This window comes from Lyngbya sp. CCAP 1446/10 (assembly GCF_026130175.1).
Lineage (GTDB): Bacteria > Cyanobacteriota > Cyanobacteriia > Cyanobacteriales > Microcoleaceae > Microcoleus.
In genome coordinates, this window is sequence record NZ_JAIGNI010000001.1 from 1 (window position 1) to 57671 (window position 57671).

The 57671-nt window shown below is 46.2% G+C and carries 51 protein-coding genes and 1 pseudogene; 27 read left to right on the forward strand and 25 right to left on the reverse strand.

The genetic code is table 11. The features are described 5' to 3' along the window. Positions 1-186: 186 nt before the first annotated feature. The 3 genes from K4039_RS00005 to K4039_RS00015 form a co-directional block, all read right to left on the reverse strand. Complete coding sequence (locus K4039_RS00005) at positions 187-1068, reverse strand: Uma2 family endonuclease (protein WP_321161472.1); 882 nt, start codon at positions 1066-1068, stop codon at positions 187-189. A 382-nt stretch (positions 1069-1450) separates the two neighbouring features. Beyond that, positions 1451-1771, reverse strand: coding sequence for a nucleotidyltransferase domain-containing protein (locus K4039_RS00010; protein WP_265233064.1), 321 nt, complete (start codon positions 1769-1771; stop codon positions 1451-1453). A gap of 115 nt (positions 1772-1886) precedes the next feature. Beyond that, on the reverse strand, positions 1887-3254 hold the full coding sequence (locus K4039_RS00015; RefSeq protein ID WP_265233065.1) for an aldehyde dehydrogenase: 1368 nt from the start codon (positions 3252-3254) through the stop codon (positions 1887-1889). 42 nt (positions 3255-3296) lie between these two features. Between K4039_RS00015 and K4039_RS00020 the strand changes: the two genes are divergently transcribed. Beyond that, a complete protein-coding gene (locus K4039_RS00020; protein WP_265233066.1) occupies positions 3297-4217 on the forward strand; it encodes a glycine betaine ABC transporter substrate-binding protein in 921 nt (306 codons plus the stop codon). A 96-nt stretch (positions 4218-4313) separates the two neighbouring features. On the opposite strand, the gene K4039_RS00025 is transcribed toward K4039_RS00020, so the two are convergent. From K4039_RS00025 to K4039_RS00035, 3 genes are read right to left on the reverse strand one after another with little or no spacing between them, the layout of a single operon-like run. Next, positions 4314-4541: a DUF4926 domain-containing protein gene (locus K4039_RS00025; protein ID WP_265233067.1), complete on the reverse strand. Its 228-nt coding sequence runs from the start codon at positions 4539-4541 to the stop codon at positions 4314-4316. Between the two features lie 16 nt (positions 4542-4557). After that, complete coding sequence (locus K4039_RS00030; protein ID WP_265233068.1) at positions 4558-4875, reverse strand: DUF6883 domain-containing protein; 318 nt, start codon at positions 4873-4875, stop codon at positions 4558-4560. Positions 4876-4900: 25 nt separating this feature from the next. Continuing rightward, a complete protein-coding gene (locus tag K4039_RS00035) occupies positions 4901-7174 on the reverse strand; it encodes a bifunctional (p)ppGpp synthetase/guanosine-3',5'-bis(diphosphate) 3'-pyrophosphohydrolase (RefSeq protein WP_265233069.1) in 2274 nt (757 codons plus the stop codon). A 453-nt stretch (positions 7175-7627) separates the two neighbouring features. Here K4039_RS00035 and patD point away from each other — a divergent pair, with 453 nt between their 5' ends. The 3 genes from patD to K4039_RS00050 all read left to right on the forward strand — a co-directional run bounded on the left by patD (position 7628) and on the right by K4039_RS00050 (position 10785). Continuing rightward, the gene (gene patD / locus K4039_RS00040) at positions 7628-8068 is read left to right on the forward strand and encodes a heterocyst frequency control protein PatD (RefSeq protein ID WP_265233070.1); all 441 of its coding nucleotides are present in this window, start codon (positions 7628-7630) and stop codon (positions 8066-8068) included. A 4-nt stretch (positions 8069-8072) separates the two neighbouring features. Then, complete coding sequence (locus K4039_RS00045) at positions 8073-8657, forward strand: zf-TFIIB domain-containing protein (RefSeq protein WP_265233071.1); 585 nt, start codon at positions 8073-8075, stop codon at positions 8655-8657. A 427-nt stretch (positions 8658-9084) separates the two neighbouring features. Further along, complete coding sequence (locus K4039_RS00050) at positions 9085-10785, forward strand: ABC transporter ATP-binding protein (protein ID WP_265233072.1); 1701 nt, start codon at positions 9085-9087, stop codon at positions 10783-10785. An 11-nt stretch (positions 10786-10796) separates the two neighbouring features. Here K4039_RS00050 and K4039_RS00055 read toward each other — a convergent pair. Then, a pseudogene (locus tag K4039_RS00055) lies at positions 10797-12008 on the reverse strand (RNA-guided endonuclease InsQ/TnpB family protein). 258 nt (positions 12009-12266) lie between these two features. Between K4039_RS00055 and K4039_RS00060 the strand changes: the two are divergent. The 4 genes from K4039_RS00060 to K4039_RS00075 all read left to right on the forward strand — a co-directional run bounded on the left by K4039_RS00060 (position 12267) and on the right by K4039_RS00075 (position 15835). Continuing rightward, positions 12267-13340 carry an RNA polymerase sigma factor, RpoD/SigA family gene (locus K4039_RS00060; RefSeq protein ID WP_265233073.1) on the forward strand — a complete coding sequence of 358 codons (1074 nt, stop codon included), beginning with the start codon at positions 12267-12269 and terminating at the stop codon, positions 13338-13340. A gap of 412 nt (positions 13341-13752) precedes the next feature. Then, positions 13753-14253 (forward strand): GNAT family N-acetyltransferase, encoded by a 501-nt coding sequence (locus K4039_RS00065; RefSeq protein ID WP_265233074.1) that lies wholly within the window; start codon positions 13753-13755, stop codon positions 14251-14253. Positions 14254-14367: 114 nt separating this feature from the next. Then, complete coding sequence (locus K4039_RS00070) at positions 14368-14574, forward strand: glycogen debranching protein (RefSeq protein ID WP_265233075.1); 207 nt, start codon at positions 14368-14370, stop codon at positions 14572-14574. 265 nt (positions 14575-14839) lie between these two features. After that, positions 14840-15835 (forward strand): AEC family transporter, encoded by a 996-nt coding sequence (locus K4039_RS00075; protein WP_265233076.1) that lies wholly within the window; start codon positions 14840-14842, stop codon positions 15833-15835. 455 nt (positions 15836-16290) lie between these two features. Here K4039_RS00075 and K4039_RS00080 read toward each other — a convergent pair whose 3' ends face one another. Next, positions 16291-17022 (reverse strand): response regulator transcription factor, encoded by a 732-nt coding sequence (locus K4039_RS00080; protein WP_265233273.1) that lies wholly within the window; start codon positions 17020-17022, stop codon positions 16291-16293. A gap of 226 nt (positions 17023-17248) precedes the next feature. On the opposite strand from K4039_RS00080, the gene K4039_RS00085 reads away from it, so the two are divergent. Then, on the forward strand, positions 17249-17473 hold the full coding sequence (locus K4039_RS00085; protein ID WP_265233077.1) for a hypothetical protein: 225 nt from the start codon (positions 17249-17251) through the stop codon (positions 17471-17473). Between the two features lie 146 nt (positions 17474-17619). Then, entirely contained in the window at positions 17620-17874 is a 255-nt protein-coding gene (locus K4039_RS00090) for a DUF6761 family protein (protein WP_265233078.1), read from the forward strand. 321 nt (positions 17875-18195) lie between these two features. On the opposite strand, the gene grxD is transcribed toward K4039_RS00090, so the two are convergent. The 3 genes from grxD to K4039_RS00105 all read right to left on the reverse strand — a co-directional run bounded on the left by grxD (position 18196) and on the right by K4039_RS00105 (position 19686). Continuing rightward, on the reverse strand, positions 18196-18516 hold the full coding sequence (grxD, locus tag K4039_RS00095) for a Grx4 family monothiol glutaredoxin (protein ID WP_265233079.1): 321 nt from the start codon (positions 18514-18516) through the stop codon (positions 18196-18198). A 243-nt stretch (positions 18517-18759) separates the two neighbouring features. Then, a complete protein-coding gene (locus K4039_RS00100; protein WP_265233080.1) occupies positions 18760-19020 on the reverse strand; it encodes a BolA family protein in 261 nt (86 codons plus the stop codon). Positions 19021-19062: 42 nt separating this feature from the next. Then, entirely contained in the window at positions 19063-19686 is a 624-nt protein-coding gene (locus K4039_RS00105) for a hypothetical protein (RefSeq protein WP_265233081.1), read from the reverse strand. Positions 19687-19899: 213 nt separating this feature from the next. Between K4039_RS00105 and K4039_RS00110 the strand changes: the two genes are divergently transcribed. From K4039_RS00110 to K4039_RS00120, 3 genes are all read left to right on the forward strand, one after another. Next, positions 19900-20217 (forward strand): type II toxin-antitoxin system HigB family toxin, encoded by a 318-nt coding sequence (locus tag K4039_RS00110; RefSeq protein WP_265233082.1) that lies wholly within the window; start codon positions 19900-19902, stop codon positions 20215-20217. Between the two features lie 157 nt (positions 20218-20374). Continuing rightward, entirely contained in the window at positions 20375-20773 is a 399-nt protein-coding gene (locus K4039_RS00115; RefSeq protein ID WP_265233083.1) for a type II toxin-antitoxin system HigA family antitoxin, read from the forward strand. Between the two features lie 134 nt (positions 20774-20907). After that, the gene (locus tag K4039_RS00120) at positions 20908-23235 is read left to right on the forward strand and encodes a S8 family serine peptidase (protein WP_265233084.1); all 2328 of its coding nucleotides are present in this window, start codon (positions 20908-20910) and stop codon (positions 23233-23235) included. Positions 23236-23784: 549 nt separating this feature from the next. Here K4039_RS00120 and K4039_RS00125 read toward each other — a convergent pair. Further along, a complete protein-coding gene (locus K4039_RS00125) occupies positions 23785-24516 on the reverse strand; it encodes a WecB/TagA/CpsF family glycosyltransferase (RefSeq protein WP_265233085.1) in 732 nt (243 codons plus the stop codon). Between the two features lie 205 nt (positions 24517-24721). Then, the gene (locus tag K4039_RS00130; protein WP_265233086.1) at positions 24722-24859 is read right to left on the reverse strand and encodes a hypothetical protein; all 138 of its coding nucleotides are present in this window, start codon (positions 24857-24859) and stop codon (positions 24722-24724) included. A 110-nt stretch (positions 24860-24969) separates the two neighbouring features. On the opposite strand from K4039_RS00130, the gene K4039_RS00135 reads away from it, so the two are divergent. After that, positions 24970-28179 carry a glycoside hydrolase family 15 protein gene (locus tag K4039_RS00135; RefSeq protein WP_265233087.1) on the forward strand — a complete coding sequence of 1070 codons (3210 nt, stop codon included), beginning with the start codon at positions 24970-24972 and terminating at the stop codon, positions 28177-28179. Between the two features lie 150 nt (positions 28180-28329). On the opposite strand, the gene hisB is transcribed toward K4039_RS00135, so the two are convergent. Together hisB and fabI are read right to left on the reverse strand one after the other, a co-directional pair. Continuing rightward, complete coding sequence (hisB, locus tag K4039_RS00140) at positions 28330-28977, reverse strand: imidazoleglycerol-phosphate dehydratase HisB (RefSeq protein WP_375339773.1); 648 nt, start codon at positions 28975-28977, stop codon at positions 28330-28332. A 206-nt stretch (positions 28978-29183) separates the two neighbouring features. After that, positions 29184-29960, reverse strand: coding sequence for an enoyl-ACP reductase FabI (gene fabI / locus K4039_RS00145; protein WP_265233089.1), 777 nt, complete (start codon positions 29958-29960; stop codon positions 29184-29186). A gap of 340 nt (positions 29961-30300) precedes the next feature. Between fabI and ntcA the strand changes: the two genes are divergently transcribed. From ntcA to K4039_RS00160, 3 genes are all read left to right on the forward strand, one after another. Beyond that, a complete protein-coding gene (ntcA, locus tag K4039_RS00150) occupies positions 30301-30966 on the forward strand; it encodes a global nitrogen regulator NtcA (protein WP_265233090.1) in 666 nt (221 codons plus the stop codon). Between the two features lie 77 nt (positions 30967-31043). Beyond that, positions 31044-32732 carry a DUF3084 domain-containing protein gene (locus tag K4039_RS00155; protein WP_265233091.1) on the forward strand — a complete coding sequence of 563 codons (1689 nt, stop codon included), beginning with the start codon at positions 31044-31046 and terminating at the stop codon, positions 32730-32732. A 25-nt stretch (positions 32733-32757) separates the two neighbouring features. Further along, positions 32758-33153, forward strand: coding sequence for a pre-16S rRNA-processing nuclease YqgF (locus K4039_RS00160; protein ID WP_106333111.1), 396 nt, complete (start codon positions 32758-32760; stop codon positions 33151-33153). A gap of 484 nt (positions 33154-33637) precedes the next feature. Here the strand turns inward: K4039_RS00160 and K4039_RS00165 are convergent, their stop codons facing one another. Further along, complete coding sequence (locus K4039_RS00165; protein WP_265233092.1) at positions 33638-34087, reverse strand: hypothetical protein; 450 nt, start codon at positions 34085-34087, stop codon at positions 33638-33640. Between the two features lie 312 nt (positions 34088-34399). After that, on the reverse strand, positions 34400-35980 hold the full coding sequence (locus tag K4039_RS00170) for a photosystem II high light acclimation radical SAM protein (RefSeq protein ID WP_265233093.1): 1581 nt from the start codon (positions 35978-35980) through the stop codon (positions 34400-34402). 660 nt (positions 35981-36640) lie between these two features. Between K4039_RS00170 and K4039_RS00175 the strand changes: the two genes are divergently transcribed. Beyond that, on the forward strand, positions 36641-37030 hold the full coding sequence (locus tag K4039_RS00175) for a DUF1830 domain-containing protein (protein ID WP_265233094.1): 390 nt from the start codon (positions 36641-36643) through the stop codon (positions 37028-37030). Between the two features lie 400 nt (positions 37031-37430). Beyond that, positions 37431-38018: a hypothetical protein gene (locus K4039_RS00180; RefSeq protein ID WP_265233095.1), complete on the forward strand. Its 588-nt coding sequence runs from the start codon at positions 37431-37433 to the stop codon at positions 38016-38018. A 93-nt stretch (positions 38019-38111) separates the two neighbouring features. On the opposite strand, the gene K4039_RS00185 is transcribed toward K4039_RS00180, so the two are convergent. The 4 genes from K4039_RS00185 to K4039_RS00200 form a co-directional block, all read right to left on the reverse strand. Next, complete coding sequence (locus K4039_RS00185) at positions 38112-39197, reverse strand: fatty acid desaturase (RefSeq protein WP_265233096.1); 1086 nt, start codon at positions 39195-39197, stop codon at positions 38112-38114. A gap of 553 nt (positions 39198-39750) precedes the next feature. Then, positions 39751-41217: an amidophosphoribosyltransferase gene (gene purF, locus K4039_RS00190; protein ID WP_265233097.1), complete on the reverse strand. Its 1467-nt coding sequence runs from the start codon at positions 41215-41217 to the stop codon at positions 39751-39753. 558 nt (positions 41218-41775) lie between these two features. Next, positions 41776-44328: a phosphoribosylformylglycinamidine synthase subunit PurL gene (purL, locus tag K4039_RS00195; protein ID WP_265233098.1), complete on the reverse strand. Its 2553-nt coding sequence runs from the start codon at positions 44326-44328 to the stop codon at positions 41776-41778. Between the two features lie 208 nt (positions 44329-44536). Continuing rightward, a complete protein-coding gene (locus K4039_RS00200; protein WP_265233099.1) occupies positions 44537-44665 on the reverse strand; it encodes a hypothetical protein in 129 nt (42 codons plus the stop codon). A gap of 164 nt (positions 44666-44829) precedes the next feature. Here K4039_RS00200 and K4039_RS00205 point away from each other — a divergent pair, with 164 nt between their 5' ends. From K4039_RS00205 to K4039_RS00220, 4 genes are all read left to right on the forward strand, one after another. Beyond that, positions 44830-45429: a pentapeptide repeat-containing protein gene (locus K4039_RS00205; protein WP_265233100.1), complete on the forward strand. Its 600-nt coding sequence runs from the start codon at positions 44830-44832 to the stop codon at positions 45427-45429. A 194-nt stretch (positions 45430-45623) separates the two neighbouring features. Then, entirely contained in the window at positions 45624-46757 is a 1134-nt protein-coding gene (locus K4039_RS00210; protein ID WP_265233101.1) for a flagellar assembly protein H, read from the forward strand. 71 nt (positions 46758-46828) lie between these two features. Then, positions 46829-47362 carry a hypothetical protein gene (locus K4039_RS00215; RefSeq protein WP_265233102.1) on the forward strand — a complete coding sequence of 178 codons (534 nt, stop codon included), beginning with the start codon at positions 46829-46831 and terminating at the stop codon, positions 47360-47362. A gap of 143 nt (positions 47363-47505) precedes the next feature. Then, positions 47506-49242, forward strand: coding sequence for a DUF3352 domain-containing protein (locus tag K4039_RS00220; RefSeq protein WP_265233103.1), 1737 nt, complete (start codon positions 47506-47508; stop codon positions 49240-49242). A 488-nt stretch (positions 49243-49730) separates the two neighbouring features. On the opposite strand, the gene mrdA is transcribed toward K4039_RS00220, so the two are convergent. The 3 genes from mrdA to K4039_RS00235 form a co-directional block, all read right to left on the reverse strand. Continuing rightward, positions 49731-51560 carry a penicillin-binding protein 2 gene (gene mrdA / locus K4039_RS00225; protein ID WP_265233104.1) on the reverse strand — a complete coding sequence of 610 codons (1830 nt, stop codon included), beginning with the start codon at positions 51558-51560 and terminating at the stop codon, positions 49731-49733. A 274-nt stretch (positions 51561-51834) separates the two neighbouring features. Then, a complete protein-coding gene (locus K4039_RS00230) occupies positions 51835-53154 on the reverse strand; it encodes a transposase (RefSeq protein WP_265233105.1) in 1320 nt (439 codons plus the stop codon). Positions 53155-53852: 698 nt separating this feature from the next. Next, the gene (locus K4039_RS00235) at positions 53853-54047 is read right to left on the reverse strand and encodes a hypothetical protein (protein ID WP_265233106.1); all 195 of its coding nucleotides are present in this window, start codon (positions 54045-54047) and stop codon (positions 53853-53855) included. A gap of 113 nt (positions 54048-54160) precedes the next feature. On the opposite strand from K4039_RS00235, the gene K4039_RS00240 reads away from it, so the two are divergent. Both K4039_RS00240 and cysE read left to right on the forward strand, forming a co-directional pair. Continuing rightward, the gene (locus K4039_RS00240) at positions 54161-54643 is read left to right on the forward strand and encodes a hypothetical protein (protein ID WP_265233107.1); all 483 of its coding nucleotides are present in this window, start codon (positions 54161-54163) and stop codon (positions 54641-54643) included. A gap of 278 nt (positions 54644-54921) precedes the next feature. Continuing rightward, on the forward strand, positions 54922-55716 hold the full coding sequence (cysE, locus tag K4039_RS00245) for a serine O-acetyltransferase (RefSeq protein WP_265233108.1): 795 nt from the start codon (positions 54922-54924) through the stop codon (positions 55714-55716). Positions 55717-55863: 147 nt separating this feature from the next. On the opposite strand, the gene K4039_RS00250 is transcribed toward cysE, so the two are convergent. Further along, entirely contained in the window at positions 55864-56445 is a 582-nt protein-coding gene (locus K4039_RS00250; RefSeq protein WP_265233109.1) for an Npun_F5749 family FMN-dependent PPOX-type flavoprotein, read from the reverse strand. On the opposite strand from K4039_RS00250, the gene K4039_RS00255 reads away from it, so the two are divergent. Together K4039_RS00255 and K4039_RS00260 are read left to right on the forward strand one after the other, a co-directional pair. Continuing rightward, positions 56396-56641 (forward strand): hypothetical protein, encoded by a 246-nt coding sequence (locus K4039_RS00255; protein WP_265233283.1) that lies wholly within the window; start codon positions 56396-56398, stop codon positions 56639-56641. The genes K4039_RS00250 and K4039_RS00255 overlap by 50 nt on opposite strands. Further along, positions 56536-57654, forward strand: coding sequence for a tocopherol cyclase family protein (locus K4039_RS00260; protein WP_265233110.1), 1119 nt, complete (start codon positions 56536-56538; stop codon positions 57652-57654). Before K4039_RS00255 ends, K4039_RS00260 begins: the two co-directional genes overlap by 106 nt. Positions 57655-57671: the final 17 nt, after the last annotated feature.

Consider the following 57671-nt stretch of genomic DNA (forward strand, 5'->3'; position numbering starts at 1 on the left):
GGTCGAAAAGTAGCTAATGGATTTAAAGAAACAATGAAAATTATTTTTGATGAATATCTACCAAAATGGAATTATCGTGCAGTGCCGACTATTTAACCAACGCTAAAGTTATTAAATTTTCATTCCTTAGGTAAAAAAACCCGGTTTCTTGGTTCGTAGTGCGTAAGTCTTAAAAAAAAATCACCATTAACCGTTCAAGAATCGATCGGGATCGATGCCAGATTCCCGCAGTCTTTCGATGAAAGATTGTAAGCGAGTTTCCGCAATCTCTGCACGCTGTCTTTCCTGATCGGCGCGCTCTCCCTCTTGTTGTGCAAGCTCTTGCGCTTGCTCGGCCCGCTCTTCGGGAGTAGGAATCCAATTTCCTTCACTATCGTACCAGCGCAACCACAGTCGATCGACTCCCAGATAATCTCCTTGCCACAAACCCAAGCCTAAATCAATCTCAGGCATCCACAGACGCGAGTCTGACAGTTCTAATTCTTCATAGCGAGCTCCATCCAATTTAAAAGCTCTCAATCGATTAGTGTAGCGGCTGAAAACAACATAATAAGGAATCCGCAAAACTTGCTCGTAAACCTCCCATTTTCTGAGCGGTTTTTCCTGACTCTGTTCCTGACTTATTTGACCATTATCCACTACGCCTGCGGATGCTGGCGGTACATTTTCCCGATCGTCTCTCAAATCTTCCTTTTCTGTTCCCGGCGAGAGCAATTCTACAATCACAAAAGGATTAACACCCTCTTGCCAAACAACATAACTCAGCCGCATATCGACTTCATCGTACAATCGGGAAACTCCCACAACTCCAAACCAATCCGGGCGCTTGTACCAAAGCGGGTGACGCGAGTCGTAGTAAAGATTCATGTCAGCCCCGCTAAATATTTGGGCAGCGGAATATCTGGAAGGGCGGAAGGTATAGCTGAGCAACTGCGGTTGCAAGCCGTGAAATTCGTCGGGCAAACCAGGTTCCTCCGGATTTTCGCTAGGTAGATCGTACATCGTGGGGAGCGTTTCTTTGGGCGATCGGGGCGGTTCTGTTTGAGGCACGGGATATTTAGGAAACATAAGCATTTTGGGGAATAGTTGATATTATTTTAACTCAAGCAACCAGAAGCAGGTGGCTGATTTCCCAGCATCTAATTTCGTTAAATTCAAAAGGTTTGTAGTGAGGACTTTAGTCCGCATTAAATTCTACGGACTAAAGAATGAAAATTTAATAACTTAAGCTATTGACTCGTTACCAGGCTTGGCCTGGCAATGCAGATCCGGAGGCTCTGCCTCTCTTTACATCTCAGCTTGTGGAAAGAAAGAAGTGTGGTAGATGTTTAATTTATTTATTAAATTATGCGGACTAAAGTCCGCACTACAAACCTATTTCTTCCAGCTAACAACTTAGTTGCCCGCAAGCTTTCACTGGCTTTTGTTAAAAGAGAAATTTGTTCTGGGATCAAATCGGTACTCCTTCTCCGCGAACATTTAGAAAGAAAGGACTTTTCTCTTGCTGAAAACGTGCTGCGGAGGCGAAAGTCCGAGAAATTACTACAGTACGATCTAAGCACAAAGCGGCAACAAATTCACTGGTGCGAGCGATTTCTTTGCCAGCACTCACAGGTTCGTTCAAAACAACCAAAATATCAATATCAGAATTTGGTTGTGCGTCTCCTCTGGCTTGGGAACCGTAAAGGATTAACTGTACAAGTCTATCGCCGTACAAATCATTAAAGTAGTGACGCAATTCTGCTAAAATTTCTGGTAAATTCTCGTTCATATTGTCAGTGTATTAAGTTCAATGTTAGACAATACTATGATAATCTGGGCGGGATGACAGGGCCATCTTATTTTTATTTAGATGTTGCTTAAGCCCGCCCTAAAAGTGCGATCGCTCAACCGATAATTTTCTTAATCAAATCCAACTTACCTAGATAGGGAGCATAGCGCCATTTTAAGTCAAGTAAAAATGACTTTTGCAGCACACTTTTTTGATGTGAAAAAGTGTCAAAACTGGCTTTTCCGTGATAGCTGCCGGTGCCGCTGTCGCCAACTCCGCCAAAAGGTAAAGTTGTGACTCCGACTTGCATAACCGTGTCGTTGATGCAAACTCCGCCGGAAGAAGTTTCCCGCAAAACTCGCTTTTGTTTATCTTTATCTTTTGAAAACAAATACAAAGCTAGGGGTTTGGGGCGGGCGTTGATTTGGGCGATCGCCTCTCCGAGCTCATCATACTCCAAAACGGGCAAAATCGGCCCAAAAATCTCATCCTGCATCACTGGCGAATCCCAGGAAACCTTGTCGATTACCGTCGGGGCAATATATTTATCTTCGGCGTTGGTTTGGCCGCCCGCGACAATTTCGCCGTCTTTGATAAACTCTGTCAAACGTCCTAAATGATGCTGATTGATAATTCGGGAATAGTCGGGACTTTGCTGTGGATCGTCGCCATAAAATTCGTGAAGTGCTGCTTTAATTGCTTGCATTAAAGCGGGTTTAACTTTTTTATCAACTAATAGGTAATCTGGGGCGATACAAGTTTGACCAGCATTGATGAATTTCCCCCACGCAATCCGTTTAGCCGTGTATTCAACTTGAATATCTGAGTCTACAATGCAAGGACTTTTGCCGCCCAATTCTAATGTTACAGGTGTGAGGTGTTTGGCGGCGGCTGCCATGACTATTTTACCGATTTTTGTGCCTCCGGTAAAGAAGATGTGGTCGAATTTTTCGGCCAATAATTGTTGGCTGGTTTCGACTCCTCCTTGGATGGCTGCGATGTAGGCGGGATCGAAGGTTTTGGAAATCATATCCGCGACAACTTCAGAGGTGTGTGAGGCGATTTCTGAAGGTTTGAGGATGGCGCAGTTGCCGGCGGCGATCGCCCCGACCAAAGGTGATATCATGAGCTGAAATGGGTAATTCCAGGGCCCGATGATTAAAACTACGCCCAGAGGTTCAGGGTAAATGCGTGCTGATGCGGGGAATTGATCGATCGATGTCGGCACTTTTTTGGGCTTTGCCCACGATTTCACGTTTTTGATCGCATAATTAACTTCTGCGATCGATGCAATTTCAAAATAAGCCTCATACTCCGGCCTGTTCAAATCAGCCTTGACAGCATCGACAATCCGTGATTGATTGGAGACGATCGCACTTTTGAGATGCTTGAGTTGTTCGATCCGAAAATCCACATCTTTAGTTTTCCCAGTCGCAAAAAATTGTCGCTGCTGGCGGATAATATCGCTGACACTCAATAGCATATTTTCTCCTGAATCTATATATATAAATGTTACAATAAAAAAATGAAAATATCAAAAAGCCATTTTTTATCTTCCTGCTTATCATTACTTTGCTTGTTTGCAGTCACAAGCTGCAATTCTACTTCTCAAAAACAAATTGTTATTTGCTCGAAAGACTTTACAGAACAAGTCATCTTAGCAGAAATTTTAGCTATTCACATCGAAACCAAAACAGATATCAAAGTAGAACGCAAACTCAACCTCGGAGGCTCGCTTTGCCATCAATCCCTAGCAACGGGTAAAATCGACTTGTACGTCGAATATACGGGCACAGGTTTTACCAACATTCTCAAACAAAAGCCGATTTCTGACCCCAAGAAAGTCCTCGATTACCTCAAACAAGAATATCCCAAACAGTTTCAAGCAGAATTGACTGAACCGCTGGGATTTAATAACGGTTTTGCGATTATTATGCGCGGAGACGATGCCAAAAAACTCAACTTGCAAACTCTATCCCAACTAGGAAAAGCTGCACCAAAATTGCGCGCGGGTTTCGGCCCGGAATTCAAAGAGAGAGAAGATGGATTTCCCGGATTAGCTAAAACTTACGGGATTAAGTTTGCCGAAGAACCGAAGGAGTTGCTGTTAGGATTGCTTTATCAAGCGCTGCAACAAAAAGAAGTAGATGTGATTGCCGGTAATACGACGGATGGTTTGATTCAAAGTTTGGGTTTAGTAGTCCTGAAAGATGACAAGAACTATTTTCCGCCCTACGAAGCTGTTCCGGTTATGCGATCGCAAATTTTGGAGAAATACCCAGAATTGCGTCCAGTGCTCGCAGAGTTGGGCGGCAAAATCTCCGAGGAAGATATGCGAAAACTCAACTATCAAGTTGATGGAAAACAGGAGGATGCCGCCCAAGTGGCGCGGCAGTTTTTGCAGCAAAAGTTGGGCGAGTCAAAGCCTGCGACTCCGGCGAAATAAGGGGAGGAATTATGCAAAAAGTGGTTTGACACGCTACGTATGGTAAGGTATGCAGCGCACACACACACACACAAATACTTCTCGCGGATGTCGGCGTTAGCTTAATTTGCCAAGCTGCAAAACAGGAGCTTTTATTGATTCAATCTGGGACTCGGCAACTTCAACTGTAATTGCTTCGACATTGAAACCCTCTAAACTATAACCGTCTTCTTGACCTTCCGGCATCGGGTAATGCTCAACAATAGTTGCTACAGCACCTTTTTTTAGATTGTAATTGGGGATGTCTTCGCGCAATGCTACTTGTGAAAAAAGTCCAAATTTCATGGCGGATTACCTCTTGTTAATCAGGAACTAATGTAACAAATCTAGTTTCGGATAAAGTGACTATCCAAACGGTTTTGACTTGTAAAGTTATACCGTTTGGCCCTGTTAAACTACCTCGAATCATGTACTTTTGACCGTATTTTGTGTTTTCCATTGGCTCCGCTTCCAATGAAAGTATCTGGACTCTCAAATCTCGCTCAAACTGCTGCCAGTTTTCTAGATTGTAACCACCCCGAGCGAGAAACTGAGATTTGTCGTCTTTAGGAAGCCGGATTAATAAATAGTTCGTCAGCTTTTCTGAAGGAATCACGGAGTTAAGGCTAAGTTGTGCCATGCGGTGAATTTTCTCTTAAGTTCCTTCACTCAGCTTCGCTCAGACGCCGCAAATTCAAAATATCGCTCATATTTTTAATCTGCATACAAGTCCGCTCAAACTGTTCTTTGTCCTGGATATCCATGCACAAGTCAATTAATGCGGGTAATCCGGGATAGGTTTTGACTTGGGCGCTGCGGACGTTCACTTTGTTGTCCTTCAAATGCGATAATACATCATTGAGAACTCCGACTCTATCGAGGGCTTCAACTTGAATGTTAACCGGATAAGTATTGGGGCGAGATTCATTGCGGTTGCTGGAATTCCAACTCACGGGAACTAACTTGTCTCCAGGCACATTCTCAACATTTGAACAGCCTTGGCGGTGAATCGAAATTCCGCGCAGGCGAGTCACAACTCCAATAATTGCTTCTCCGGGAATTGGACAACAACAGCCTGCTATATGGTAGAGCAATCCTTCTACACCTGCGATCGGCGATTTGCTCGGAGATGAACTCGGTACGGGTTTCGGTGCAGTCGATGCCGGTATTAGCTGCGGCAATTCGTGGGTTCCTCCCGGTGCGGCTTCTATTTTTTGCTGCACTTTTACTAAATCTCGCAGGCGATTTACTACGAGGTTTAGGGTGACTTCGCCGTAGCCCAAACCTGCGATTAAGTCTTCGACGCTGTGGTAGTTGCAGCGGTGAGCTACTGATTGCATGGGCTCGGATTTTAGCAAGGATTCTAAGCCGTTTTTGCCTAATTCTTTTTCGAGCAATTCCCGCCCGCGAGCGAGGTTTTCATCTCGGTGCGATCGCTTTAACCACTGCCGAATTCGGTTTTTTGCTCCGTTTGTCTTGACAAAATTCAGCCAGTCGGAGCTCGGATGGCCGTTTTTTTGGTTCAAGATTTCTACAATGTCGCCATTCTTTAAAACCTTGTCTAGTGTCACCATTCGCCCGTTGACTCTGGCGCCGGTGCAGTGATTGCCAATTTCTGTGTGAATGCGGTAAGCAAAATCTACGGGTGTTGATCCGCTGTTGAGTGCAATCACGTCTCCGTTAGGAGTGAAAACATAGATATCTTCGTCGAATAAGTTGTCTTTAATGCTTTGTAAATATTCGCGATCGTCTTTGAGATCGGTTTGCCATTCTAGGAGTTGTCGCAGCCAGGTAAATTTTTCGTCGTCACCGGTGACTGTGGTGTTGGAACCGCCGGTTTCTTTGTATTTCCAGTGGGCGGCGATGCCGTATTCGGCAATGTGGTGCATTGCTACGGTGCGAATTTGTACTTCGATGGGGCGGCCGCTGGTGCCGATGACTCCGGTGTGCAAAGATTGATAGCGGTTGGCTTTTGGTAAACCGATATAATCTTTGAAGCGGCCGGGAATTGGACGGAATGAATCGTGGACGATCGCCAAAGCCCGATAACAGTCATCATTAGTTTCTACTATGATCCGCACCGCAGCCATATCGTACACTTGGTTGAACCCTTTTTGGCGGCGCTGCATCTTCCCATAAATCCCGTACAAATGTTTGGGACGGCCGCTGACTTCGTAGCATTTAATGCCTAAACTGTCAAGTCTTTCTCGCAAACTATCTGTGACTTCTGCGAGTTGAGTTTCTCGATCGGCTCGCTTGACTGCCACCAAGTCCTGAATTTCGCGGTAAGCTTCCGGTTCTAGGTATTTAAACGCTAAATCTTCCAATTCCCACTTAAAACGTCCGATACCCAAACGGTTCGCCAGGGGAGCAAAAATATCTCGGGTTTCTAGGGCAATGGTGCGCTGCTTTTCTTCGGACAAATGCTCCAAAGTCCTCATGTTGTGCAGTCTGTCTGCTAGTTTGACGACTATCACGCGAATATCTTTAGCCATTGCTAGAAACATTCGGCGGAAATTTTCGGCAAGGCGCTCTGTTTTGCTGGAAAAATTAAACTTAGAAAGCTTGGTGACACCTTCGACTAATTGTCGTACTTCCGCGCCGAACCGCTGTTCTATTTCTTCGAGACTAATATCTGTATCTTCCACGATGTCATGGAGGAAACCGGCGGCAATCATCACGCTGTTGCCGCCCATATACCGGAGTATTCCAGCTACAGCTACGGGATGGCAAATATAAGGTTCTCCAGATTTGCGGTACTGTCCTTCGTGCAAGTCGCGGGCAAATTCAAAGGCTCGACAAATTAAGCTGTTGCTAGTCGGACAACTGGATTTGGGGTCTACTTCTACGGGCGATCGAGAATTCAGGCATTCTTGCAGCCAATCGGGAACTACAGCAGGATCGATCGAAGGAGAGGGAGTTAGAGTGTTCGCGTTCATGGGGTACACCTTTAAAACTTAGAAATACAAATGGTTAAAAGCTGGTTTTTGCTTGAATTGCCAAAATTATGTGTTTAGTTATACTAAACTAATTGAATGCCACAATTTGCAATCCCAAAAAATAGTCGATTTTTTTGTTAACTATATCTATCTAATGGGGATCTGCCCCCCGTCGCAGGTAGGAAAATATATTGACTCCACTGCCGCCACTGCGATCGGTCGATCGGGTAAAATAAGGATATTTTGGCGGTAGCAGTGGACGTAGCGGGCGATCGGCATTCACGGCCAACGCTAAACTAAAAGCAGAAGCCAGAGCGATCGAGTCAGGGCTGCCAGTGATGAAATTTTCTCAGAAAACCGGGAATTGCTGCAAAAATGCACGGCTTCCCTTAATATGAGCAAAGCTTAAGCAAGAATCTACTTTGATTATAAAGAAAAATTTGTTTACAAAACATGATATTGTCCGAAGACCGCCGCCAGTGCTACCAAGAATTACAGCAAGCACTCGAACAGCTACAAAGAACTGCTGCACAAGATAATCTCGATCGAGCAGCGCTGGCGATCGAATACAGAAAAGTGCAACAATTTTTCGGGAACCAAATTATGAGAGCCCCCAGCGGCGAGTTAGACACCTCAGACACACCCCCAGAGCAGTCCTATTTGACGGAAATTCACAAGCAACTGCGGTTATTGGGGACAGATGTCACGTTTTTGCAAGCTGCGAAGCAGCCAGCGACAGCAGAGGCGAGGCAAAGTGCAGCTAATTCGCGAATCAACACGCTAATTGGCTACTGCGGTGCGGTGCTGCAAAAAAATTCTGGTGCTGAGCGGGCCCGTCCAGATGCAGAATTAATAACTGAATTAACAGGGAATAAAGAAGGCAAGGAGAAATAAAGCGGTGGAATGTCCAAAATGTAAACATCCCAACTTAGAAGGAGGCACCTTAGCCGGCAGTATGTCGGTGCAGTGGTGTCCCAACTGTTACGGTATCTGGATTCCAGGCAGAGAATACGAAGCTTGGCAGAAAGAGCAGAGCCAGTGGTACAACAAATCCGAGAAACCTGAGGCGACAGGGACTCTCGGCATAGAATTCACGCCATCTCCCTACGACAGCAAAGCAGCACTGTGTCCCGAAGACGGTCACTATTTGTCGCGGGCGAAAGTTCCGTTTAGCAGAGTGCCCTTTTACATAGAGCGCTGTATGCTGTGCGGGGGAATTTGGTGCGACAACGGCGAGTGGGACATTCTCGAAAGTCTAGGATTCCATACCGAGATTGACAAGATGTTTTCTCCCAACTGGCAAGCAAAGGCCCGCGTGCAAGAGCTCGCCTCTCGCGAGCGTCAAGTGCTGACGGAGAAGCTGGGGCCAGATATCGCCGGATATGTGTTGGAACTTGCGGAAGTTTTAGCAGATCATCCCCACGCTGATTGTGCGGCAACTTATATACTGCGGAGAGCTGAGTTGAAGCGAAGGGAAATTTAGTCAGTTGACAGTTGACAGTTGTCAGTTGACAGTTGACAGTTGACGGTTGACTGTTAACGGTTGACTGTTCACTGTTGTTAGTAAGCGGTTGGTCGGTTAAGCTGTTGCGCATTTAAACTGGAAATTCTGGACGCTGCTCAGAGCAACGTCCCACAAGAGTTTTATTGATTTTTGACATACAATTTAAGTGCAGAACAGCTTAATGATGTAGTGATAAAATCTTTGTTTGTAGCAATTTATATTGGTATTTAAAAACAGCATATCGGTCTCTTGCCAATAACTAATAAGTCCTGAAGAATACTAATAGCTAACAACTAACCGTCAGTATATTGACAAATAACAAATAACAAATAACAACTGTCAACAGTTAACAGTTAACTGTCAACAGTTAACTGTTGACAGACAACAGACTAAGGACTAATGACTAATGACTAATGACTATTCTTTGTTTTCCGTTGAAAATTTGCGAGTAGCTTATCCTCAGCGGCGGGGCCAATCCGGTTGGGCGGTTGACGGCGTTTCCCTGACGCTGGAAGCAGGGGAAAAACTGGGATTGGTTGGGGAGTCTGGCTGCGGTAAGTCAACTTTGGGAAGGGCGGCGATGCGGTTGTTGCCGGATTCGACGCTGATTGAGGGGCGGGTTGGTTTTGCGGGTGAGTCGGTGTTTGAGATGAATGCTTCGCGGCTGAGACGGTTTCGGGGCGAAGCTGTGGGGTTGATTTTTCAAGATCCGATGACTCGTCTCGATCCTTTGATGACTGTGGGAGAACACTGCATTGAGACTTTGCAAGCTCACATACCGAATTTGGATCGCAAGCAAGCGAAGAAACGGGCGATCGAGATTTTGGAAGCTGTGAAAATTCCCGCCTCTCGCTGGTCACAATTTCCCCACGAATTTAGCGGCGGGATGCGCCAAAGAGTGGCGATTGCTTTGGCTCTTTTGCTCGATCCGAAATTAATTGTGGCGGATGAACCGACGACGAGTTTGGATGTAACTGTCGCCGCCCAGATTTTGCAGGAATTAACGAGACTCTGCGCGGAACGGGGAACGGCTATTTTGCTAATTTCTCACGATTTGGCGATGGTGGCTGAGTATTGCGATCGCATTGCGGTGATGTACGGCGGTAAAGTCGTGGAAACTGGGCCGGTGCTGGATGTGTTTGAACGCCCGCAACACGAATATACTCGATCGCTCCTCAAAGCAGCTTTGCACATTCAGAAGGAAGAAGGAAGAGGGCAGAAGGAAGAAGGAAGAGGGCAGAAGGAAGAAGGAAGAGGGGAACGAGAAAATTATCAGGTTCAATCGCAGTCAAATTCGCCTCTGTTGACAGTGACGAATTTGCAGCAGCACTACAGTTTAGAAAGCAATTTATTAGACCAATTATTTTCGAGGAATCGCCAGGTAATTAAAGCTGTAGATGGGGTTAGCTTAGAGCTAGAACGGGGGGAAATCCTAGGGCTGGTAGGGGAGTCCGGCTGCGGCAAAAGTACGTTATCGCGATCGATTTTGCAGCTAATTCCCCCTACTGGCGGCAAAGTGGAATTTCAAGGAATAGATATCACTGCCCTGGGGCGCGATGCTGTCAGGAAGCACCGCCGTCAAATGCAAATGATATTTCAAGACCCCCACGCTTGCTTGAATCCGATGATGACTGTGGGACAAAGTATTGCTGACCCTTTGTTTATTCACAAATTAGCTAATGCAGAGGAAGCTAAAAAACAAGTAATCCAAATGTTAGAGCGGGTGGGTTTGACTCCTGGGGAGGATTTCTTTCGTCGCTATCCGGGGGAACTTTCAGGCGGACAACAGCAGCGGGTTTCGATCGCGCGGGCTTTGATTACTCGGCCGCAACTGATTATTTGCGATGAACCGGTGAGTATGCTGGATGCTAGCGTGCAGACTCAAGTATTAGAACTGATGTTGGAGTTGAAGCAGGAATTTAATTTGACTTATCTGTTTATTACGCACGATTTGTGGGTGGCGAGGTTTTTTTGCGATCGCATTGCGGTAATGAATGCCGGAAAAATTGTCGAAATCGGGAAGACTAGGGATATTTTTACTAATCCGCAGCACCCTTATACTCAGCAGTTATTGCAGGCAGCTCCTTTATTGGCTCGAACTCATTGACACTCCCCAGCCTAAAGGCATGGGGATTCTTGATTCACAGAATTGACTTGCCGATGCAGAATTGCTTCAACATCGGTAGCGGTCATTTCTCCACAAGCGTTTAGGGTATTACCCCAAGTTCCGGTATGCTCTACCGTACTTAATCCTCGACCGAAGATGACTCTAGCTGCATTCCAATCTCTGTCCATCACACATCCACATTTACAAGCGTGAGTTCGTGTTGATAGACTTTTCTTCACAATCGTTCCACAGCTATAGCATTCCTGGCTTGTCCCGTTGGGTATTACGGCGATCGTAATTCTTCCGAATACTTTACCGAAATACTCCAGCCAGACTCGGAACTGATACCAAGAAGCGTCGTTAATTGATTTAGCCAGACAGTGATTCTTCACCATATTTTTAATCCTCAAATCTTCGTAAGCTACACAGTCGTTAGACTGGATTACGCACCGTGCTAATTTCACAGCATGGTCTCTACGTTGCCTACTTATTTTGAGGTGGCGCTTCCCTAGAATCACCCTAGCTTGACCTCTATTCTTAGAGCCTTTAACGCGCTTTGAAACACGTCTATGGGCTTTGTTTAATTTACGCTCTCCTTTGGCAAGAAATCGTGGGTTTTCAACAGCAATACCTTTGGAATCGGTGTAGAATTCTTTCAGCCCCACGTCTAATCCGATGGCACTACCTGTGACTTCAATCACTTCGGAGCGGTCAGCCTGAATACAGAATTGGACGTAATACCCGTCTGCACGCTTTACCAATCTGACTCGTTTAATTTGAGTACATGAGTAAAAATGCAAATCCCGTGTCCCTTTTAGCTTGAGTCTCCCGATGCCATTTTTATCTGTAAAGGTGATCTATTTTCGATCTGACGCCAATTTCCAACCGCTAGTTTTATATTCAACTGAGCGGTTGTCTTTTTGAAATTGCGGAAATCCTTTCTTGCCAGCAATCTTCTTTTTACAATTGTCGTAGAATCGGGAGATCGCAGACCATGCTCTTTCGGCGCTAGACTGCCGAGCCATGCTGTTTAATTGATCGCAAAACGGAAATTCTTTAGCTAAAACAGCACTATATTTATTCCGGTCAAATTTGTCAACCTTTTTGTTGTCCATCCAAAATCGCAACGCTTTGTTGCGGATGAACTGCACTGTTCTAATTGCTTCATTAACCGCGTTAAATTGCTCTGGTTTCCGGTATGCTTTAAATTCAAAAACTAGCATGACCTCGACCTCATCACTATATTCTTATGCTAGCTGTACCAGACTAAGATTTTTGGTTTTGTTGCAAATATTTACTTATGTCGTAAGCTTAAAAAACAAGCCGTCCTAGAATGACGGGGTTTTAAACCCAATTTATTGATAAAATTGGCGCAATCTGATATCAGCCACGAACTTCTAGATGGATTTCGGAAATTTCTGGTTAAATTGGTTAAAGTGAAGGCATAGTTTTCAAATCATCCCACGGACACCAAACACTATATGGCAAAATCTGACCTAGGCAGTTTTGCGGTGGAATCCGAAGCCTCACTCGCAATCGCAGAGGATGAGGACACCGAGATCGATCGTCCGACGGTAAGTAGAGCGTCAGCATACAACAGTTGGTCTGCCGACGATCCCGTGGGAGCTTTGTTCAAAGAAATGGCTCGCTATCCTCTACTGAGTGCCACCGAAGAGGTGGAGTTGGCACGCCGCGTTCAAGAATTGGTAGCCCTTCAGGAACTAGAAGAGCGTTTAAAGCAGGAATTGGACAGAATGCCAACAAAAGCTGAACTCGCGTCGGCTTTGGGAGTGAGCGAAACTCAACTGCAACAGCTTCGCCACCAGTGTCAGTCGGCGAAACGGAAAATGATCAGCTCAAATTTGCGCTTGGTGGTTTCAATTGCCAAACGCTATCTCAATCGGGGCGTACCTTTTCTAGATTTAATTCAAGAAGGAGCTTTAGGTTTGAATCGAGCCGCCGAAAAGTTCGATCCTGAGAAGGGTTATAAGTTTTCTACCTATGCCTATTGGTGGATTCGCCAAGGAATTACCCGGACAATTGCCAATCAAGGGCGGACAATTCGGTTGCCGGTTCATATTGTCGAACAGTTAAATAAACTCAAAAGAGTTTATCGGGATTTGAAGCGTTCTCTTCAACGCAATCCCACTGAAACTGAACTTGCTAAAGAAATGGAAGTAACTTCCGAACAACTTCGTTACCTCCAGCAAGTACGTCGGCAATCTTTGTCTCTCAACCACCGTATCGGCTCGGAAGAAAGTTCGGAACTTTTGGATGTTATTGAAGATAACTCGACCCAATCTCCAGAAGCTCAGATGAATGAGATGATGATGCGCCAAGATATTTTGGAGGTGTTAGATAATATTTTGACTGAGCGGGAAAAAGAGATTGTTGCTATGCGTTACGGTTTGATAACTGGCGAACCTTACACTTTAGAAGAGGTCAGCAGTTTGTTCAATTTGTCCCGCGAACGAGTCCGTCAAATTCAAAATAAGGCAATGCGAAAGCTGCGCCGCCCTCAAGTGACGGAACGATTAAAGGGCTGGTTGAAATAAGCTCGAAAACATTGAGTTTGCATTTTGAAAAGTCTTAAATATCGGACGGCGAATGGAATTCGCGTCTAAACAAACAAAACCCGCCTCCGCGGGTTTAATTGGTTCCCAGGCTCATGCCTGGGAATCGATATCTAGAGGCTCTGCCTCCATTGTCCCAAACGAGGTAGAGCCTCTGAATCTACGTTACCAGGCAGGAGCCTGGTAACGAGTAAAATGACTAATAACTAATGACCACCCTTCGGCTCCCCTCGGCTACGATCGGGGCAAGTCGCTCGGAGGGCAAGATGACTAATGACTAATGACTACTGACTACTGACTACTGACTACTGACTACTGACTACTGACTACTGACTATTGACTTCTGACTTCTGTTATATTTAATTGTTGATTGTCGCTTATTAGTTATTGATTTATGTCTGATGAGGTGATTTTGCGCCCAGCTACCCGCGCCGATGTGCCGGTGCTGTTTGATTTGATTAAGGCTTTAGCTGAGTACGAAAAGTTATCTCACGCGGTAACAGGTAATGCGGTTGATTTGGAAAATCATTTGTTTGGTTCGCGCCCTTTTGCTGAAGCGATTTTAGCAGAATGCGAAGGTCGAATTGTGGGCTGGGCACTGTTTTTTTACAATTATTCTACTTTTTTGACTCAGCCGGGGATTTATTTGGAGGATTTGTTTGTGCTTCCTGAGTTTCGCGGGCGGGGAATTGGTAAGTCTTTGATTGTTTATTTGGCGCAGTTGACAGTGGAAAGGGGTTGCGGGCGTTTGGAGTGGAGTGTTTTGGATTGGAATGAATTGGCGATCGGATTTTACCAGGGTATCGGTGCTGATGTGATGCCCGATTGGCGGATTTGCCGGGTTGCGGGCGAGTCTTTGGCGACTTTGGCCTCGAAGATAAGAGTCGGCGATTGAAGTCGTGACTATACAAACGAAGTCCACTCCAAGCAGACTCAGAAATCAAGTAAATAATTGCCAAAAATATAGGAAAATTTAAGTGATAGTAGATTTTGATTGAGAGAGTAGATCGTGATTATTTGGGTAAACGAGCAAATCGATCCGTCGGGCATTCTTTATTCTTGTATAGCTTGTTGCGATGAGACTCAAGCAAAGGAATGCCACGCATCTTTTGAGCAGAATTTGACGGCAGAGCAAAAACAGCAGGGCTGGGTTGCTACGTTGCGGACTGTTAGTTCTTGGGATGATGTGCCTGTTAATGCTTTGAAATTGAATTGATGAGTGCAAGTCAATCAGCAGATTTATTCTCGCCGTGTTTCGAGTCTAGGAAAACGGCAGGAAAATGTGGCGCGTCTGTTGGCAGATTTTCGGGCCCGCAGTGTCGCGGACACGCTAGGGCGAAAAACCGTGCAAGTGCGATCCTCTTCGTTAGCGGAGTCCTCGTCTGCGAGGGCTCCGTTAACGACAAATTCGGATTTCTCAAACGGGTTTTAGCATTACTATTAATCAATAGAGGCATTTCAAATTGTCAAGTTAAGTTTTTATGATTGAAACCTTGTTTCATGCTTATACGCCTCTAGTTATCTGGACGGGCTTGGGACTGCTGCTGTTTCGGTACATCCCAGTTGATTTCCCCAAGCTGCTAAGCCGCTTTCTTTACTGGATTGGGATACCGCTGCAAATTGCAGTTTTAGCCCGTCAAAGTGATTTTTCTGGTGCTGTGGGATTCACGCCGGCGATCGCCATATTCGTGTTATTTGTGAGTACGAGTTTAGCTTGGTTGACTTGGCTGTTATTACGGCGGCTGAGTGCGCGGCACGTCAAAAAGCCATATTTTCAGGGCAAACATTCTCTAGTTAATTTATTTTTATTCAATATAAATTCCCTGACACGATCGAGCCAAGGCAGTTTTATCCTAGCTGCAATGTTAGGGAATACCGGCTTTGTGGGATTAGCAATCACCCCCGCGATCATCAGCAGCGATAACAACAACTGGGCAGTCTTATACAGCGTCACCAACAACGTGATCGGAAGCTACGGTTTTGGTGTATTTATTGCCAGCTATTTCGGGCGTTCCGATGAAAAAAATCACTGGTGGATTCAGCTCCGGGACGTGCTGACAGTTCCCGCTCTGTGGGCATTTATTATTGGTTTTTTTACGAGAAGTATCCCCCTACCTGAGACAGTAGAATCGGGATTGCAGACTGCAATTTGGGGGGTAATTGCTAGTGCTTTAGTGCTGGTTGGTATCCGCTTGAGAGCTATTAAAACATGGCAAAGTTTTGAACTAGCCTTGGTTCCGTCGCTGTTAAAAGTGGTAATTGTGCCGGTGCTGATCGGATTGGGTGCTAGTTTTTGGGGATTGAGCGGCGATCCGAGGTTGGTTTTGGTGTTGATGTCGGGAACGCCTACAGCTCTTTCGGTGCTGATTTTAGCAGAAATCTATGAACTCGATCGCGATTTGTTAGCTAGCAGCATCGCCCTCACTTCTGTCGGTTTGCTGTTGATGCTTCCGCTGTGGCTTGCTTCGTTTAGTTAATGTTAGCTGAGTTAACAGTTGACAGTTGACAGTTGACAGTTGATCGAAGGAAGAGGGAATAAGGAAAAATAGTCCTGGATGCACATAATCTGTCTGTAGGGTGTGCACATCTTCCTCTCTCACAATAGCTGGCGGTTGCTAATATTAGCTGAAATTTTCAATCAGCTTGCTAAAATTTCGGATTACAATTAACAATAACTGCACGGGAAAAGACGTTGACATCCTCCACTGCCTAAAGGCGAGTGGAGGATGTCATCACTGCATCCATCAGCTCGACCTAGAGCATAGGAGAGCTTTTACTAATAACTGGTATGCTGCTTGACGAAATTCCTTTAATCGTTCACTGTTCCTGACGGGAGTGGATAGGTTTTCTTTTTCACCCTTATTCTTTCCCGGCGCGGTGGCTCTAGTTCTTCTGAAAGCCACCATTCTCATCTTTATCGGCTGATAATAGTCTAAGAAGTCACTGCGCCCAGCACTGGTGAATGTGGTTGATTTGTATTCAAAAACTCCAGATTCAGTCGGTAGCCGACATTACGCACAGTTTGAATCAGGCTCGGCTGTCGCGGGTCAATTTCGATTTTTTTACGCAGAGAAAGTACGTGAGTGTCGATCGTCCGGGGGTTGTCAATGGCATCAGGCCAGGCCCGACTGAGCAAATCGGAGCGGGATAGTGGCACTCCTCCAGCTTGAGCCAGCACGTACAGCAGGCTGAATTCCTGAGGAGTCAGCTCGATTTGTGCCTCATACAGCCTGACTCGGCGCTGCACCAAATCAATTTTCAGCAGCCCACACTCCAGCATCGCCGGCGGTATCATCGTGCGGTTGCGGCGCATCAGAGCCTCCACCCTGGCCATAAATTCTTGCATCCCAAACGGTTTAGTCAGGTAATCGTCGGCGCCCGATTTCAAACCTTCCACAATATCGGCTTCCGAATTCCGCGCCGACAGCATCAAAATCAGTGATTGCTGCTGCTGCGCGAGCCAGCGGCAAAATTCTAAACCGTCCCCATCGGGCAATTGGGCATCCAAAATCACTAGGGTTGGCTGACGGCTGAAAAATATTTCCCTAGCGTGACTGATATCCGCTGACTGATGCACCCAGTGACCGACTTGCTGTAGATGCCAGCCCAAGAGCGATCGCAGGTGCGGATTTCCTTCAACAATCGAAATACTTACAGATCCCACAACGGCGAGCTTCCTTATCACTAATGGCTACCAGGTTAACAGACCTTTTGTCAAGGTTTTGTAACCATCGTTACTCAAGCCGTAGCTACACTTAAAGCTGCGAACAAACTGAGGGTACTAATTTTAAAGATTTGGTCAAGTTGCGATCGTCAGGCCGGAGAAAGGTTAAATCATTCTGGCGGTAAGCTTACAATGAAAATAAGACAGTCTACAGCCGATCGACCCCATGACCCAACCGCCTGCCCAAACCGAACCCCCCGACCCAGCCCCCAGTCCCAGGAGGTTGACAAATTGCACAACTGAAACTAAAATTCCTCCAACCGTTCGCTCGGTAGCCGGAACACTCGCCCACTTTGACCGCAAAATTCAGCAACATCCCGACTCTATTAAACGCACGGTGAATTATCTAGGTGCGCGCGAAAGATTCGAGCCACTGCATTGCAGCAAGTGAAATTTTTTCTGGAGGGTAGCCTGTTGAGCAGGGTAAAAACTTTTATTTAGCAATCGCCTCTCTTCTGAGCTTACTCAGTATGAATCTAGGCCATTCCTAAATCCCGCCGTCATTATACACACCACAAAGGATTTCAAACTCACACCATGCTACAAGACACCCAAACAATCCGGCACTACCAAAAACTCACCGACGCCCTCGTCGAAATGTGGCATAGAGGTTATCGCTTCGATGACCTGCGGCTTTACTTAGATGGCTACTTAGCAGCCCTGCGACATTGTAACGGTCTGGAACCCTATCTGATTCACAGATTGGAGGAAGAAGCAGCACGTTACATTCACGACCCCTCGAATTTTGAAATGCCACAGACACAGACACAAACTGAAGCAGACTACTATTAATGCCAAATTCGGTTTAATAAACCCGCTGATTATTGGGTAATTGGCAATTGGTAATTGGTAATTGCCTTTTCTGATACCAACACTTATTACCAGAATGATTGAACGGGTCAGACCATCCGGTTTTGATAGCAGAGTCAGGAAGTTGCAAGCTGTAGCTGCAAAATAGATGTTTAGTAGGGCGGGGCTGTGTCCGCCCTACTGTTGTTAAAATTAGAAGTTTGGAAAAGTTTTGAGTTCCGAACTAAGAATTATTTAAGTCTTTAACTCACAATTTCAAACTCAAAACTCAAAACTTTCTTTCTCCTTTCCCTTGACTGTTATTTAAGAAGCCAAAGCGACTTCTACAACTTCTTGCAATTCGCCCTTTTGATACATCTCGATCAGAATATCCGAGCCGCCAAGAAACTCGCCATTGACATAAACTTGGGGAATTGTCGGCCAATTGGAATACTCTTTAACACCTTGACGAATTTCCTGGTCTGCCAAAACATCAACAGTTTCGTAAGGCACTCCCAAAGTGTTGAGAATTTGCACCACAGTATTAGAGAAACCGCACTGGGGCATTAACTTATTTCCCTTCATAAATACCATGATTTTGTTTTGCTTAACCAAGTCGTCAATTCTTTCATGTGCTGTAGTCATGGTAGCTCCTAATATTGTTTGAAAATTTTTAAACGTTGACTGACCCAGAAACCGGGTTTTTCAGGAAAATCTCTCGTTATAGCCCTAGATTCCGGTTAAAAAAACCTGGTTTCTTGGGTTCCTAAACGTTGACTGAGGCAGAAACCGGGTTTTTTACGAAAATCTCTGGTTATAGTCATAGATTCCGAGCAAAAACCCGGTTTCTTTGGTTTCTGTGCGCAAGTGCAGCAGTTGACTGAACAATTAAGCAACTGGACTTTTCGCTGCCCATTCTGCGGGAGTTAAGGTTTCCAAGGCCAAAGCGTGGATAGCTTCACTAGCCATTGCCTGTTTGAGAGCGCCGTAGACCAGTTGGTGCTGCTGTACTCGGCTTTTCCCTTCAAAGGCCGCAGAGACTACTCTCACCTGGTAGTGGTCGCCGCCACCGTTCAAATCGTCAATTTTTAGCTTAGCGTCTGGCAATCCAGTCTGAATCATTTCTGCAACTTGAGACGGTGTGACCATTAGTTTCTGTGATAGACGGCTGTAATTTAAATTTTAGTGGAACTACTTGTTAGACGATCGCGGTTGAGTTGCAGCAGGCCGGGGATAGGGCGCATCCACAAAACCCAATTCTAGTAACTGCTGGTAAGCTTTTTTGCCTAAGTCGCGAGTTGGCTGCTGCGATCGAATAATCTGAATTAGTAGGGGGACAGCCAGTTCGGGCTTATTTTGTGCCCGGTGTACCAATGCCAGCCGATAGGTAGCTTCGTCGCGCATTTGGGCTGTTTCCACAGCTTTGGTGCGGTTGCTGTCGGCTAAACGGATGTCAATTCCGGCAAAACTGCTACTCAGTTGTTGATAGAAGTTGGAGAGTTGATTGAAAATTTGGCGAGATTCTTGGAGCTTTTGAGCAGCGACAGTGTAATTTTGATTGGAAATAGCACCGCTGGCTTCTGTCATCAAACGCTGACCTCCTGGAATGCTCAGCACGCCACTGTCTTGCGCCGTAGGGCGGAGATTGTTGGGGTCTGTGGGGTCGTCGGCGGGTTCGACTTGCGGTTGGTTATCTGGTCGAGAAGGTTGTTGTGCTTGGGCTTGGAGCGGTTGAAACAGGGTCAAAACTGCGATCGCCCCGATCGTCATCCGGGCAGTGAAGCGAAGCCAGCAAACAGTTCCAGAGTATACCATGAAATTACTTTGCGCCTCGGCGCTTTAAAAAGATATTTAGCATGAGCCGATCTTACCATTGGCGATCGCAACCGGCTAAGTGTAAACCAATTTTGTGCAAATGTCAAAGGGTGCGATCGGGCAAAAGGCTGTTTAGGAAAAATTAGAGTAGAGACTTGACATAAAGTTCTCGTTGCGAGAACATAGAGGTGTCGTTTAAAAAACGGTAACCGAATGAGACTAATTTCTCGCAAAAATCTTCTGAGTACGATCGAACCCTATGCAGATGCCCAGAGTGCGATCGAATCCTGGTACAAGCTCATCAAAGACAACAATTGGGAATCACTAGAAGATCTCCGACAGAAATATTCCAAATCGGTCGATCAAGTCTATGGATATACCATATTTAATATTAAACACAATAGGTATAGATTGATTGTACAAGTTAAATACAAAAGCAAAATTATATATTTTAAAAAATTCTTAACTCATGCCGAATATGACAAAATAAACTGGAATGATGAAGATGAAGTTAAACAGAAAATAGGTTAATATCCCACTCAATACATCAGGGAAATATTACAGATTCCCTGATGTACTCAATAGATCCAAAACATTTACTCCAAACGTCAAAATCATGATACCGAGAAAGAAACACCCACCTACTACTTGAGAACCATGTCTAAGTAAGCAAGCAAAGGAATGAGAAATGAACATCACAATTGAAAAAACAGCTTACGGTCAACTGCTGGCGAAATCTCAGCCGAAGCCAATCCTGAACGAAGAAGATAATGATCTTGCCCTCGCAGAAGTCGATTTTCTGATGTCTAAGCAAGAATTAACACTAGAAGAAGAAACTTTACTGAGTCTCTGGGGGCTGTTGATCGAAGAATACGAATCAAAATATTACCCAATTCCAGAAGCGACTCCCCAAGATGTTCTGTTACATCTCATGGAAGTTCGCGAACTCAAACAAGCCGATTTAGTGGGTGTGATTGGTTCCAAAGGAGTAGTATCTGAGGTGGTTAATGGGAAACGGGCGATTAGCAAAGCCCAAGCTAAGGCGCTGGGAGAATTCTTTAATGTTAATCCTAGTGTGTTTATTTGAGAGAAGACAGAGATAAGATAATACGGCGGTTGAAACCGCGACTACACAAACACTCACCCGCCTCCGCGGGTTGAAGAGATTGGGCGGTTGAAACCGCCCAGTCTTCTCTCCCAAATTAAACAGGAACATTTCTGATGGTACAATCAAGCAAACCCACCTCCGACACCCTCCAAAACTATCAAGGTATCGGAGTTCCAGAAGCAAGTCTGGCAGTGATTTTGCAGCGCGGCGGCGATGAATTGTTGCTGTCAAAAGTTCCCAACCGCTTTACAGTTCGCCCCTCATCAATAGCATCAGTCTCAAACAATTGGGCTGTAACAATTCCGGCAAAATTTAACCGTCGTGTCGGACAAAGCAATCTCGAAGAATATTTGGTTGCGCCAGAAAACCTAGATCCAGCAATGCAAGCAGCCCGCGCCAGCGATGATGTAGCTTTTGCTAGCCATGTTTATTGTCCGGCGAATAATCCGAGTACATTCTTTTATTTAACTAACCAAATTACTATTCAATTTGGTGAACAAGTAGACGAACAATCGCGAAATGCGATCGCCAACGCAGCAAATTTAACCATAAGTCGGCCAGTCGAAGGAATTCCCAACACCTTCGTCTGCTTCGTCACCAAACAAGCAACAGAAAACCCGATCAAAATTGCCAACCGCCTGACAAGATATCCAGAAGTTCTGGTGGCGGAGCCCAACATTATACTAGAAACTCAGCAGCATTATACACCGCGCGATCCGCTTTATCCCAAACAGTGGTATCTCAATAACAAAGGTGGCAACGAACTTGTCGGCGGTGCTCAAATTTATGCAGAACCAGCTTGGGATATAACTCGCGGCGTGCGATCGATCGTAATTGCGATCGCCGATGATTCAGTCGATCTGACGCATCCCGATTTTCAAGGCCAAGGCAAAATCGTCTCCCCCATTGATTTCAAAGACGGCGACACTTCCCCGATGCCAGTCGCCGAATCGGACAACCACGGTACAAGTTGCGCCGGTGTCGCGGCTGCGGAAGAAAACGGCAAAGGCATTGTCGGAGTCGCCCCTGGATGCGCCCTGATGCCCATCCGTACCACGGGTTTTCTCGATGACGATTCTGTCGAAAAAATCTTCAATTGGGCAGTGGAAAAAGGGGCCGCCGTCATCTCTTGCAGTTGGGGCCCAGGGGCAGTTTACTATCCGCTTTCCCTGCGACAAAGTGCCGTCATCACCAAAGCAGCAACCCAAGGGCGGGGCGGTAGAGGCTGCGTGATTCTGTTTGCTGCGGGCAATGCCAACCGCCCTGTCAACGGTACTGTGGACGAGAAAGGCTGGCCGAATAACATTTTGGGCGATCGAACTAAATGGCTAGCAGGATTTGCGGTGCACCCGGATGTGATTGCGGTGTCTGCTTCCACTTCCCTCAACAAAAAAGCAGCCTACAGCAATTGGGGCAACAGCATCTCGGTTTGCGCCCCCAGCAACAACGCGCCGCCGGGAACTTGGCTGCCAGAAACCGGATTTATTGCGACTGGGCCGGAGGTGTCGCAGTATTTGCCAGGTTTGGGGGTTTTTACTGCCGATCGAGTCGGTGTTACCGGCTACGATCCGGGGGACTACACGAATACCTTTGGCGGCACTTCCAGCGCCACTCCAGTAGTCGCTGGAGTGGCAGCTTTGGTGCTTTCCGCCAACCCCCGTTTGACGGCGCGGGAAGTGCGGGGAATTCTCGAACAAACTGCTGACAAAATTGTCGATTCCGAGCCCGATCCGCAGTTGGGAAATCGCATGGGAAATTATGATGCTAATAACCGCCGCAGCGATTGGTTTGGTTACGGGAAAGTGAATGCTTTGAAAGCTGTGCAAGCTGCGGTGAGAAAGGGCGGCGGCAATCCGAATATCGGCGGTGCGAGGTTTAGCGATATTTCTGGACATTGGGCACAGAAATTTATTGAAGCTTTGGCTGCGGCGAATATAATTAGCGGTTTGCCTGACGGTTCTTTTGGGCCTGACAACAGCTTAAATCGCGCTCAATATGCGGCGCTGTTGGTGAGTGCGTTTAGTCCGATTCCGAAGGTGCCGGCGACAAATTTTATTGATGTTTCTGCTAGTTTTTGGGCGAGAAGTGCGATCGAACGGGCGAATCGGGCGGGGTTTTTGTCGGGGTTTCCGGGCTTGAAGTTCGGCCCGAATCAGAATTTGACTAAGGCTGAGGCGATCGTATCTTTGGTTAATGGTTTGGAACTTAAGGGCGGAAATCCTGATGTTGTAAAAGTTTACACCGATCGATCGCAAATTCCTAATTTTGCTTTAAGTGCGATCGCCACTGCAACTGCTTTGAAGATTGTAGTTAATTATCCGGCGCGCGATCGGCTGTCACCGCAGCGGGACATTACCCGCGCCGAGATTTCGGCTTTGATTTACCAGACGTTGGTGGCAATTAATCGCGCAAAGGCGATCGATTCTCCTTACATTGTCTAGCCAATAAATCAACAATAACTATTGTTGGGGCGGGTTCATCAACAATCTATAAGATCAGCCAGAAAACCCGTAAACCCGCCCCAACCCGAATCTTGCGATCGATCGACTCAATAAATATCTGGCAAAATTCACTTTTTAATCAGGAAAATATCTGCGTCAATCTGTGTTTATCTGCCTTGAATCTGCGGTTACTCTATCAATCCAATTTTCGGTAGTCCTATTTAGGTAAGGATGGACATAGCTCTTTTCATGTAAGGCTTTCAGAGCTTGGAGCCAACCTTACAGACCTGAAGTATCCTGGCTTTTTTAATGTATTTGCAGCTACAAAGCCAAGACATGAACGAAATAATCAGCACTTTGAACCCTGTCCTGAGCAGATACTTGGATCTTTCTACACGGTAGTAAATCAATGAACTCCAGACTGCCAAGGAATTTCAACCATCCTTACCTTTAGGGCACTACCGAGAATTCTACACGGTAGTAAATCAATGAACTCCAGACTGCCAAGGAATTTCAACCATCCTTACCTTTAGGGCACTACCCCAATTTTCAACCTCGAAAATCCCCCAAAGCTTTCAATGCAAACTGTGGCAAAGCCAACATTCTACGCCAGCGCCAAGGTTCTTGATAAAGCCGGTACAACCATTCTAAATGATTGTCGCAAAACCAAGCCGGCGCGCGGTCTTTTGTTCCCGCCCAAATATCGAAACTGCCGCCAACTCCCACCCAAATCGACTGAGGACAAAGATGCCGATGTTTGGCAATCCAAAATTCTTGGCGTGGCACTCCCAAGCCCACAAAAATCAGTTTGGGCTGTATCTTTTTAAGACTTTCACAAAATTCTTGTTCTTCATCTGCCGAAAGATAGCCGTGTTGGGAAGAAATCGACAATCCATTAACTTTTTGCTGCCAAGTCTCAGCAGCCGCCGCCGTCACTCCGGGGGCACCTCCAAAGAAAAATATTGGTTCCGAATCCGGCAATTTTCCAGCTAGTTGCAGCAGCGATTCTGCTAGTTCAATCCCTGGATAGCGCTGGGCCGGTTTGCCGCGCATTCGCAAGTACAGCACTACTCCAGAACCGTCGGGTATCACGAGCTCCGCAGAGCGAATTACATCGCCTAAAGCCTGGTTTTGCTCGGCTTGCATTGCCATTTCAGCATTCAGCGTTACGACGTGACTGCCTAACCCTTGATGCAGCCGCTCTATCAGCCAACCTGCATAATCGTCTAATATGTGAACTGGTAGTCCCAGTACGGAAAATTGCGGGCGCGATCGATCCATATTTCTTTCTTTGGGATTTCTGTATACTTAGTTAGTTAAATTAGTTTAGTTTGGCGATCGCCCCTACACAAGTCTGGAACGCCAAAAACCCGATTTTTGCCACCAAAAGTCTGTTAAGTCATCATTCCGTGGCCGATAAACCGGGTTTTGTACGAGACGCAGTACGTCACTGACTTAGAGTTTTGGTCGAAATTGTGATCGCCCGTTAGCGTTCAATTTTCTTGACAGAGCCGTCAGCGTACCATTCCATCGGTACTAGCTCAATTTTACCATTAATTTTCACTGTAGAGTAGACAATTTTTACAAAAGGAACGTTGTTGTTATTGTTGTTGCGGCTAGACATGGCAATCACCTTGTTATGTTTGAAAAACTTGAGAAGTGATATAATTTCTGATATATTTAAAAGTCTATTCACCGCAATTCGGCTCGCATCAGGAAAAAAAGGAACACGAAATGGCGATCGCAACAACCCAGCGGCAAACCAGGTTAGATTATTACTACCAGCAAATCAAAAACGTCATCCTCAAGCGCCAGAACCCAATTACCGGTTTGCTGCCGGCGAGTACGGCTGTTACTGCACACGGCGACTACACCGATGCCTGGGTGCGCGATAACGTGTATAGCATTCTGGCAGTTTGGGGCTTGGGTTTAGCCTACCGCAAAATTGATGGCGATCGCGGTAGAACATTTGAACTCGAACACAGCACAGTCAAACTGATGCGCGGTTTGCTGTTTGCGATGATGCAGCAATCAAGCAAAGTAGAAAGCTTTAAAAATACTCAGTTGCCGCTAGATGCCTTGCACGCTAAATACAATACTCAAACTGGCAGTATTGTTGTCGGCGATGACCAGTGGGGACACTTGCAGTTAGATGCTACATCTATATTCTTGTTAATTCTTGCTCAAATGACGGCTTCTGGGCTGCACATAATTTTTACAATAGATGAAGTCAATTTCGTCCAAAATTTAGTTTATTATATTGGTAGAGCCTATCGCACACCCGATTATGGAATTTGGGAAAGAGGCCATAAAATTAATCGTGGCAATGCCGAATTGAATGCCAGTTCCGTTGGCATGGCAAAAGCAGCGCTGGAAGCAATGAATGGATTAGATTTGTTCGGAGTTAACGGTTCTCAAGCCTCTGTAATTCACGTTTTACCAGATGAAATTGCCAGAAGTCGCATCACTTTAGAATCACTTTTGCCTCGCGAATCTAGTTCCAAAGAAGTAGATGCCGCTTTATTAAGTGTAATTAGTTTTCCCGCTTTTGCTGTGGAAGATAAAGAATTAGTAGAACGGACTCGCAATAAAATAATCGACAAATTGCAGGGAAAGTACGGCTGCAAACGGTTTCTGCGGGACGGACACCAAACAGTTTTGGAAGATGCCGATCGCCTGCACTATGAACCGACAGAATTAAAGCAGTTCGATCATATAGAATGCGAATGGCCGCTATTTTTCACTTATCTACTCTTGGACGGCATATTTGAGGGAAATCAAGCCCAAGTTGAAGAGTACCAGCAGCGTTTGGCATCTCTGGCAGTCGATCGCGCTGGTTCGCCACTACTACCAGAATTGTACTACGTCCCCGCCGCAAATATAGAAGCAGAAAAGTTAAATCCCCGCAGCCAGCAGCGCTTACCCAATGAAAATGTTCCCCTGGTTTGGGCGCAAAGTTTGTATTTTCTTGGTCAATTACTCAACGAAGGGTTAATCGCAGTTGGTGATATCGACCCGCTAGGGCGCCATTTGTCAGTGGGCCGGCACAGAGAACCTTTAGTGCAAATTGCCCTGTTAGCTGAAGATGAAGATTTGCAAGCAGAATTAGCTGCTAACGGCATTGCAGCCCAAACCCCCAAGCAAGTAGCACCAATTCAAGTCCGCCAGACTAAGGAATTATCCGCTATTTACGCGGAGATTGGACGCAACGATCCACTAGGCTTAACTGGCCGCCCCGTGCGCCGTTTGCGGAGTTTGACGACTTCCCAGGTGTTTAAAATTCGCGGAGAGGCGATCGTATTTCTTCCCTCATTTTTGGACAGAGAAGAATTTTACCTAACTCTAGACTACCATTTTCTAGTATCTAAAATCCAAAGCGAAATAGCTCACATTCACCGCCACTGGTATCAGTTGGGACGACCCACGGTAACGCTGATGCTGACTCACGCAATGCTCGAAACCGGCCGCGAAGCGCTGCTGAAATTGATGAAGCAACTCCGCGACGGAAACTCGGAAAATACGCCTGTCAAACTGGGGAATCTCAACCAGTTAATGCTGACGGCTGGTACCGAGAGCATTGATTTCATGCAACATTTTGAATTCACAGAATCTCCAGTGACAGGTGCAGTAGAAATCCCAACATATCTGAGTTACAATCCCGAAAAAACTTGGCCTTTGGGTCACACCCAAGAATTTAAATTAGAGTGCGAAACTAATCCTGAATTATTGCTCGCCAGCCTGCGAGATTCAGAGAATTTGTACGAACAAATTGAGTTGCTGCACACGCTGATTCGCCTCAAAGGATTAAATTTTGATACAGGATTTGGCGGTAGGGAAGCAACTGTTGAAGTTGTGGATTTGCTCAACGAAGTTTATACGAAAGCTGGAGAAAGTTCGCAATCAAAAATTCAATGGGCAGTTGTCCGCCACGCTGCTGGATTGCTGGACAAAGTTGATATCAGCTTGTCGGATGCGGTAACAGACATTTTGGTGCGGCAAAAACAGATTGCTGTGGGGAAAGCCTACAGCGAAGACTCGCTGATTTCGCGGCCTGGTTCTTACACGGAAATCATGGACAAAATTCGCGAATTCTGTGGAGAAGACGTTCGCGAGCGAGTTCTCACCCAAGAAATTCTCATTTACCTAGGCTTGTTAATTAAAGCAGAACCGCAGTTATTTAAAGGGTTGCTGACTCTGAGAGTGAGTTACTTTATTTTGCTGCTAACTAGCGAATTAGCTCGCGAATTGGGAGTTACGCAAAATGAAGCTTACGAATATTTAATGCAGCTAAGTCCCTTTGAAATTAAAAATCGCCTGCGCCAAGTATTGGCAGAATACGAGGAAATGAATCAAATCCTCAAACAGCAAGAATCCCTGCGCGTCAAACAGCCGGAAAAAGATATTGAATGGGTAGTCGTGTCAGTGTTTGAGGAACCCAAAATGCCTGCGGGTGGATGGCGGCGCAAGCGGCAAATGGAAGGTGCAGTCAACCGCGTACCGAAGGATTTTTATCCGAGTGTTTGGGGATTGTTGCGACACTGCAAAGGCTTGATTATTGGCGATAAATTAGAGCGTCGCAACCGCTTAGATAGCGATATTATTTTAGCGGAAATGACACCGGGAGAAAAGAATTTTGCGCTCCAAATCGAGCATTTGCTGAACAAAATTGTAGCGCCGGAATACCGACAAGTCAATATTGAGGCGCTGATGGAGTTGGCGGCGATCGCCCAGCTAAATCCCGAATTGAAAGTAGAAGAATACATTGTTTTAGATGTATTAGTCGGTCACGCGGTGCGGCTGAATTGGCTGGGAAGACACTCGGAAAGAGCGGATATGTACGATGAAGATAAGGCGGCGGCTTGGCAAGGTTTTTACAATACTTCGCCCTACGTTTGTGCGAGTCACGTGCTCGATGCTTTCCGATTTTTGACGAGGTTTGGATAGATAGTAAGGTGCGCAGTGCGCACCCTACACGTACAGGTTCTGCATTGATATTTAACTTTTTGGGCGGGCTAGAAGCCCACCCCATTGATTGTTTGATTGTTTTTTTGGATGCAGTTTCAATGCTGATCGATCGCTACTACAAACCCCAAACTACAATACCCCTTTAGAACTGGGAATCCGACTGGCGCGCCGAGGATCGACTTCTACCGCCATCCGCAAAGCCCGCGCAAAAGCCTTAAACGCCGCTTCGACAATGTGATGAGAATTTCCGCCCTGCAACTGTCTAACGTGCAGTGTCATCTGAGTGTGGTTCACTACCGCCGAAAAGAACTCTCTCACTAATTCGCTATCGTAAGTGCCGATTCGCTGGTTGGGAATTTCCAAGTTGTAACTTAAGTGAGGCCGTCCTGAAAAATCTAGCACTACTTCAATTAATGCTTCATCCAGTGGGGCGATGAAGTGTCCGAAGCGAGAAATGCCCGATCGATCTCCGACAGCTTTTGCTAGCGCTTGGCCTAACGTAATGCCCACATCCTCGTTGGTGTGGTGGTCGTCAATCGCCAAATCGCCGATCGCCTGTACGTCCAAATCAATCAATCCGTGAGAAGCAATCTGCTGCAACATATGGTCTAAAAACGGAATTCCCGTTGAAGCCTTGCAAGTTCCCACACCGTCGAGATTCAGGCTGACAGTCACATCTGTTTCCAGTGTTGTGCGCTTCACCAAGGCGGCCCTGGCTGGTTGAACTGAACTTGCAGGAGGAGGAAGAGGTAGAGAAGGGCGATCGATTATTTCCATAATTCCCAATTTGTCATTCATAGTTATTGATAATTAGTAATTGGGGATTAACACTTTTGTAGCAAACAACAGACAGTTATTGACAGTTGACTGTTGGCAAATCTTGCTGTCAACTGTTAACTATCTCAAAACTTCGCTGACAACTGTCAACTGACAACTGACAACTGACAACTGTCAACTGTCAACTGTCAACTGTTTACAAGCTGTTACATTCCCATGATTTCGTAACCGGCATCGACATACAAAACTTGACCCGTAATCCCGCTAGAGAGATTGCTGCACAGAAAAGCCGCAGCATTTCCCACTTCCTGCTGAGTCACAGTCCGCCGCAGCGGGGCCACTTCCTCAACGTGGTGGATCATGTCCAGAATGCCGCCAACTGCTGACGAAGCCAAAGTCCGAATCGGGCCCGAAGAAATCGCATTTACCCGAATATTTAAGGGGCCGAGTTCCGCCGCCAGATAGCGAACATTCATTTCCAAAGCGGCCTTAGCAATGCCCATCACATTGTAATTAGGAATTACCCGCACGCCGCCCAAATAAGTCAGCGTGATAATACTGCCGCCCTCGGCCATCAGCGGTTTAGCCGCAGCACAAAGCCGCACCAGCGAGTAAGCGCTAATATCCAAAGCATTGGAGAAACCTTGGCGCGAGGTGTTGGTGAAATCTCCCGAAAGTTCGTCCTTGCCGGCAAAAGCCAGACAGTGAACCAGGATATCTAACTTGCCCCATTTGTCGGCGATGGTTTGAAAAGTAGACTCAATTTCGCTCTCGTCTTGGACATTGCAGGGCAAATACAGACTGGGATTGAGCGGTTCCACGAGTTCAGCGACTTTGCGCTCGTGCTTGCCTTTTTCGTCCTTCAAAAAAGTTATGCCGAGATTAGCCCCAGCTTTGTGGAGCTGCTGAGCGATGCCCCAGGCGATCGAGCGATTGTTGGCAATGCCCGTAACAAGAGCATTTTTTCCGGTCAAATCTATCATCTGTAGTTTATCTAGAAGAAATTTGCACCGTTCTCGTTGGCTGTATGCGACAACCCCGCCAGTTTAGACACAACTGATTCAGATTTAACTGATTCAGACACAATTGAGACACAATTGAGACACAATTGAGACACAATTGAGATTAATTTTGCTGTGGAGCTACATGGAGGGGGAATTGAAAAACTTAAGAGAAGGGCTAGATTTAATCATACAGCGTGTGCTTACCTTAACATTAGAGGGAAGTAACAGAATCCCTGGACATTGGAGGTAGGGCAGTATATTTACTCAATAAGCTTAATCGAGAAGTTACAAACTATTGGTTAGTACAAAGGATCTCGTCGTGACACATGATAGACCGCTAGCAGCCGTGTTCCGCCAAATCAGCGGCGGGGCGTTTCCACCCATTGTGGAAAACTTTGAACGGGGCAAGACAATTTTTTTCCCTGGAGACCCGGCTGAGCGCGTCTACGTTCTCATTAAAGGTGCTGTGAAGCTCTCCAGGGTGTACGAAGCAGGCGAAGAAATTACAGTCGCCCTTTTACGGGAAAACAGCGTATTTGGGGTGCTGTCTCTGATTACGGGACACCGATCGGACAGATTTTACCACGCGGTAGCCTTTACGCCGGTGGAGTTGATCTCGCTGCCGATCGAACAAGTCGAGAAGGCTCTCAAGGAAGACGCAGAATTGCCTATGGTTTTGCTGCGGGGACTTTCTTCTCGGATTTTGCAAACGGAGATGATGATCGAAACCCTCGCACACCGAGATATGGGTTCGAGACTCGTCAGCTTTTTGCTGATTCTGTGCCGGGATTTTGGCGTGCCTGGTACGGAAGGGATTACGATTGATTTGAAGCTGTCCCACCAGGCGATCGCTGAGGCGATCGGCTCGACGCGGGTAACTGTGACTCGTTTACTGGGGGATCTCAGACAAGAAACTATGATCTCGATCCACAAGAAAAAGATCACAGTCCACAATCCGGTAGCCTTAAGCCAGCAATTCACTTGATGCCGAGAAACTATGGGATTTTGGATTTTGGATTCTAGATTCAATCCAAAATCCAAAATCTATAAGAAAAAATCGGAATGACTGCTGGATACATCCTGGTATTTGTAATTTTAGTGTTGGGGGGTGTGATCGCTACTGTCAGCGATCGCCTTGGGACGAAAGTCGGCAAAGCAAGGTTGAGTTTGTTCAAACTTCGCCCCCGCGACACTGCTGTTGTGGTGACAGTGATGGCCGGCAGCATCCTGTCGGCCATTACTCTGGCCATTTTGTTTGCTACCAGCAAGCCTCTGCGAACCGGGGTTTTTCAAATAGACGAGATTCAAAAAAGGCTCAACCAAGCCCGCAGAGAACTCAAAGACACCACTCAAGAAAAAAATCGAGTTGAAACTGAATTAGATGGAGCCAGAGCCGCTCAAGCGCAAGTTAAAGCCAATTTAGAGCAAATTAATCAATCGCTCCAAACTGCTAATGCTGAGCAAGCCCGGACAGAAAAAAAATTAAACTCGCTGCGGGCCCAGCTCAACAGCGTGCAAGCAGCCAAGTCTAAAACCCAAGAGCAGTTAATTCAGGTAGAAGCTGCTAAATCGGACACGGAAGAACAGCTTGCTAGCGTGGAAGCTGCTAAGTCTCGCACCGAAGAACAACTGAAACTTGTTGAAACTGCTCGATCGACTACCAGAGCTCAGCTCGATCGCACTGAGAACCAATTGAAAACAGTTTCCGATCAAAAAACGAATTTGGGATCGGAAATCGCCCAACTGCAAGGGGAACGCCAACTGTTAATCGAGCAGCGAGAGCAGGTGAAAGTTCAAATTGCCCAGCGCGATCGAGAAATTGCCAAGCGAAATGCAGCAATTGCCAAGCGCGACACAGAAATTGTCAATCGCAACGAACTAATTGCCCAGCGGGACAAGGAAATTGCCCAGCGGGTGCAAAATCTCGCCGATCGCGATCGCACAATTGTCGAGAGGGACAAAGTAATTGCCGAGAGGGAAGCACTCTTAGAAACCCTCGCACAGCAACAAGCCCAACTCGAACAGCAGCAAACTGTCTTGCAGCAGCAAGTGCAAGTTTTGGAACGCGACTTTCAGGCAATCCGCGAGGGTACAGTTGCGATCAGGCGCGGTCAAATTTTGGCTGCTGGCGTGGTTCGTATTACCGAGTCCGGTACGGCAAGTCGCGCGATCGATCGACTCTTGCAAGAAGCAAATAAAACCACCGTCGGACTGATGCGGCCGGCAAATACTAAGGTTAGAGATCAGGTTATTCAAATTACTAAGGCAGAAATCGATCAATTAATCAGTCAGATTAAAGATGGTCAAAATTACGTAGTGCGGATTGTGGCCGGCGCTAATTACCTGCGGGAAGAAAAGCTAATTAAGGTATTTGCAGAAGCAGAAATCAATCGAGTTGTGTTCCGGGCGGGAGATGTGATTGCAGGGGTTGCTGTCGATCCGGTGACTTTGACAAACGAACAGGTGCGGGTGCAGTTGCTGCAATTGATCGAAGCTTGTCAATTTCGCGCTCGCCTGATCGGTGTTGTCGGCGGTACAGTCCAAGTTGCGGACAATCGGATTGAAACTTTGGCTGGTTTTATCGATCGATTGCAGCAGTACGAGAAATCGCTGGAGGTTCGGGCGATCGCCACAGATGTCACCTACATCGCCGGCCCGCTGAAAATAGATTTAGTTGCTCTGTCAAACGGAGTCGTTGTTTTTCGCACCGGACAACAAAATCAAGGCCAAACAGATTTGAAAGTTAAGTAAAATAGTTGGTAATTGGGAATTGATTATGATTTTAGGTTTCGATCCGGGTAAAGACAAGTGCGGCATCGCCGTGATGGGTAGAGATAAGAAAGTTTGCTACCATCAAGTTGTACAGTCAGAATCAGCTATATCTACGATTCAATCTCTGTGCGAACAGTTTGCGATCGAGTTATTGGTACTCGGAGATCAAACGACTTCTAAGAGTTGGAAACAAAAACTGACGCAGAGTTTGTCGCCGGAGATTCAAATTATTCGGGTTGACGAGAGATTCAGCAGCTTAGAAGCGAAGGATCGTTACTGGGAAATGTACCCTCCGACGGGACTTTCTCGCTTGATTCCGCAGGGAATGCGGACTCCGCCGCGACCTGTAGATGATATAGTGGCGATCGTCCTAATTGAAAGATATTTAAACAAAAGTTAGTAAGATATTAGGGAGCATCTCATTTTCGCAAAAAAGATGTTTTTTTACAGCCCTATCCCCAGAAAACGACCATAATCAGATTGGTTCGTAGCATCCATCCGAGGACTCGCATTCCCGACTACAAACCGTTAGAGATTGCGGGTAATTGATGCAAATAATATAATTTGGGAAACTCCTTAATAAAAATTCCCTAAAATTAATATATCACAAGCTTGGACAGGCGGCAATTATTCTCAGTCATAAATCAATACGGTTCACTTAATATATTTAGGCCCCGGAGATCCCCCTAAATCCCCCTTAAAAAGGGGGACTTTGAGGGCGTTCTTGTCCCCCCCTTTTTAAGGGGGGTTAGGGGGATCTGTCTTAAGTGAACCGTATTGAGTCATAGATAGAGACTAGATATGATTCTGCTGATTTTATATTTTTAATTAAAATAAAATGCACCCTAATTTCATCTGGATTTCCGATCGCATAACAGTTATTCCTACTTAATGACAGCTTCGGTCAAGATTACCTTACCATTCTGGCGGACTTGCAGGCGATCGGGGTTAATCGAGTAGATAATATTGCCGTTAGTCGCTTCATAAGTTCCGTCGTCACCTGTAGTTACTTGCATCACATTAATTTGGCTGCCATTTCTTTTGCTGAAGCCCCGGTAAAAAATAGCGCCTTCCTGGGTTTTGCAAATGTATACGGAAAAGTTTGCAGTTGCGAAGAATTCCACCATTTCGGCTTTGGGACATCCGTCAACTTGAGCAATTTGTAGCGGCGCTGAAGGCGGAAAACTCGAAGATGCGGGTTGATTTAGTGCTGTTGCTTCTGCTGGAGGAGTCAAAATGCCGTGAAGCGAAGCTATCCCGAAGGGAATCGCGCTAATGCCAGCCATAACTAGACATAATCTTTTAATTACTTGAACTCGGTCTTTAGCAAACATCTCGTAACTCCTAATTTTAACTATATAATTACATCTTAAGCGATACTTGCTCCATCTGCGATTTTTAATAGTTATTGCGTCATTTTTTGATCGATGACTCAACCGCAGATTTTAGGCAGATTAACACAGATGGAGGCAGATAATTTGCAGAGTTTTTTTGACTCTATCTATTCGAGCTAAGATTGATGGTTGTGTGCAAGACTTTTTCAAATTTAAATTTTTGAACCATCGAAAGGGAAAGAGATCGTACAGTTTTTGTCTCATTTCCCTTTTAATTAAGAAGGACTAAAGTCCTTACTACGAACCTGGTGGTTAATTGACTGTTGCTAACTGTTTATCTTTGATTTCTACGGGTGCAGTCAAAGCTGCTTCCAAATCGGCACAGCCTAGTTTTTCCTCCAAAATTGCCATCACTTCGCGGCCGAAATCATTGGAATTTCGCTGCCAAGCTTCTAAACAAATTTGCCCGAAAAATGAACCCAAAGGCTCAGGATTCCACAGCAATTTGCGCGCTGTCCAAGGCATCAAACTCATTGGATCGTAACCAGGTTTTAGAATGTCCTTTTTGAAGGCGTATTCTTCTAAAATAGTGTGGGGCTGCAAACCGATAAAGAAAATCGCTGGTTCTACTTTATCGACTCCGAAAATCCGCTCTAATTCTCGGTGATAGGCAATAGTTTGCCGGATGGTTTCAAATGTTTCGTCAATTACGTTAAATGAGTAATTCACAGAAACTAAATCGTTGTAACCGGCTGCTTTTAAATCGCGGCAATTTTCCAAAACTACTCGCAAATTGTAGCCCATTCGCATTTTCCTAACCAGTTCCTGGGAACCGCTGGTGATGCCGATTTCAAAGTAGTTCATGCCCGTTTTTACCATCAAATCGCACAATTCGGGTGTGAGATTGTCCGCACGGATGTAAGCAGCCCAATGGATGTCTGTCATCCCGGAGGCGATGATTTTTTGCAATAATTCGATCGCATCATCGATGAATTTGCGCGCCGGGATAAATTGGGCGTCGGTAAACCAGAAATTGCGGATACCTCGATCGTACAATTGCTGCATCTCCGCCACCACCTCATCCGCCGGATTGATCCGCACTTGTTTTCCTTCAATCACCGTATAAATGCAGTAACAGCAATTGTGGGGACAGCCGCGCTTAGTTTGGACTCCGAGGTAGAAGTCCATATCCTGTAAATAATAGGAAAATTCCGGCCAAATGGTTTCGATGTAGTTGTAATCGCAGGCGGTTTTCTCGATGTTGGCTGGCTTTTCGTGAATTAGCCGATCGCGCGGTACAGTTTCTCCTACTACATAACATCTTTCCTGTGCCAAATCTTCGCCTTTAATCAACTTCTCCAGCAAAGCTTCGCCTTCGCCCACTGAAACCACAGTCCCCGCCGGCAAACTGCGCCCCAACTGCTCGTAAAACACGCTCACAGCACCGCCACCGACCACTGCGCGGGCTTCCGGGCGGTATTTCCGGGCCCGCTTCAATCCGCGCTTAACAAGTCCCAGATTGCGCGAGAGTTCGGTGTAGTAGGACGTGGCCAAACGCAATCCTCCGAGTGCTCCCCGCAACTTAGTTAGCGGATTTTTGGCGTAGTAAAACTCGAAGGCATTTTGCAGCGGATTCCCGCCTCTACCTCCGACGGGGGCGTAAATTTGAATGTCCCGCCAAGAGAAAACTAACAGCGTCGGCTGAAACTCATCGACGATCGCATCCAAACCTTTAGCGTAGTCGAGGGGCGGTACTGCGCCTAGGTCAAAAATGCGCTGTTGGACATCGGGAAACATCTTGTGTACGCTATCGGAAAGGTACACTACTCCGATCGGGAAAATTGGATTGCAAGGGAGGCGAACGTACAGGACTCGGTTTTCTCGGCTTTCCATGATTGCTATATCCTAAACTGGAACTTTTTCAACTATGTTTATATTCTTTTAATATAACTTTACAATCTCTCTAATTTTCGCAATTTCAGATTAAATATTCTGGAATTTTGCTCAGCAGCTTAAGGTTGAGTTTGTTGGTGGCGATCGGCTAAATTAGCAGAACCAAGGTAATCTTTGAGCAAATACAGCATATTTTGACCGAAAATCGCAGATGGGAGTCTAAAATCGGATATTTATCTGGCTAGATTGAATTTGAGGTGCGATCGGTCAGGCGGTATATTTTTGATCCTATTTTAAACAAATAATACAACTAGAGGCAAGCTCCAAATCCTGATCCAGCAAGTGATCTAACCCACATTCCGCACGTCAATTTGTAGTATACCAAGTAATACGGAAATTCTGAGTTATTTGACGTTTTATTTGTTATATTTGCGTATAAATACTTAGTTTTATATGTTTTTGTGTTTGCAAAACTACCAAACAGGTGTAATAATTACATATTACATTTTGAAGTGCGAAATGTGGGATCTAATATCCAAAAGCTCAAAACTCAAATCTCAAATAGTATGGGTTGGTAGTCGGCTTTACAGTAGGCCGGGATCGCAAGATGTTAGCCTGAGAAGATAACTAAAACTTTTAGGCAAGGCTCCCTTAGCAATTATGGCTCAAATTCTTGACCCAGTACCCTCAAACGCCGACAGCAAGATTCTTTGCTGCTACGTCAACGCCACCAGTCAGATTCAGATTGCTCGCATCTGCAACATTCCTAACTGGTATTTTGAACGAGTGGTATTTCCCGGACAGCGTTTAGTGTTTGAAGCGATGCGGGCCGCAGCATTGGAAATTCACACCGGGATGATGGCCAGTGCAATTTTGTCGGATAAAATTCCTTGCGATCGCTTGCAGATTAACGAAAACCCCTATTCTGCCATCAATTCTAGCAGCTCCCGAGATGAAGCGGCGGGCGATCGCACAGTAATTGCTGCCCGCCCCAAATCGCGAGAAATCTCAGAACCTTTGACAGTACCCGCGCTAACAGCCGTCGATTAATTGGAGTTGTGAGTTTTGAGTTATAAATTGTCAGTGAATTGATAACTCTGCGCTCAAAATTCCAACTTCTGCAAAGCGTTCATTCAGTTGACGGTTGACAGTTGACTGTTGACAGCTTGTCAGTCAGCGAAGTCGAAGGGATGAGGGCGACCTCTACCTGGAAGTCCGAGGATTGGAGTAATGAATAGTCTGATTTTAATTTTTCCCGACAAGGGTTCCGGCTTTAAACCAATTCTTTCTGGTAAAAAGTCAATACTTAAGAATCAAAGTTTCTGAATTGAATTTTAAATCGAAACTCAAAATCGCAAATATTGTCCTGTTTTTGATATTTGCCTGAGTTTTGTTCGCAGGCCGGACAACTGTGCAAAAATATCATTAAACAGCTTTTCTAATTTCAGCCATGTCAGCAGAGCCCGCACTTTCCCCATCTTCCGCCCCAGTATTTGAGCCGGCAGTATTCCGGCTTTCTCCCCTGATTAGAATCACGCTGTTGAGCCTGTACGTCGCCCTGAGTATTCCGTTACCGTTTTTGTCGGAAGTCACGAAAGCACCGGTTCCGCCCGCTGCACTCTGGGTGGCGATTGTTGTCGGCGCAGCGGGCCTCTACGGCGTGCTCAGCGAAAGGGTAATTCTCAGCGAGGAGGGGATTGAAGTTACCTATCCGAAGTGGTTTCCGCGCGTGTTTCGCAAGGGTTGGTCGCTTCCTTGGACTGAGGTAAAAGCTCTCAAACCTCGATCGACCGGTCAAGGAGGTTTAGTTTACTATTTTCTGAGTCATGCGGGTGAAGGTTATTTGTTGCCGATGCGGGTGGCTGGATTTGCTAAATTAGTGCGTTTGGTGGAAGCGAAAACGGGTATTGATACTAGGGATGTTCGCCCTTTGTCGCAGCCTTGGATGTATCTGATTTTGCTGGGATGTACGCTGCTGCTGCTGTTGGTGGATGCGTGGACGATTGTAACTGCGATCGGGCTTAAAGGTAATTTGTAAAATTGAATTTTAGCGCGCACGAAAATGAAAAATAATGAAAAACCCGGTTTCTTTAAGAAGCCGGGTTTTTGGCTATTCTATTGTTTATTGAAGTTACTTAACTTCAGCAGATTTCCGAGAGTTAGGCGATTCGTAGTAAACTCCAGAACCTGTATCGGAGACAAAATGACAATCCCAGTAAGAGCGAATAAAGCTCTTCCAAATTGGATCGGTTGACTTGCGATAATAATCGCCCAACAGTGGTTTAATTGCTTCCGTTGCTTCCTTCAAGTGATAGTGCGGCATCGTCGAGAAAATGTGGTGGGCTACGTGAGTCCCGATGTCGTGATGGATGGAATTGATGATTCCATAATCGCGATCGATCGTAGATAGCGCACCTTTCAAGAAATACCAATCTTTACCGCGATACCAAGGAATATCCGCTTCTGTGTGGTGCAGGAATGTTACCAAATCCAGCCAAATCACGAATACTACATAGGGAACTAAGTAGAACTTGAGTAAAAACAGCCAACCAAATTGATAGGTTAGCGCGCCTAAAAAGGCTACCATCAAAACTAAGGATGCGGAACTTGTCAACACGTCCCACTTTTCGGAAGGACGGAAAATCGAGCTACCGGGCATGAAGTGAGAACCTTCCTTATCGGGCGATCGCCGAAACAGATAAATTGGATAGGCAAATAACATCAAATAAAAGCGTCCCAGCTTTTCGTACCAAGGCATTTGATTGTATTTGCTCTCCGACACTGGATACCAGCTTTCATCGTTATCCAAGCTGCCTGTATTCGCGTGGTGGGTTCTGTGGCTGATCCGCCAACCGTGGAAGGGTACGAGAATTGGAGCGTGGGAGAGGTGTCCGATCAGGTTGTTGAGCCATTTGCTCTTGGAGAAGGAACCGTGCCCGCAGTCGTGGCCGACTACAAACAATGCCCAAAACATGGTTCCCTGCATGAACCAAAAGATTGGGTAAAAGAACCAGGAATCTAAGGTGTAGGCGATCGCATATAAACCTGCGATAATCCCCAGATCCAAAAAGAAATAAGCTAGAGATCTCGAAACCGAGGGTTCAAAACAATGGGCTGGAATGGCTGCTTTGACATCTTGAAGAGTAAAAGGTAACTCTTTTGTACGAGATGATGAGCCTAGATTGCTCGGCTGATTGAGAACAGTATTTGATTGCACGAAGTTTCCGATTTAAGCTGACTTGAGAAACCACATTCCGCCTTTTAACAGTCACTTTCAGCCCGCAAGGAGCCATATTTTTTACTCTGCAAGGGTTTCTAAAGTTCTTTAGTTCGCATGAATAGCCCGTCCTCGATTCTCAAGCAAGTTGGCTTGGGGAATACTTGTGTGGGAAAATTAGCGCGATCGACCCTGTTATCTAAAAAAATCTCATGTGTCCGTTGTTAGTGCGAAATGCGACTTCAATACTTGAGATCACACTTCTGGAGGAATTACCTCCAGTTCGCAGGTGGCATATAACGCTTAGAGTAGGATTTGTGAACGAGAGTGTAGGCTTGGTCTGTGGAACGAAACCTCACAGCATCGGAGTGTTTGGTTTCACACAAGTTCTACCCAACCCACAGCTCGCTACAATTCACTAATTCTACAATAATTGCTAAAGCTAAGTTTAATGTAACATTTCTACACACATTCTGGCAACGAGTTACCAGAAAAATTAGAAAATTCATAAATCGCAGAAAGTAACTGCGATCGCTTTTCACTTTGGGATTTTCTAGGTGCTAGCCTTTTCTAATATGAGCTTCGCCCGTTTTACCATAGCCGGAATCTCGATCGGATAATCGCCGGTAAAACACGCCGAACAAAAACTTTTCGTGTCTTCATTAGTAGCACTCAGCATTCCTTCCCTGCTCAAGAAAGCCAAGGAATCCACCCCAATTTGATCGCCGATTTCGGCGACAGACTTGGTAGCAGCAATCAACTGATCTTGATTGTCGGTATCGATCCCGTAGAAACAAGGATGAGTCACCGGCGGTGAGGAAATCCTCATGTGAACTTCGGTTGCGCCGGCATCCCGCAAGGCTTTGACAATTTTACGGCTGGTAGTGCCGCGCACGATCGAATCGTCGATAATAATTACCCGCTTTCCTTCCAACACATCTCTGAGAGGGTTGAGTTTCATGCGAATTCCTGACTCGCGCATCGTCTGAGTCGGTTGAATAAAAGTGCGTCCGACGTAGCGATTTTTAATCAATCCTTCGGCGTATGGAATGCCGGAAGCTTGAGAAAAGCCGATCGCCGCTGGGATGCCAGAATCGGGAACACCAATGACTATATCAGCCTCAGTCGGAGATTCTGTTGCCAACAAACGCCCTAGTCGCAACCGATAGGTGTACAAATTTTCACCTCGCATAATGCTATCGGGTCGAGCAAAATAGATCATTTCAAAGACGCAAAGTTTGCGTTTTTGCTGCTGGCTCCAGTGGAAAGAAGCCATACCTTCCTCTGTAATCCAAACCAATTCCCCCGGTTCTACATCCCGCAAAAATTCAGCACCGATAATATCCAAGCCGCAAGTTTCCGATGCTAAAACGTAGCGTACCGGAGTTGTGGGGAGCCTGCCAATTACCAGCGGGCGGACGCCATACGGATCGCGGACTCCCATCACGCCTTTCGGGGTGGCGATCGTCAAACTAAAGGCTCCTTGGCACATACCAAAGGCACTGATCGCAGCTTCCAGCCAATCTTTGCCCTTGTCTACCTCCGAACCGATCGCCACTGCGATCGCCTCTGAATCCGTCGTGCTGACAAACTCGCAGTTGCGAGACAGCAACTCTTCCCGCAATTCTTTAGTATTGACAAGATTCCCGTTATGTGCTAATGCGAGACTTCCCAGACGAGTTTCGACGACCACAGGTTGAGCGTTGATCACCCGCGACGAGCCGGTAGTAGAGTAGCGAGTGTGTCCTACGGCTAAGTTACCGGGTAAGTGACCTAAACTCGATTCGTTGAAGACCTGCGAAACCAGTCCCATATCCTTGTGCAGGTGGACTGTTTCACCATCAAAAGTAGCAATTCCGGCGGATTCCTGACCTCGGTGCTGCAAAGCATACAAGCCGAAGTAGGTCAACTTGGCGACATCTTCACCCGGTGCGTAGATACCGAAAACGCCGCAAGCTTCCTCGGGCTTGTCGGGTTTGCTAGAATGCTCGTCAGCCTCGAAGGAATGGTTGGGAATCATAGATGGGTGGGTTCCTAATGGGGAAGGTGGGTTAGGGGGACAGTTTCAGCGGGAAATCTTGTTTGCGAAAGCGTCGCATAACTTAACATTCCCTTAATCTTGCCACGGATCTGTCATTATTTCCAACTCGTGTAGCATTTCTGACAGAAGTGATGCGGCGTTTAATGGCATTGTAGTATCGATCGCCCTCAAATCATATATTAACCTTGATTAACGGCGGGCGAGGGATTCGGCGATTGAAAAATACTGTTGGCGAAGTCGCCAAGGGTGTTACCGCTCACATCTGGAATGGAGCAGTGGGGTTCGCTCTGGCTACTTAATAGCTATATGGTTAATTAAATATTTAGTCCCGAACCACTATTTTTAGGGGTAAGGGGTAAAACCCTTTTTAAATTCGCCAACAGTCTCTTGAAATTGCTTCTACACAAACAAAGTCCGCCTTCGCGGACTCAAGAAATTCAACCCGCTTGGAGTGGGTTTCGTCTGTGTAGAAGCGGTTTTAACCGCCGGGTTTTTCTGTGTAGAGGCGATTTCAAACGCCGTGTGTATGGACTGCGATTAGACAGATGCAATCCGACGCTCGATCGCATTATAGAACCGATCGCGCATATCATTCATGCTAACCTCAATTAACACTTGATTGTCAGCACTCACAACCCGCAAAGGTGATTCAGCACAGCAAACTAAACCAATTTTCTGCCACATTTTGGTCAAATGTTCTTCCAGGTAAGACTCCCAAATTCCTTGATTTTTCGGCGCCACTGAAACTATAATGCAGTTGCCCATTTCACCAAATAAAATTTCATCCCAGCGGCCGACATTTGCCGAATTGAAACTGAGATTGATTTCTGCACCCATTTTAGCAGAAATACAGCATTCCGCGAGGGCGATCGCAATTCCACCTTCCGCACAATCATGGGCAGAACCTACCCAACCGCTGCGAATTCCATCGCGACAAACCGATTGCACTTTTCTTTCTAACTCAAAATCTATCCTTGGCGGTTTCCCAGCGACAATCCCGTGAATTGCCGCTAAATATTCCGAACCTCCCAAAGTAGGAGAAGTTTCGATTTTTGGGCTTTCAGATGAAAGTTCTGAGTTTTGGGATGATTCCCCCATTCCCAGCACATAAATTAAATCACCTTTCTTTAGCCAAGCTTGGCCGCAAATCTTCTTCAAATCTGGAATTAACCCCACCATTCCGATTACCGGAGTCGGATAAATTGGTTGAGGATTTCCCTCAGCATCAACCGTTTCATTGTAAAGAGAAACATTGCCGCCAGTCACAGGCGTTCCCAACTCCCGACAAGCATCAGCAATCCCGCGACAAGCTGAGGCTAACTGCCAATATCCTACAGGTTTTTCGGGACTACCAAAATTGAGATTATCAGTAACAGCTAAAGGTTCAGCACCCACACAACTTAAATTTCTCGCTGCTTCCGCTACGACTGCTTTTGCACCTTCATAAGGATCGAGATAAACATAACGAGAATTGCAATCAACAGTTGCAGCCACTCCAGGAATCATCCCCAGGGGCTCTTCCTTCTTGCTAAGGGGGGGATAAACTTTTGGAGTTTCCCTACCTTGTGCCTTTGTAAATAGAGGAATTACCTCTTCTTCCTGTTTGCTTTCGGAAGCTAGAGAAACAGCATTTTCCCTCTGTAGATCCCCCTTAGCAAGGGGGTGTACTTCTAGCCCGTTAGCAAGGGAAGATTGGCAAGGTTCTAGCGGACGCAATCTGATCACCGCAGCATCCGCGCCTCCCGGTAAAACAACAGTATTGTTTTGCACTTGATGGTCATATTGGCGATAAACCCAGCGTTTAGAAGCGATGGTGGGAGTATCCAAAAGTGTCAGCAAAACCTGATTCCAAGTTTGGAAATTACCCTGAACTTCGATGCCGGCTGCGGTGCATTCCGGCAACTTATCCGCCGTCCATTCCCATGCTTTTATAGCATATTCTGGCGGTTCTGTCAACAATTGTCGGTGATAAATTGGCGTGTTATCTGCCAAAGCAGTCGCGGTAATTTCGGCCGCGATTTCGCCTTTAAAGAGAATTCGGACGATCGGCTCTGCGATGACTGTGCCCGCGACTACGGCGTGCAATCCCCAACGATGGAAAATATCGATTAATTCCTGTTCCCGTCCTTTCTCTGCCACAAACAGCATCCGTTCTTGAGATTCCGAAAGCAAGTATTCGTAGGGAACCATACCGCTTTCTCGAACCGGAACTTTATCTAAATCGAATTCAATACCGACACCACCTTTAGCTGCCATTTCTGATGTCGAGCAGGTAATTCCGGCCGCGCCCATATCTTGGGCGGCGACGACTGCACCAGTTTTGAATGCTTCTAAACAAGCTTCAATTAAGGATTTCTCTAAAAACGGATCTCCTACTTGGACTGCTGGGCGGTCATCCATTGATTTGTCGGTCAATTCTGCACTAGCAAAACTCGCTCCTCCCATGCCATCTCTGCCAGTAGTTGAACCGACATAAAGTACGGGATTTCCGATTCCCGATGCCCCGGATTTAACGATTTCTTGGGTTTCCATTAAACCCAAAGCCATGACGTTAACTAAGGGGTTTTCGGAATAAGCAGCATCGAAGTAAACTTCGCCGCCAACTGTGGGTACGCCGATGCAGTTTCCGTAGTGACTGATTCCCGATACTACGCCTTTGAATAATCTCTGGGTTTTGCTATCATCTAAGTTGCCGAAACGTAGAGAGTTTAAAAGTGCGATCGGGCGAGCACCCATTGTGAAGATATCGCGGAGAATGCCGCCGACTCCTGTTGCTGCGCCTTGGAAGGGTTCGACTGCTGAGGGGTGATTGTGGGATTCAATTTTGAAGGCGAGTTGTAAGCCGTCTCCCAAGTCTATGACTCCGGCATTTTCTCCGGGCCCGACCAGAATGCGATCGCCCTCTGTGGGAAACTGTTTTAATAGCGGCCGCGAATTTTTGTAGCAGCAGTGTTCGCTCCACATCACGCCGAACATTCCCAATTCAGCTTTGTTGGGATGGCGGCCGAGACGCTGAACGATTTCTTCGTATTCTTCGGGTTTGAGTCTTTCGGCGGCAATTTGTTCGGGAGAAAATGGGAGGTTTGACATAATAATTGCGATCGTTTTGTAGATTTTACATCCCAATTAGGGATTCTTTAAATCAGGACTTAGGTATTAAGGCAAAAGAAACCGGGGTTTTTATTTTATCTGCGGGTTATAACGAAGTATTCTCGCAAAAAACCCGGTTTCTGAGCGCCCGTGTGGCCAGGACTGTTAATGCTAATTTCTAGGAGGGGGAGTTTGCTTGTAAGATTGTTCAGATTTTAAGTTCCAGCATGGATTGAAGGTAGTACCAGTTTTGTTTGTGGTTCCGATTAGCTCCTAGCACGCGATCGATTATACAGGGAAATTGAGAACTTACCAAATATCCGATAATAATTGACATATATCTTGTTTTCTGCTAAAGCAACCGCCCCCGACAGTTAAAATGTTCTTAATTCCTCAAACCCTTGTCGAAGATTCCCTCTTCCCTCTTCCCTCTTCCTTCTTCCCTCTTCCTTCTTCCTTCTTCCCTCTTCCTTCTTCCTTCTTCCCTCTTCCTTCTTCCTTATGACTCAAAATCTCAATTTTGCCAACCAAAACTTGCGGAACCGTTCATTTAAAGGGCTTGACTTGTCTGGGGCGAACTTCAGCGGTTGCGACATTCGAGGCTGCAATTTCACCGGGGCGATTTTGAGGGGGGCAAATTTTCAGGGTGTCAGAACCGGACAAAGCCGCCGCCGGATCAAAAAATTGATTGCTAGGGCTGGGGTGACTGCGGTGACTGTGACGACGGCTGGGGCCTTGATTGGACTGATTGGCGGGGCGGATGCGGGGGCTGTGGCGGTTGCTGGGACTGCTGCGACGGCGATTGCTGCGACTCGGGGCGAGGCGGGAATTGTGGCTGGGGCTGTGGCTGGGGCTGCTGCTGCGATCGGCGCTAACGGTATTGTGACATTTTTGGGCGGGGATACTCTCAGGGGAATTGGTTTATTTTTGGTTTCTGGGGTTATTTTGGGGTTAACTGCGATCGGCTTTTTTATCGCTGTTGAAGAAATCGAAAAATTGTCGGTAACGTCGTTTAGAAAGGCTGATTTGACTGATGCTATATTCGATGCGGGGGCGGTTTTAGATGCAGATTTTTCCGATGCGCGAGGTTTGCTTTGGTAACAATCAGGACACGGCAGTGCCGTTTCCCTACATTAGACTTTTTGCATAAATCTTTGATTGATACAGCAACCGCAGATTTCAGGCAGATTAACGGAGATTAACACAGATACATTTTAAGAAAAATTGGCGAGTGAAACCGCCGTCTGCTGCATCTTTCTTGCTAAAATAGTATGGGAGTGCAAAACATTGAATTTATGACTAAGTTCCCCCACGATCAGTTTGCTAAAGAATACCTTCAAGAGTTATTGTCGCCCCTCGGAAAAGTAGAAACTAGCAAAGATGTCACCGCTGAAGTCAGAGAAATTGATGTCTGGTTTCAACCAACTTCTTTTGAGGGCGAATATCTCCAAAGTTTAGGTTTATTAGGTAAAATGGCTGCTACTGTAGCTGTGATTGAGCCGTTTCGCAATCCGGTTAATAATGAAGGAATCTTCAGTTGTGTGGTAAAATTATTAAATAGTAGGGCGAAACTGGGGCGGCAGACTAATCGAGAAGACCAGCGTTTAGAAGAAAGACTATTGCCGAGGTTGTGGATTTTAACTCCGACTGCTTCGGAACTTTTACTCGACAGTTTTGGTTTTCGGGTTCCCGAAGAGTCAGAGGGCTGGGAGAAAGGAGTTTATTTTTTAACTGAGGTTTGGAGAGTTGGGCTAGTCGCGATTCACCAGTTACCGAGAGTCCCAGAAACTATGTGGTTGCGGATGTTGGGCCGGGGGCGGGTACAGGAACAGGCGATCGCCGAACTAAGTGCATTGCCTGTCGATAATCCACTCCGAACTAACGCGCTAGAATTATTGTACATCTTGCAAGCAAATTTGCAAGCGAATACACCACCTATTCCCGCAGGGGATGATGAAGATCAGGAGTTAGTTATGGCGATCGCACCTCTTTTTCAACAACATTTAGAAGCAGCACAACAACAAGGCAGAGTAGAAGGCCGGGAAGAAGGCCGGGAAGAAGGCCGGGAAGAAGGACAGCGGATGATTTTGGAGAGTTTTTTGCAAGTTAGATTTGGGGAATTAGATCCACGAACTGTCCCATTAATTCTACCGATTTCGGGTTTGTCTGTTGCCGAGTTCACCTTGCTGCTAGTGCAATTATCTACTCTGCCTGCGGGAGAAAATGAACACCAACAAGTCCAAAATTTGTTGGCTGAAACTGTTCTGAAAAAATCTTTCCCTCAAGCTGAACAGTTATCAGAAACTTCGGCGAGTATCATCCATGATTTGCTGGCTTTATCTCCTGAAGTTTTATCATCGTTGTTGGCAGAATTACCTCAATTGTCGATTGAAGAACTGACAGCTAGATTGGCACAATTATTGACTTAAAAACAAAATAAACTGGCAGACGATGCCTGTCAATAATAGTAACAGGCATCGCCGAATTGAGTGCATTGCCTGTGGATAATCCACTCCGAATTAACGCGCTACAATTATTGTACATCTTGCAGGCAAATTTGCAAGCGAATACACCACCTATTCCCGCAGGGGATGATGAAGATCAGGAGTTAGTTATGGCGATCGCACCTCTTTTTCAACAACATTTAGAAGCAGCCAAACAACAAGGTCAGGAAGAAGGACAGCGGATGATTTTGGAGAGCTTATTGCAGGTCAGATTTGGAGAATCAGACCCGCTAACTCTCGCATTCATCCCGTTGATATCGGCTTTACCTGTTGCCGAATTTACTGTGTTGCTAGTGCAGTTATCTAATTTGCCTGCGGGACAAAATGAACGCCAACAAGTGCAAAGCTTGCTGGCACAAACAGTTCTGGAAAAATCCTTCAGTCAATCGGGACAATTAGAACAACTCCCGGTGAATCTCATCTCTAATCTGCTGGCTTTATCTCCCGAAATTCTATCATCTTTGTTGGTAGAATTACCTCAATTGTCGATTGAAGAACTGACAGAAAGATTGATACAACCATCGACTTAGAAACAAAATAAACTGACGGGCGATCGCCTGTCAATATTGGGGCGGTTTTTAACAGACACCGCCCCTAAATTTTGTATATGTCAATAGCTACGGTGATGCGTTATTGTAGTTAATAATAGACTGTGATCATTAGTCCTTGTTGTATGAAGCTGCGATCGTTCTTTTCTTTCCTGATTGCTGGTGTCTTGGCACTCCTAGGCTTGACTGCCGGTGGTTTTTACTGGCTGTCAACCAAAACTCCCCTCAATTTGCTCGCCGGCGGGCCGACAACTACTCCGGCTGCGGCTGTGTTTGTCTCGAAACAAGCGCCTTTGTTAGCTTCAATGCTGGTAAATCCCGATCGCCTCGAAGCATTGCGGCAAATCTTTGCCTCTCCCGAAGAAAGAAGCCGATCGCACGCTGAATTCGAGCAAATCAAAAAAAGCCTCCTCGCCAATACAGGCCTGGATTACAGTCGCGATATCCAACCTTGGATCGGTGACGAAATTACCCTCGCCCTCACAAATCCCGATTTCGACGATCGCGATCGCAACAACGGCCAACAAACCGGGTTTCTGCTGGCAGTTTCCTCCCAAAATGCCGATCGCAGCCAACAATTTCTCACTTCCTACTGGCAAAAAGAATCTCGTAAGGAGAAAACAGTGCAGTCGGAACTATATAAAGGCGTAAAAATATATTATAAAGAATCACCAATAGCAAAGAAAAAAACTGATCCAATTTCGCCTTTCAACCCGCTTTCTCTGCCGAATTCAACTTTGCCACCCAGCTTTGCAACTGCGGCAATCGGCGGCACTTCTGATTCTGGAAATAACAGTAGTTTTGTTTTATTTGCCAACAGTCCGAACGTGCTGCGAGATGCAATTAATAACGTTGAAACAGCCAACCTAAATCTTAAAAATACCCCCGAATATCAAAAAGCTGTGCAGCAGCTAACTCAAGGCAGAATAGCTTTAGCTTTTGTCAATTTTCCCCAGCCAGAAACCGAACAAAATTCCCAAGTTTCTCCCAATTCCCTCGCAGTTGCTGTCGGAGTCAACCGACGCGGATTGCTGGCCCAAACTGCTTTGGTAACATCGCGAGACAACACAGCCGTTCCCACACTCTCCGCACCAGTCCAAGCCTTGCAGTACATACCCTCAGCCAGTCCTTTCGCCGTCGCTAGCACCGATTTAAGGAATTTTTGGACTGATTTGTCATCGGCGGTGTCCGCCAACGCAGAAGTCTCAAAATTAGTCGATCGCACGATCGCAGATATTCAGCAAAATTGGGGCGTCAATTTGCCGCAAGATATATTTAACTGGGTACAAGGAGAATACGCTTTAGCAGTGGTTCCAAGTTCGTCAAACACTCCCGACTGGATTTTTGCTGCGGAAAAATCTGCGGATGCTCAAAAGGCGATCGACAAACTTGATGACATTGCCCGCAGCAAAGAATACAGCATCGGCAACTTTACTCTCAGAAACCAAAAAATTACCGCTTGGACGCAGTTGACAACGAGCCAGAATTATGATCAAAAAAATAAAACAAAAAGTGCGATCGAAACCGAGGCAAAAGGAGTTCGAGCCACAGTCGGTAAATACGAAATTTTCACTACTTCAGTAGAAGCAATGGATGCAGCGCTCAAAGCAGCCGAAACAGGCTCTTTAGTTGCCAATCTTGATTTTCAAACCAGCATCGAACCGCTACCGCCATCTAACGACGGCTATTTTTATTTAGACTGGCCCTCCAGCAGAGCAATTTGGGAAAAACAAATCCCGCTGTTGAGGTTAATTGAACTTTCCGCGAGACCATTTTTCGACCACTTGCGATGGCTCACCGTCACCAGTACGGGAGAAATCACAGGAATTCGCAAAGCCACCATATTTATGCGGCTGAATTAGTCATTAGTCATTAGTCATTAGTCATTAGTAACGGACGCGCCTATCACGCTAAGAAACCGGGTTTCTACGAGTTTTGGGTTGAGTGACGATAAATATTGAAAGAAACCCGGTTTCTCAGGTGCGCGTGAGTAAGAAACCGGGTTCCTACGAGTTTTGGGTTGAGTGACGATAAATATTAAAAGAAACCCGGTTTCTCAGGTTGGCGCGCGTGAGTAAGAAACCGGGTTTCTACGAGTTTTCGTAACAGAAACGATCAATATTGAAAGAAACCCGGTTTCTCAGGTCGTGAGTCCACCTTACTCCAATACCTCTCGGTTAAGGAACTTTGGTTAACAATCCTTAACGAGTTTACAAGCATTTCAGGAGATTAAATCCTACAATTTTGTGCTTAACCGAGAGGTATTGCACCTTACTCTACTTGTCAACTAATGCCCAATGCCCAATGCCCAATGCCCAATGCCCAATACCCAATGACAACTGACTAATTACTACTCAGGGTTTACTACTATTGGGTTGACTGGTGTTTTTGGTTTGCCAAAATAAGCTTGAAATACCTCTTTGGCGATCGGGGCGGCGGCAACAGCACCAAAACCGGCATTTTCCACAATCACGGCGATCGCAATTTCTGGCTTTTCAGCAGGCCCGAATGCCACATATAGCGAGTGATCCTCCTGTCCGATGACCTCCGAAGTCCCTGTTTTGCCCGCCGTCAGCGGAATCGAACCGTCATTGAGTCCCTGTCCCGTACCCTCGGAAACTACTGCGATCAATCCTTCCTTAACCACCTGAACTGTCGAAGGTTTGATCCCGATCTTTACCCGTTGAGTCTCTGGAGTGCCAGTCATAGAAGTCAAAAGATGGGGCTTGACTCGATAGCCGCCGTTAGCGATCGAACTCACCATTACCGCCTCCTCCAAAGGAGTCACCAACACCAACCCCTGACCGATCGACATCGTTACCGTATCGCCCTCATACCAAGGTTCTTTATAGATTTTCTCCTTCTCGGCCGGTGTCGGAATTTGACCGTGACTGCCCCCGCCTAGCCCCAAAAGATTCAAATTCGTATCCTTGCCAATTCCCAAGCGGTGTCCCCACTTAGAAATTTCCTCTGGCCCGGTACTCATCCCCACTTGATAAAAAAACGTATTGCTGCTGAAAGCCAAAGCATCCCGAAAGCCGATGTCGCCGTAACCGCCGCTGTGTTCATTAAAATTAATTCCGCCCACAGTAATGTAAGACGAAGTACCCAAAATTGAGTCTGGCGAAAACTTGCCTGACTCGATACCGGCGACAGAAGTCACAATTTTAAAAGTGCTGCCTGGGGGATAGCCTTGCATCGCCCGATTCAAAAATGGATCTTCCTGGTCTTGAAGAGTTGCCCAGTCATCCTTAGTGATTTTTCGCGTAAACAGATTGGGGTCAAAAGTCGGGTGGCTGGCGAGAACTAATACCGCGCCGGTTTTGACATCCAGGGCGACGACTGCTCCCCGGCGGTTCCCCAGGGCTGTTTCCGCTGCTTTTTGCATGGACAAGTCGATGGTTAGCTGCACTGCCTCGCCCGGTTTCGGGGGTGTTTCTCCCATCAGCCGCAATTCTTGATTTTGGGCATTTACCTCGATCAGCCGATCGCCCCAAACTCCCGCAATCTCCTTGTTAGAACTCGCTTCTATGCCCATCTGACCGACAATCATCCCCATCGGATATTCCGGGTGAGCTTTCAAATCTTCTGCGGTAGCTTCGCCAATATATCCCAAAACATGAGCCGCCAAACTGCCTTCGGGATAGTAGCGATTTGCTTCGGGCCGCACTTCCACTCCCCGCATTTGTCCCACCTGTTCTGCTAGCGGTACAAACACCTCTGGCGGCATCGCTTGCTTGATCCGCACGGGTCTGTAGGATAGAGGATCGACCTTTTTTAATTTCTCTAATATTTCTTTAGCCGGGATTTTCAGCAGCGGACTCAACTTGTCTGCTGTCACTTTCCACTGTTCCGGCGTTTGTTCTTTCGGCCACAAATAGACCGATCGAGCTAAATTGTTTCCCGCTAGCAGCTTGCCTTTGCGATCGACAATATGTCCGCGATTTGCCGGCATTGGCACTAGGCGAACCCGATTGTTTTCGGCCCGTTCCCGGTTTTGCTTACCTTGTACCAGTTGCAATTCCACCAGCCGACTAGCGTGCAGGCCCAGCAAACCGGTTGCCACCAGCATTAATACGATCGCCCGATGTATCGGACGCGACTGTTTCTTAGGAGTTTCCCCCAGAGTTTTGTCTGAAGAGCGAAATTCTGAGAGCGAATAAATTTGTCGTTGCATCATTCTATAGGTAGATGTCAAATCCTAGATCTTAGATTTCTGATTCTCAAGTTTGCAGTATACAGCATCAGACCGGGGCGATCGGCTTTCACTGTTAGGCGCAGCGGAACGATCGATAATAACTCATGACTAATAACTCATCACTATTGACACTCTCAGCGAAGACAGCGACTGAGATTCTTAAGATTTTGCAACCTTAATATCCTGATTGCTCAGGTTCCCAAACTCACCGCGTTTGCTCTTTGAGCGCAGTGATACCTTTTGGGCGTTTAGATGGCTAGCACCAAGTTTCGCGTCCTGGCCCGCGTACTATTGTCAAAACTCGATCTCGAATAGTTTTTGCAGCGCCAATATCAGCGTGTTCGTGATAGCCACATTCGACACACATGAACTTTTCACCATCTCTATTCGACTTGTCGATATGACCGCAATTCCTGCATTCTTGGCTAGAGTGTTTAGGATTGATTTTAATTGTGATTTTTCCTTGCTTCACAGCAAGATACTCAATCTTCAAAATCAATTCACCCCAACCTGCATCAGAGATAGAACGATTCAAACCTTTTTTTCTGGATTGTCCATTCCTAAGAAACCTCCCAGCTTTTTTGTCAGTTGTCACCTTGCATCGGCGCATCATCCTAGAGATGTTTAAATCTTCTAGGGCAATCACATCGACGTTGCGAGACACAATCTTGTTAGCAACTTTCCATTGATGCGATTGGCGTTTATTACCAATCTTTTGATGAAATCGCCCAACTCTGATAGCCGCTTTTTTGCGGTTTTTGCTACCTTTGACCTTACGGCTAACTCGCCTTTGTCTAATTTTCAGAGTCCGCTTAGCTTTTTTGTTGGTTGCAAACTTGGGATTCTCGATTTGATATCCATCAGAAAGGTGAACCAACTTAGTTATTCCTAAATCGCACCCTATTACTTTGGGATTATTACGCCTGAGTTTAGCGCTGTATTCAGGTACAGATTTATCCTCTATTCTGAGGGAAATATACCAACCATTTTGACGTTTTCTAACCGTGCAAGCCTTGATGGTAAACCCATCTGGGATTGAGCGAGAGTTCTGAAATCGCATCTGGCCCAGTTTAGGGAGATAGATTTTATTGCCCTTTAGTTTTACGCCCATCACATAAGTAAAAGACGTAAAGTTGCTACGGTTTTTGAACCTGGGAAATCCTCTCCCTTCAAAGAAATTCTTGTAAGCAGTGTCTAAGCGTTTAACATTCTGTTGTAGAACTGTTGAATCTATTTGAGCATACCAATGTCTAGCAATTTTCAATTCTGGCAATGCTGTAATTTGAATGTCCGCCGCACTTCTACGGGGATTTCTAGCCTTACCTTCTCGATCAAACTTATAGTCTTTCCAGGGATTTCCAGTTGCGCCACTTTTGCTAACGAAACAGGTTAACGGTGAAATTTCGCCATAAGTTCTAATATCGCAGTAGTCGCCTTGGACAAACTGTTGGCTGTATTGGTTAATCCTGTCATTTAGACACCAGTTGTAATGACTTCTAAGCATATTTACCCAAGCCGACATCTTTAAGACTTGCGTTTGATTGGGGCGCAATTTGTAAATATAGTTTGTTAGCAATCTCACTCACCTCCTTGTTCATATCTTAATATAGCAGGCGCCTTTTAAATATTAAGAATCAAGAAAGATTCACGGCGGTTAAAACCGCCCGTGCCGCTTACATATAATGGCTAAAGCCGATGAGTTTTCCGCTTGCCGAACTTTTTTTATAACTCATGACTGCTGACTAATCGTCCAAGCACCAAGAAATAGCCAGCACAATTAAGATCAGGCTCAGCCAATTAGGAAAGTGAAGCCAGCCGAAGATCTCTACAGGTAACATTATTAAACCCCATGTCAATAGGGCACCGATCGTCAACAGCAAAGCCAAAATTATCATAAAAAAACTCGGTAAGTGGGAAACTCAGTGGCTTTAGCCTCGGAGAGGGAAACGACACGGGTGGTTTTAACCACCGTGAATCTTTCCATCACCGCCTTGGGATTGCTTGGCTAGGTGTACTTTTGTAATGTACTCTCAATGGGAAAATTACCATTTCAAGCTTCACAATCCTGTACGCATAATGGTTGCCTTTGTTGGGCCTCCCTTACGGGGTAATGTTAGCTTGTCGGTCAATGTTATCAGGGCTTGCGCAGGGCTAGCAGCACTGTAAAGCGTGACTTTAGAACTTGTTTAACCACTAGCGACAGAGCAGGGGACTAGCTTCGCATCCACAGGGTGTCGTGACCTAAATAACGTAGTCAGTTAAAACTATAGCTGGTCAGAATAGCTTGTGAGTAATTTCTCGCGACCAAGCGAGCGTGTCTTTAGACCTGAGTTCCTGACATCGAGCATCTTGAGAGCGTATAATTTCGGATGTGAGCCGATCGCGTGTGGCAGAACTCGGAGTGGCACGATCGAGGGCGATCGCACAGGTCAGGGTTCCGATGATAGAAATCAGGAACAAAAGCCACAAGCTTTTTCACTCAATTAAACAAAAATTGTTCTTCCTCTCCAAGTTCCGATTCTTGGGACTCAGACGAGTATATTCTGAGTTGTAATTTTAAGTTGTGACACAGGAGTATTGCCATGTGGTTCCATCTGCCAGTCCATTTCAAAAACAGTGCGCTCTTAGCTGCGATCGGCGCGATCGCCGCCCTACCAGTTTTAGCAGAAACAGCCAACTTCGGCACTTTAACTTTATCGCGAGGTTTTGACTCCCCAACAGCAATGTTGAGAGGTTCCACAGGCGGATCGTACTCTCTCTCTGCCATTGCCAACACCGATCGCCACAAAAACAAATGTTTGGGCTTTGCCACTCCTACTCCAGACCACATCATAATCTTGCAGCAAAACTTTTCAAAACTCGCAATCCAAGTCAACAGCGGAGGGAAGGACACAACCTTAGTCGTACAAGGCCCCGGTAACAGCGTGCGCTGCGGAGACGATACAGGTCAGAATAAAGATGCCAGCATTGTAGATTCAGACTGGCAAGCAGGATCTTACAGGATTTGGGTCGGTACTCTCGAAGCCGGAGCCAAGTCTAACTATACAATCTCACTACAGGAATAGAACGCAGCCACGCTGTGGGATGGACACGCTAAAATATTCTACATCCTCAAATTTTTCTCCCAATCGCCCGATCGCCCGATCGACCACTAATATCATGTCCGTTCGATTAGATTGGATCGCGCGTGCGGACTTAAGTCCGCAACCGAACAAGCGGACTTAAGTCCGCGCTACGAACCGTTTATGTTGTGACAATCGACCGAACACGATCTAACTTCCGCGATCAAGTAAAATTGTAAAATTGAAAGTGGCGTGTTTAACCAAAATTGGGAACTCCGAAAGTGCTTCATACCCTTAAAGCTGACTTCAGTATAATTTTCGATCGCGACCCAGCCGCTCGCAACTGGCTGGAAGTATTGTTTTGTTACCCAGGTCTTCAGGCCCTAGTGCTGCACCGCCTCGCACACTGGCTTTATTTACTGGGACTTCCCTTCATTCCCCGCTTGATTTCCCACATTGCTCGGTTTTTGACAGGAATAGAAATTCACCCAGGTGCAACGATCGGCAAAAGCGTCTTCATCGACCACGGTATGGGGGTTGTCATCGGCGAAACAGCAATAATCGGCGATTTTGCCCTAATTTATCAAGGTGTCACCCTCGGAGGCACAGGCAAAGAAAGCGGCAAGCGTCACCCTACCGTCGGCGAAAATGTAGTTGTCGGTGCGGGGGCGAAGGTACTAGGAAACCTGCTAATTGGCAACAACGTTCGCATCGGCGCAGGTTCCGTCGTCCTGCGCGATGTACCGTCAGACTGCACGGTAGTAGGGATTCCCGGCCGCATCGTGTATCGATCTGGAGTCCGCGTCAATCCCCTAGAACACGGCAGTTTGCCGGATTCGGAAGCTGTGGTAATTCGCTCTTTGCTCGATCGCATCGAATCCCTCGAACAGCAAGTAAAAAGTTTGGTTCCTCAAGCATCTGTCTCCTTAACTTCTGTTCCCAATTCCTATTCAGCATTTCCACATTTAAACCAAACCAACAATGTAGCCCTAGCTGAAAAAACCGAAGTTGTTGCCGCCGCTTGTCAGTTAAAAGATAAAGCAATTCAAGAATTTTTCGACGGCACCGGCATCTAAAATTTGAATTGGCCAAACAGGGCATTGGGCGAAGCGAAGCGGAGGGATTGGCCAAACAGGGCATTGGGCATTGGAACTGACAACAAATAACCAATAACCAATAACTAATAACCAATAACTAATGACTACTGACTACTGACTTCTTTTTCAAGGATTGACCGATCGCACAAACCAATTTCCATCTGCATCGCGTCCGTAAAGCGATCGGTTCTGCGGTTCCCCCCGCAACTCCAAAAAATCCACCGTTTCGGGTTCCAACAACAGCAAACAAAAATTCGACAGCGGCTCGTGAGCATCTGGGGAAGCAGAATCAAAAGCACCAAAATCCGCCTTATCTTCCCCCGGTGCAGGCCAAGCAAACTGCGATCGAGCAGCCTCAGAAAGCTCCTGCCAAGCTGTGCGGCGCGCTGTAAACAACTCGGAATCTGCATCGGATTGCCGCACCAAAATAAGTTGTCCGGCAATCCGAAATTGTTCGCGAGTTTTAGGGAAATACCAGCAAATCTCCCCCCAAGGATAGAGGTCAATTTCCTCGGTCTTCTGACTGCGAATATCAGTAATAAACTTCAACTGATTAGTATCTCCTAAAAAACCTCGAAAAACCACAGTGCGGTTAGCCGGACGCCCAGTGGCGCGAACCGTTGCTAATTGCAAGTAGCGGGCAAAAGCAAGGCTGCGGTTGCGGTGCAGAGCTCGCGCCAAGGGCGATCGCCAAAGTGCTAAACACATAAAGGAAGGAAGAAGGAAGAAGGAAGAAGGAAGAAGGAAGAAGGAAGAAACAGTTATCCGTCAATTCCCTGTCATACTATTGGTAATTTTATGTCAAATACACACTCAAAACTCACAAATATTGAAACTCCCCACAGCGGCTACCACTGGGACAGTAGTTCCCGGCGCTTTTTTGAAGGCTGGTACTACCGAATAACATTACCAATTCACGGACAATCCTTTGCCTTCATGTATTCCATCGAAGACCCCAGAGGCGGTCAACCATACAGCGGCGGTGCTGCTCAGATTTACGGCCCTAAAGATAGCTATTTATGCCGCACCTTCCCCGACGTAAATAAATTTTGGGCGCACCGAGAAAGCTTGGGTTTAGGACATTGGGGCAAAACAAATTTACAAATTAAACCCGCATATTTAGAGCCGCAAATATTCGACAGCCACATCGAAGAAGGCTATCAAGCTACTGCTACCTTAAATCAAGGTTATCTGCATGATCCCGGAAGTGGCAGTCACTGTTATTGGGAGTACGAAATTAAACCAATTTACGGCTGGGGAAACTCTGCTGAACTCCAAAAATCTACGGCGGGAATGCTATCTTTTCTGCCCGTATTTGAGCCTGGATGGCAAATTTTAATGGCTCACGGTTTAGCCACAGGATGGATCGATTGGAACGGCGAACGCTACGAATTTACAGATGCTCCCGCTTACAGCGAAAAAAACTGGGGCGGTGCTTTTCCGCACAAGTGGTTTTGGATTAATTGCAATTGTTTTCAAGGCGAAAGTGATTTAGCTTTAACTGCTGGCGGCGGCAGGCGAGGCGTGCTGTGGTGGATGGAATCGGTAGCAATGATTGGCATCCATTACCGAGGCAAATTTTACGAATTTGTGCCTTGGAATTCGCAAATTAGTTGGAATATTGAACCTTGGGGAAGCTGGAAAATCCAGGCGAGAAACAGTCAGTTTGAAGTTGAGTTAATTGGGACTACAAACAGTTCTGGTACTTATGTGCGAACTCCTACAGCCGAGGGTCTGGCTTTTTGTTGCCGGGATACGACGCACGGCGAATTACGCTTGCAACTGCGAGAATTATTGGGCCCAAATGTTGAAAAAAATGGCAAGCAGCGCTCTAAAATTATCTTAGAGGCTCAAAGTTCTTTGGCCGGTTTGGAAGTTGGTGGCGGGCCCTGGGATGACGTTTGGCGATCGAATTAAATCAGCAGTCATTAGTC

Excerpts from the sequence above, each read along its gene's own strand:
- K4039_RS00160 (WP_106333111.1), top strand. The coding sequence starts at position 32,758 with ATGATTTTAGGTTTCGATCCGGGTAAAGACAAGTGCGGCATCGCCGTG.
- K4039_RS00085 (WP_265233077.1), top strand. The coding sequence starts at position 17,249 with ATGACCCAACCGCCTGCCCAAACCGAACCCCCCGACCCAGCCCCCAGT.
- purF (WP_265233097.1), bottom strand. The coding sequence starts at position 41,217 with ATGATTCCCAACCATTCCTTCGAGGCTGACGAGCATTCTAGCAAACCC.
- K4039_RS00010 (WP_265233064.1), bottom strand. The coding sequence starts at position 1,771 with ATGAACGAGAATTTACCAGAAATTTTAGCAGAATTGCGTCACTACTTT.
- K4039_RS00125 (WP_265233085.1), bottom strand. The coding sequence starts at position 24,516 with ATGGATCGATCGCGCCCGCAATTTTCCGTACTGGGACTACCAGTTCAC.
- K4039_RS00015 (WP_265233065.1), bottom strand. The coding sequence starts at position 3,254 with ATGCTATTGAGTGTCAGCGATATTATCCGCCAGCAGCGACAATTTTTT.
- K4039_RS00120 (WP_265233084.1), top strand. The coding sequence starts at position 20,908 with ATGGTACAATCAAGCAAACCCACCTCCGACACCCTCCAAAACTATCAA.
- K4039_RS00240 (WP_265233107.1), top strand. The coding sequence starts at position 54,161 with ATGTGGTTCCATCTGCCAGTCCATTTCAAAAACAGTGCGCTCTTAGCT.
- fabI (WP_265233089.1), bottom strand. The coding sequence starts at position 29,960 with ATGATAGATTTGACCGGAAAAAATGCTCTTGTTACGGGCATTGCCAAC.
- K4039_RS00020 (WP_265233066.1), top strand. The coding sequence starts at position 3,297 with ATGAAAATATCAAAAAGCCATTTTTTATCTTCCTGCTTATCATTACTT.
- K4039_RS00170 (WP_265233093.1), bottom strand. The coding sequence starts at position 35,980 with ATGGAAAGCCGAGAAAACCGAGTCCTGTACGTTCGCCTCCCTTGCAAT.
- patD (WP_265233070.1), top strand. The coding sequence starts at position 7,628 with ATGATATTGTCCGAAGACCGCCGCCAGTGCTACCAAGAATTACAGCAA.
- K4039_RS00130 (WP_265233086.1), bottom strand. The coding sequence starts at position 24,859 with ATGTCTAGCCGCAACAACAATAACAACAACGTTCCTTTTGTAAAAATT.
- K4039_RS00205 (WP_265233100.1), top strand. The coding sequence starts at position 44,830 with ATGACTCAAAATCTCAATTTTGCCAACCAAAACTTGCGGAACCGTTCA.
- K4039_RS00075 (WP_265233076.1), top strand. The coding sequence starts at position 14,840 with ATGATTGAAACCTTGTTTCATGCTTATACGCCTCTAGTTATCTGGACG.
- K4039_RS00260 (WP_265233110.1), top strand. The coding sequence starts at position 56,536 with ATGTCAAATACACACTCAAAACTCACAAATATTGAAACTCCCCACAGC.
- K4039_RS00250 (WP_265233109.1), bottom strand. The coding sequence starts at position 56,445 with ATGTGTTTAGCACTTTGGCGATCGCCCTTGGCGCGAGCTCTGCACCGC.
- K4039_RS00110 (WP_265233082.1), top strand. The coding sequence starts at position 19,900 with ATGAGACTAATTTCTCGCAAAAATCTTCTGAGTACGATCGAACCCTAT.
- K4039_RS00135 (WP_265233087.1), top strand. The coding sequence starts at position 24,970 with ATGGCGATCGCAACAACCCAGCGGCAAACCAGGTTAGATTATTACTAC.
- K4039_RS00060 (WP_265233073.1), top strand. The coding sequence starts at position 12,267 with ATGGCAAAATCTGACCTAGGCAGTTTTGCGGTGGAATCCGAAGCCTCA.
- K4039_RS00210 (WP_265233101.1), top strand. The coding sequence starts at position 45,624 with ATGACTAAGTTCCCCCACGATCAGTTTGCTAAAGAATACCTTCAAGAG.
- K4039_RS00025 (WP_265233067.1), bottom strand. The coding sequence starts at position 4,541 with ATGAAATTTGGACTTTTTTCACAAGTAGCATTGCGCGAAGACATCCCC.
- grxD (WP_265233079.1), bottom strand. The coding sequence starts at position 18,516 with ATGACTACAGCACATGAAAGAATTGACGACTTGGTTAAGCAAAACAAA.
- K4039_RS00165 (WP_265233092.1), bottom strand. The coding sequence starts at position 34,087 with ATGTTTGCTAAAGACCGAGTTCAAGTAATTAAAAGATTATGTCTAGTT.
- K4039_RS00220 (WP_265233103.1), top strand. The coding sequence starts at position 47,506 with ATGAAGCTGCGATCGTTCTTTTCTTTCCTGATTGCTGGTGTCTTGGCA.
- K4039_RS00065 (WP_265233074.1), top strand. The coding sequence starts at position 13,753 with ATGTCTGATGAGGTGATTTTGCGCCCAGCTACCCGCGCCGATGTGCCG.
- K4039_RS00100 (WP_265233080.1), bottom strand. The coding sequence starts at position 19,020 with ATGGTCACACCGTCTCAAGTTGCAGAAATGATTCAGACTGGATTGCCA.
- K4039_RS00115 (WP_265233083.1), top strand. The coding sequence starts at position 20,375 with ATGAACATCACAATTGAAAAAACAGCTTACGGTCAACTGCTGGCGAAA.
- K4039_RS00180 (WP_265233095.1), top strand. The coding sequence starts at position 37,431 with ATGTCAGCAGAGCCCGCACTTTCCCCATCTTCCGCCCCAGTATTTGAG.
- K4039_RS00200 (WP_265233099.1), bottom strand. The coding sequence starts at position 44,665 with ATGTCAATTATTATCGGATATTTGGTAAGTTCTCAATTTCCCTGTATA.
- K4039_RS00105 (WP_265233081.1), bottom strand. The coding sequence starts at position 19,686 with ATGGTATACTCTGGAACTGTTTGCTGGCTTCGCTTCACTGCCCGGATG.
- purL (WP_265233098.1), bottom strand. The coding sequence starts at position 44,328 with ATGTCAAACCTCCCATTTTCTCCCGAACAAATTGCCGCCGAAAGACTC.
- K4039_RS00035 (WP_265233069.1), bottom strand. The coding sequence starts at position 7,174 with ATGAACGCGAACACTCTAACTCCCTCTCCTTCGATCGATCCTGCTGTA.
- mrdA (WP_265233104.1), bottom strand. The coding sequence starts at position 51,560 with ATGATGCAACGACAAATTTATTCGCTCTCAGAATTTCGCTCTTCAGAC.
- K4039_RS00175 (WP_265233094.1), top strand. The coding sequence starts at position 36,641 with ATGGCTCAAATTCTTGACCCAGTACCCTCAAACGCCGACAGCAAGATT.
- hisB (WP_375339773.1), bottom strand. The coding sequence starts at position 28,977 with ATGGAAATAATCGATCGCCCTTCTCTACCTCTTCCTCCTCCTGCAAGT.
- K4039_RS00050 (WP_265233072.1), top strand. The coding sequence starts at position 9,085 with ATGACTAATGACTATTCTTTGTTTTCCGTTGAAAATTTGCGAGTAGCT.
- K4039_RS00030 (WP_265233068.1), bottom strand. The coding sequence starts at position 4,875 with ATGGCACAACTTAGCCTTAACTCCGTGATTCCTTCAGAAAAGCTGACG.
- K4039_RS00155 (WP_265233091.1), top strand. The coding sequence starts at position 31,044 with ATGACTGCTGGATACATCCTGGTATTTGTAATTTTAGTGTTGGGGGGT.
- K4039_RS00005 (WP_321161472.1), bottom strand. The coding sequence starts at position 1,068 with ATGTTTCCTAAATATCCCGTGCCTCAAACAGAACCGCCCCGATCGCCC.
- K4039_RS00090 (WP_265233078.1), top strand. The coding sequence starts at position 17,620 with ATGCTACAAGACACCCAAACAATCCGGCACTACCAAAAACTCACCGAC.